51 protein-coding genes and 2 tRNA genes (1 of these 53 cut by a window edge) are annotated in these 57,671 nt (G+C 50.8%); 39 read left to right on the top strand and 14 right to left on the bottom strand.

Going from position 1 to position 57,671, the window contains the following annotated elements:
* The 10 genes from C0081_RS02200 to amt form a co-directional block, all read left to right on the top strand.
* Positions 1-2,245: the 3' portion of a host specificity factor TipJ family phage tail protein gene (locus C0081_RS02200; protein WP_101532146.1), read on the top strand. Its footprint begins 92 nt before the window's first position; 2,245 of the gene's 2,337 nt are visible here — the last part of the coding sequence; the start codon falls outside the window, past its left edge; its stop codon occupies positions 2,243-2,245.
* Between the two features lie 16 nt (positions 2,246-2,261).
* Entirely contained in the window at positions 2,262-2,540 is a 279-nt protein-coding gene (locus tag C0081_RS02195; protein ID WP_101532145.1) for a hypothetical protein, read from the top strand.
* Positions 2,540-3,838 carry a hypothetical protein gene (locus C0081_RS02190; protein ID WP_101532144.1) on the top strand — a complete coding sequence of 433 codons (1,299 nt, stop codon included), beginning with the start codon at positions 2,540-2,542 and terminating at the stop codon, positions 3,836-3,838. The genes C0081_RS02195 and C0081_RS02190 overlap by 1 nt, the downstream gene beginning before the upstream one ends.
* 478 nt (positions 3,839-4,316) lie before the next feature.
* Positions 4,317-4,757 (top strand): D-Ala-D-Ala carboxypeptidase family metallohydrolase, encoded by a 441-nt coding sequence (locus tag C0081_RS02180; RefSeq protein WP_101532142.1) that lies wholly within the window; start codon positions 4,317-4,319, stop codon positions 4,755-4,757.
* A gap of 204 nt (positions 4,758-4,961) precedes the next feature.
* Positions 4,962-5,519, top strand: a complete 558-nt coding sequence (locus C0081_RS02175; RefSeq protein ID WP_101532141.1) for a hypothetical protein — start codon at positions 4,962-4,964, stop codon at positions 5,517-5,519.
* Positions 5,467-5,658 carry a hypothetical protein gene (locus C0081_RS23035; RefSeq protein ID WP_146006386.1) on the top strand — a complete coding sequence of 64 codons (192 nt, stop codon included), beginning with the start codon at positions 5,467-5,469 and terminating at the stop codon, positions 5,656-5,658. The genes C0081_RS02175 and C0081_RS23035 overlap by 53 nt, the downstream gene beginning before the upstream one ends.
* A complete protein-coding gene (locus C0081_RS02170; protein WP_146006385.1) occupies positions 5,645-5,866 on the top strand; it encodes a hypothetical protein in 222 nt (73 codons plus the stop codon). The genes C0081_RS23035 and C0081_RS02170 overlap by 14 nt, the downstream gene beginning before the upstream one ends.
* Position 5,867: 1 nt before the next feature.
* Complete coding sequence (locus C0081_RS02165) at positions 5,868-6,491, top strand: thermonuclease family protein (protein WP_101532139.1); 624 nt, start codon at positions 5,868-5,870, stop codon at positions 6,489-6,491.
* Positions 6,492-6,812 (top strand): hypothetical protein, encoded by a 321-nt coding sequence (locus C0081_RS02160; protein WP_101532138.1) that lies wholly within the window; start codon positions 6,492-6,494, stop codon positions 6,810-6,812.
* Between the two features lie 395 nt (positions 6,813-7,207).
* Positions 7,208-10,432, top strand: coding sequence for an ammonium transporter (amt, locus tag C0081_RS02155; RefSeq protein WP_210200359.1), 3,225 nt, complete (start codon positions 7,208-7,210; stop codon positions 10,430-10,432).
* A gap of 219 nt (positions 10,433-10,651) precedes the next feature.
* Here the strand turns inward: amt and C0081_RS02150 are convergent.
* Positions 10,652-10,726, bottom strand: a tRNA-Thr gene (locus tag C0081_RS02150).
* 324 nt (positions 10,727-11,050) lie between these two features.
* Between C0081_RS02150 and C0081_RS02145 the strand changes: the two genes are divergently transcribed.
* From C0081_RS02145 to C0081_RS02135, 3 genes are all read left to right on the top strand, one after another.
* Positions 11,051-11,278 (top strand): hypothetical protein, encoded by a 228-nt coding sequence (locus C0081_RS02145; RefSeq protein ID WP_101532137.1) that lies wholly within the window; start codon positions 11,051-11,053, stop codon positions 11,276-11,278.
* A gap of 141 nt (positions 11,279-11,419) precedes the next feature.
* Positions 11,420-12,709 (top strand): UDP-N-acetylglucosamine 1-carboxyvinyltransferase, encoded by a 1,290-nt coding sequence (gene murA, locus C0081_RS02140; protein ID WP_101532136.1) that lies wholly within the window; start codon positions 11,420-11,422, stop codon positions 12,707-12,709.
* Positions 12,710-12,883: 174 nt separating this feature from the next.
* The gene (locus tag C0081_RS02135) at positions 12,884-13,369 is read left to right on the top strand and encodes a DUF2948 family protein (RefSeq protein WP_101532135.1); all 486 of its coding nucleotides are present in this window, start codon (positions 12,884-12,886) and stop codon (positions 13,367-13,369) included.
* 74 nt (positions 13,370-13,443) lie between these two features.
* Here the strand turns inward: C0081_RS02135 and C0081_RS02130 are convergent, their stop codons facing one another.
* Complete coding sequence (locus C0081_RS02130) at positions 13,444-15,537, bottom strand: EAL domain-containing protein (RefSeq protein WP_101532134.1); 2,094 nt, start codon at positions 15,535-15,537, stop codon at positions 13,444-13,446.
* Positions 15,538-15,868: 331 nt separating this feature from the next.
* Between C0081_RS02130 and hisD the strand changes: the two genes are divergently transcribed.
* The 15 genes from hisD (at position 15,869) to C0081_RS02050 (ending at position 33,552) form a co-directional block, all read left to right on the top strand.
* Positions 15,869-17,164 (top strand): histidinol dehydrogenase, encoded by a 1,296-nt coding sequence (gene hisD / locus C0081_RS02125; RefSeq protein WP_101532133.1) that lies wholly within the window; start codon positions 15,869-15,871, stop codon positions 17,162-17,164.
* A 149-nt stretch (positions 17,165-17,313) separates the two neighbouring features.
* Positions 17,314-17,847: a UPF0262 family protein gene (locus tag C0081_RS02120; RefSeq protein WP_280952855.1), complete on the top strand. Its 534-nt coding sequence runs from the start codon at positions 17,314-17,316 to the stop codon at positions 17,845-17,847.
* Positions 17,848-17,851: 4 nt separating this feature from the next.
* Positions 17,852-18,313: an arsenate-mycothiol transferase ArsC gene (locus C0081_RS02115; protein WP_101532131.1), complete on the top strand. Its 462-nt coding sequence runs from the start codon at positions 17,852-17,854 to the stop codon at positions 18,311-18,313.
* A 284-nt stretch (positions 18,314-18,597) separates the two neighbouring features.
* Positions 18,598-18,816, top strand: coding sequence for a translation initiation factor IF-1 (gene infA, locus C0081_RS02110; protein ID WP_101532130.1), 219 nt, complete (start codon positions 18,598-18,600; stop codon positions 18,814-18,816).
* Positions 18,817-18,987: 171 nt separating this feature from the next.
* Complete coding sequence (locus C0081_RS02105; protein WP_180966718.1) at positions 18,988-19,611, top strand: Maf-like protein; 624 nt, start codon at positions 18,988-18,990, stop codon at positions 19,609-19,611.
* A gap of 77 nt (positions 19,612-19,688) precedes the next feature.
* On the top strand, positions 19,689-19,952 hold the full coding sequence (gene yacG, locus C0081_RS02100; protein ID WP_101532129.1) for a DNA gyrase inhibitor YacG: 264 nt from the start codon (positions 19,689-19,691) through the stop codon (positions 19,950-19,952).
* 271 nt (positions 19,953-20,223) lie between these two features.
* Positions 20,224-20,299, top strand: a tRNA-Phe gene (locus C0081_RS02095).
* A 533-nt stretch (positions 20,300-20,832) separates the two neighbouring features.
* The gene (locus C0081_RS02085) at positions 20,833-22,179 is read left to right on the top strand and encodes an efflux RND transporter periplasmic adaptor subunit (RefSeq protein ID WP_101532127.1); all 1,347 of its coding nucleotides are present in this window, start codon (positions 20,833-20,835) and stop codon (positions 22,177-22,179) included.
* Positions 22,180-22,193: 14 nt separating this feature from the next.
* Positions 22,194-25,271: an efflux RND transporter permease subunit gene (locus tag C0081_RS02080; RefSeq protein WP_101532126.1), complete on the top strand. Its 3,078-nt coding sequence runs from the start codon at positions 22,194-22,196 to the stop codon at positions 25,269-25,271.
* A gap of 572 nt (positions 25,272-25,843) precedes the next feature.
* Entirely contained in the window at positions 25,844-28,126 is a 2,283-nt protein-coding gene (locus C0081_RS02075; RefSeq protein WP_180966717.1) for an ATP-binding protein, read from the top strand.
* A complete protein-coding gene (locus C0081_RS02070) occupies positions 28,123-28,590 on the top strand; it encodes a response regulator (RefSeq protein WP_101532124.1) in 468 nt (155 codons plus the stop codon). Before C0081_RS02075 ends, C0081_RS02070 begins: the two co-directional genes overlap by 4 nt.
* Entirely contained in the window at positions 28,580-29,686 is a 1,107-nt protein-coding gene (locus C0081_RS02065; protein WP_180966716.1) for a sensor histidine kinase, read from the top strand. Before C0081_RS02070 ends, C0081_RS02065 begins: the two co-directional genes overlap by 11 nt.
* A 365-nt stretch (positions 29,687-30,051) precedes the next feature.
* A complete protein-coding gene (locus C0081_RS02060; RefSeq protein WP_101532122.1) occupies positions 30,052-30,495 on the top strand; it encodes a response regulator in 444 nt (147 codons plus the stop codon).
* Positions 30,496-30,526: 31 nt separating this feature from the next.
* The gene (locus C0081_RS02055) at positions 30,527-32,401 is read left to right on the top strand and encodes a CHASE domain-containing protein (protein ID WP_101532121.1); all 1,875 of its coding nucleotides are present in this window, start codon (positions 30,527-30,529) and stop codon (positions 32,399-32,401) included.
* Positions 32,402-32,589: 188 nt separating this feature from the next.
* Positions 32,590-33,552, top strand: coding sequence for a D-2-hydroxyacid dehydrogenase family protein (locus tag C0081_RS02050; protein ID WP_101532120.1), 963 nt, complete (start codon positions 32,590-32,592; stop codon positions 33,550-33,552).
* A 46-nt stretch (positions 33,553-33,598) separates the two neighbouring features.
* Here the strand turns inward: C0081_RS02050 and C0081_RS02045 are convergent, their stop codons facing one another.
* From C0081_RS02045 to C0081_RS02015, 7 genes are all read right to left on the bottom strand, one after another.
* Positions 33,599-34,822: an efflux RND transporter periplasmic adaptor subunit gene (locus C0081_RS02045; RefSeq protein WP_101532119.1), complete on the bottom strand. Its 1,224-nt coding sequence runs from the start codon at positions 34,820-34,822 to the stop codon at positions 33,599-33,601.
* Between the two features lie 44 nt (positions 34,823-34,866).
* Positions 34,867-37,230, bottom strand: a complete 2,364-nt coding sequence (locus tag C0081_RS02040; protein WP_101532118.1) for an ABC transporter permease — start codon at positions 37,228-37,230, stop codon at positions 34,867-34,869.
* A 17-nt stretch (positions 37,231-37,247) separates the two neighbouring features.
* A complete protein-coding gene (locus C0081_RS02035) occupies positions 37,248-37,970 on the bottom strand; it encodes an ABC transporter ATP-binding protein (protein WP_101532117.1) in 723 nt (240 codons plus the stop codon).
* Positions 37,971-38,061: 91 nt separating this feature from the next.
* Positions 38,062-39,186: an ABC transporter permease gene (locus tag C0081_RS02030; RefSeq protein WP_101532116.1), complete on the bottom strand. Its 1,125-nt coding sequence runs from the start codon at positions 39,184-39,186 to the stop codon at positions 38,062-38,064.
* A complete protein-coding gene (locus tag C0081_RS02025) occupies positions 39,183-40,130 on the bottom strand; it encodes an ABC transporter ATP-binding protein (RefSeq protein ID WP_101532115.1) in 948 nt (315 codons plus the stop codon). Before C0081_RS02025 ends, C0081_RS02030 begins: the two co-directional genes overlap by 4 nt.
* Entirely contained in the window at positions 40,130-41,089 is a 960-nt protein-coding gene (locus C0081_RS02020; RefSeq protein ID WP_101532114.1) for an HlyD family secretion protein, read from the bottom strand. Before C0081_RS02020 ends, C0081_RS02025 begins: the two co-directional genes overlap by 1 nt.
* Positions 41,086-41,739, bottom strand: coding sequence for a CerR family C-terminal domain-containing protein (locus C0081_RS02015; RefSeq protein WP_101532113.1), 654 nt, complete (start codon positions 41,737-41,739; stop codon positions 41,086-41,088). Before C0081_RS02015 ends, C0081_RS02020 begins: the two co-directional genes overlap by 4 nt.
* Positions 41,740-42,049: 310 nt before the next feature.
* On the opposite strand from C0081_RS02015, the gene C0081_RS02010 reads away from it, so the two are divergent.
* From C0081_RS02010 to ettA, 5 genes are all read left to right on the top strand, one after another.
* Complete coding sequence (locus C0081_RS02010) at positions 42,050-42,577, top strand: GNAT family N-acetyltransferase (RefSeq protein ID WP_245417828.1); 528 nt, start codon at positions 42,050-42,052, stop codon at positions 42,575-42,577.
* Positions 42,578-42,594: 17 nt separating this feature from the next.
* Positions 42,595-43,308, top strand: a complete 714-nt coding sequence (gene ung / locus C0081_RS02005) for a uracil-DNA glycosylase (protein ID WP_101532112.1) — start codon at positions 42,595-42,597, stop codon at positions 43,306-43,308.
* Positions 43,309-43,614: 306 nt separating this feature from the next.
* Positions 43,615-44,652 carry a fatty acid desaturase gene (locus C0081_RS02000; protein WP_101532111.1) on the top strand — a complete coding sequence of 346 codons (1,038 nt, stop codon included), beginning with the start codon at positions 43,615-43,617 and terminating at the stop codon, positions 44,650-44,652.
* Positions 44,653-44,685: 33 nt separating this feature from the next.
* Positions 44,686-45,084: a hypothetical protein gene (locus C0081_RS01995; protein ID WP_146006384.1), complete on the top strand. Its 399-nt coding sequence runs from the start codon at positions 44,686-44,688 to the stop codon at positions 45,082-45,084.
* An 87-nt stretch (positions 45,085-45,171) separates the two neighbouring features.
* Positions 45,172-46,824: an energy-dependent translational throttle protein EttA gene (ettA, locus tag C0081_RS01990; protein WP_101532109.1), complete on the top strand. Its 1,653-nt coding sequence runs from the start codon at positions 45,172-45,174 to the stop codon at positions 46,822-46,824.
* A gap of 69 nt (positions 46,825-46,893) precedes the next feature.
* On the opposite strand, the gene tsaA is transcribed toward ettA, so the two are convergent.
* Positions 46,894-47,394: a tRNA (N6-threonylcarbamoyladenosine(37)-N6)-methyltransferase TrmO gene (tsaA, locus tag C0081_RS01985; RefSeq protein ID WP_101532108.1), complete on the bottom strand. Its 501-nt coding sequence runs from the start codon at positions 47,392-47,394 to the stop codon at positions 46,894-46,896.
* Between the two features lie 194 nt (positions 47,395-47,588).
* Between tsaA and C0081_RS01980 the strand changes: the two genes are divergently transcribed.
* Positions 47,589-48,668 (top strand): DUF2336 domain-containing protein, encoded by a 1,080-nt coding sequence (locus C0081_RS01980; RefSeq protein WP_101532107.1) that lies wholly within the window; start codon positions 47,589-47,591, stop codon positions 48,666-48,668.
* 230 nt (positions 48,669-48,898) lie between these two features.
* Positions 48,899-49,249, top strand: coding sequence for a VOC family protein (locus C0081_RS01975; protein ID WP_101532106.1), 351 nt, complete (start codon positions 48,899-48,901; stop codon positions 49,247-49,249).
* Positions 49,250-49,355: 106 nt separating this feature from the next.
* On the opposite strand, the gene galU is transcribed toward C0081_RS01975, so the two are convergent.
* Entirely contained in the window at positions 49,356-50,258 is a 903-nt protein-coding gene (gene galU / locus C0081_RS01970; protein ID WP_101532105.1) for a UTP--glucose-1-phosphate uridylyltransferase GalU, read from the bottom strand.
* A gap of 199 nt (positions 50,259-50,457) precedes the next feature.
* On the opposite strand from galU, the gene C0081_RS01965 reads away from it, so the two are divergent.
* The 3 genes from C0081_RS01965 (at position 50,458) to hisN (ending at position 53,926) form a co-directional block, all read left to right on the top strand.
* Positions 50,458-51,711: a lytic murein transglycosylase gene (locus C0081_RS01965; protein WP_101532104.1), complete on the top strand. Its 1,254-nt coding sequence runs from the start codon at positions 50,458-50,460 to the stop codon at positions 51,709-51,711.
* 52 nt (positions 51,712-51,763) lie between these two features.
* Complete coding sequence (locus tag C0081_RS01960) at positions 51,764-52,990, top strand: SGNH/GDSL hydrolase family protein (protein WP_101532103.1); 1,227 nt, start codon at positions 51,764-51,766, stop codon at positions 52,988-52,990.
* Positions 52,991-53,131: 141 nt separating this feature from the next.
* Entirely contained in the window at positions 53,132-53,926 is a 795-nt protein-coding gene (gene hisN / locus C0081_RS01955) for a histidinol-phosphatase (protein WP_101532102.1), read from the top strand.
* A 29-nt stretch (positions 53,927-53,955) separates the two neighbouring features.
* On the opposite strand, the gene C0081_RS01950 is transcribed toward hisN, so the two are convergent.
* Together C0081_RS01950 and C0081_RS01945 are read right to left on the bottom strand one after the other, a co-directional pair.
* Positions 53,956-54,945 (bottom strand): alpha/beta fold hydrolase, encoded by a 990-nt coding sequence (locus C0081_RS01950; RefSeq protein WP_101532101.1) that lies wholly within the window; start codon positions 54,943-54,945, stop codon positions 53,956-53,958.
* 175 nt (positions 54,946-55,120) lie between these two features.
* A complete protein-coding gene (locus C0081_RS01945) occupies positions 55,121-55,603 on the bottom strand; it encodes a hypothetical protein (RefSeq protein ID WP_101532100.1) in 483 nt (160 codons plus the stop codon).
* A 328-nt stretch (positions 55,604-55,931) separates the two neighbouring features.
* Between C0081_RS01945 and C0081_RS01940 the strand changes: the two genes are divergently transcribed.
* Complete coding sequence (locus C0081_RS01940; protein ID WP_101532099.1) at positions 55,932-56,408, top strand: Hsp20 family protein; 477 nt, start codon at positions 55,932-55,934, stop codon at positions 56,406-56,408.
* Between the two features lie 203 nt (positions 56,409-56,611).
* On the opposite strand, the gene C0081_RS01935 is transcribed toward C0081_RS01940, so the two are convergent.
* A complete protein-coding gene (locus tag C0081_RS01935) occupies positions 56,612-57,667 on the bottom strand; it encodes a threonine aldolase family protein (protein ID WP_101532098.1) in 1,056 nt (351 codons plus the stop codon).
* Between the last annotated feature and the right edge of the window lie 4 nt (positions 57,668-57,671).

Here is a 57,671-nt window from a genome sequence, read left to right as displayed (position 1 = left end):
CCCGCATGACGGCTGTGAGCCAATCGTGTTGTCTGCGCCAATGACCGTTTTGACCTATTTAGAGTCAAACGGCATTGATGATTTTGCAGTCCCTACGATCTGCCTGATTAACAATGAGCCGGTTTTGCGAGGCGACTGGAGCGACCGTATGGTCGCTGATAATGATATATGTCTGTTTGTCGCGTTGCCCGCAGGTGGCGGCGGATCGGGCGGCGGGTCCAACCCGCTTCGCACTGTTTTGACTGTCGCTGTGATGGTGGCTGCAACCATCGTGACTGGCGGCGTTGCTGCTTTTGTTGGTGGCGGAATCCTTGGTGGTTTGGCTGGGGCTGCTGCAAGTGCTGCGGTTACAATCGGCGGCATGGCGCTGGTCAACGCGTTGGTGCCGGTCGCCAATAATTCGGCGTCAAGGAATACCAGCTCGATATCTACAAGCCCCACCTATTCACTGGCCGCACAGGGTAACACTGCGAGATTTGGCGATGTGGTGCCGGTGCAGTATGGGCGCCATATATTGTTTCCGGATTATATTGCTCCGCCTTGGGCTGAATATTCAAGCAACGAGCAATATCTCTATCAGACGCTGTGTCTTGGTGTGGGTGAATGTGAAATCCATCGCACAAGGATTGATAAAACAGACATCGCAAATTTTGACGAAATAACCACCGAGCTTGTGTTGCCAGGTGCAACAGCCACGCTGTTTGATACCAATGTAATCACCGCAGAAGAGGTGAGTGGGCAAGAAGCCAAAGGGACAAATGAGACCGGTGCTGATTGGGTTGGCCCTTTTGTCGCCACGGCGGTGGAGACCGTGGTTACTTCTATTCACATCGATATTGTTCTGGCCCGTGGGCTTTATTATGCCGATGATAATGGTGATCTTGAAAACAGGACCGTCACTTGGGATGTGGAAGCGCGTTTGATCGATGATGATGATCAGCCGCTTGGTAGCTGGATTTCCCTCGGTAGTGAAAGTATCACAGACGCGACGGCAACAGCCATTCGGAGAAGTTATTCTTATGCGGTCAGCAATGGTCGTTATGAAGTGCGCCTTGAGCGCACCAATGACAAAGACCTTAGTTCTCGCGCTGGCAATGATTTGCAGTGGGTTGGTTTGCGTAGTTCAATTAATGGGGTTTCGTCGTGGCCCGGATTGACTGTTTTGTTGGTCAAGGCGAGGGCCACCAACAACCTGTCCAGCCGCACGTCACGGCGGATCAATGTTATTCAAACCCGCAAGCTGCCGATATGGGACGATGTTCTGAAGGTCTGGTCAGCGCCTGTGGCGACCCGCTCTATCGTTTGGGCATTTTGTGACATTCTGCGCGCCGAGTATGGTGGGCAGCTCAGTGATGACAATTTATTGTTGTCCGAATTAGCCGCCCTCGATGTCAAGCTCACTGCCCGTGGCGACTATTGCGATGGCATTTTCGATAGTCTGTCATCGATTTGGGACGCGCTGGCCTCTGTTGCGCGGTGCGGTCGGGCGGTTCCTGTGCAGCAAGGTGCATTGTTCCGCTTGATACGTGATGAGCCCCTGACCCTGCCTGTGGCGATGTTTAGCACGCGCAACATCGTGCAGGGCAGTTTTTCCATAGACTTTGTTGTGCCTTCGGAAGAAACAGCAGACGCGGTCAAGGTCGGCTTTTTTAATGCAAAGACATGGAAAGGTTCGACAGAGCTGGCTGTTTTGCCAGGCGGTGACCAAGACAAGCCTGCCACTGTCCAGCTTTTCGGGATTACGGATCGGGATCACGCGCAGCGCGAGGGTCAGTATATTGCTGCGTCTAATGTTTACAGGCGCGTGTTTGTTACCTTCCAGACGGAGCTGGAGGGGCTTTTGCCCACTTACGGGAGTTTGATCGCGGTGTCGCACGATGTGCCGCGCTGGGGCGTGTCTGGCGATGTTGTGACATGGGATGCATCTAGCAAAACAATGACATTGTCCGAGCCGATCGAACATGAAGACGGCAAAAGCTACATGATTGGATTGCGCACCAAGCGGGGCGGTGTCGGATCTGTTGTTGACGTTGCCAGCATCGTCTCTCCGACCGAGATCATTTTGGATACTCTGCCTGACTTCGAACCATACACCGGAGCAGCATCCGAGCGCACAATCTTTGCGTTTGGCGAGGGCGAAAACTGGTCTCAATTGGCGCGGGTCATCAAAGTTGTGCCGCGTAACAATACCGCTTTGGTCGAGATCACGGCGGTGCTTGAAGATTCCCGCGTTCATGTGAACTGATTGAGAAGGATAGAAAATGGCAAATGTCAATCTTACGTTTGGGTCGCGGTCGGTTGAAGCCGACCTGCTGATGATGAGCGGTGCGACCGCTCAAGATGAGGTTGTCGCGGATACGGTTGTGGATGTCGCTGTGCCAGAAGGCGTGAGCAAAATGCGCATTCTGTCAGACGCGCCGGTGCGGCTTGCATACGCGGCTGGATTAACCAGTTCGGGTGGTGTGAAGGTGATGGGAAATTCGCCTGAATATTTTGATGTGACTGGTCTTGATGCAGTCTATTTGGTGGAGTCTGTGTGATGCGGTTTGGATTGTTTGGGCTGGGAGCGCCGCTTGCTGGTGGCGGCTTTATTTATGATCCGCGTCTTCATGGGCCGGTTGATGAGTCTGCCGTTTTGTGGGCTGACTTTAAGCATAATGCAGTGCTTGCAAATGGTTCTCCTCTTCAGGTTTCTAAGGCTTTTGATTTGGATCGGGCGACCATCGGATGGGGGATTGACGCGTCTGGAGTGGTCCATCAGTACGGAGCTGATGAGCCTCGTGTTGGTAGCGCTGGGCTATATACAGGCCCATCCATTGAACAGTATTTCCCCAGCCCTGATTGTACCGGAGCTGTTGTTGGTGTTGTTGGTTCTGGTGGGGCTCTGCCAGATGATTGGTCTGTCGTTAGCACGGACTCGATCGAAGTCTTGTCTATTGGCTCAACCAATGGAATGCCGTGGATTGAGGTCCTGTGGACATTGGATAACAGCGTTGGCGGTGCACCTGCATACCCTCGGCTAAAGCCCGATGTCGCGACCCTGCCGAGTGCCACGACTGGTGATGTCTTTACTGCGTCTGTTTGGGCTGAGATCAGCTCAACTACCCACGATATTTCTGTGATTGCCGAAGAGAAGGACGGTTCCTACGGCTACTTGGCCAGCTCTGCTGCTGTTTTAACAAATGGTCGCAATGAAATCACCAGAGCGACCACTGATTTAAGTCTCAGTTATGTGATAGGCCAGATCGGTCCGACCGTGCCTGATGGCGAGGTGTTTTCGGCAACGCTAAAAATCGGGATCCCGAATCTGACAGAGACGCGGTATCTGGCTCCGCCAATACTAGATGCGAGCGTGACGGCTGCTGACAAAACCAATTTTGATTTGTCTGGAGCTGATTTGACCGATGGATTTTATGGCGTTTGGCGTGGTGAGATAGCTGGCTGGAATGATAATTGGGACCGCATATTGGAGGTTGGTTCGATCGGTGGTCAAGACTATGTTATGTTAAGGGCCAACGGATCAGCCAGTCAGCTGCGTCTTTCATTCTATGATGGCTCTGAAGTCGAGAAAGAACCTGCGCCAGCATCCGGTGGCATTTTATGGTCTGGTTATCATGAGATCATATTTGGTGTCGGGCCGAATTTCACGCAGTTAATTATCGACGGCGTTGCCACATCGGTTGCTGATCTGGCTTCTTATAGTCCGGTTGATTTGACGACGTTGTTTCTGGGTACGTCGCAATCAGAGGGAAGTTTTGGTACGATCTGTACGCATGACCTGATCTTTGTTCCAGATCAGCCGACAACCGAGATATTGACGGGTTTGGTGACCGCCTGACATCCAACTCAATTGTCTTTGTCTGTATTTTGCCCGTATGCTTGCCACATGATCCAGCAAAACGGAACCACATTTAAAAGTATCCAGATCGAAGCAAGGAGCGCGAACGCGTTTGAATAGATTGTGTCGGCTTGCTCAACCGCAATTATTCCATAACTCAGTGCAAGAGGGATTATGAGCCAGCCGCTCAGTGCTGCAAATCCAGTAATAACAGCCGACAGAATTAACGTAACAAGCATTTGAATATTCCTTACCTAGAATATTCTGTAATTAGAATAGTTAAAAATTACAATCTCTTGGGGTGAATATCCCCCTTAAGTATAGGTATTGTTCGGATGCAATCCGGTTTTGCACTGAGCCGTAAGACGAAATACCCCCCCCCAAAAAAAAACTGCCTGCTCTCGTTCATCGCTTACGCGAGGAACTGGCGCGTGCTAACGGCGGCGGCGCATCGCGCCTTGCCTTAAAGGAGAGAGCCATGCAGGGCATGAGCTTTGAGCAATTCTATGCGGGCTTTGGCTTCAAATATTTCACGGCGGCTGAAATCCTGACGAAGGGCACAAGCCACGTTGACCCCGACGATCCGGGCTTCGGGCTGAACACCGATCCGCCACCAGAATTGTGGTGGAATATCATTGCCACGGTGCGGGCACTGGAATGGCTTCGGGCTGATATTGATGAGCCGATCAGCCTGCTCAGTGGCTATCGATCGCCAGCTTACAACAAGGCCATTGGTGGCGCGGCTGTCAGCCAGCATATGAATTTCACCGCGTTGGATTTTTACGCCAAAAGCAAGTCGCCGGGGTTCTGTTTCAACCGGCTCAAATACTTCCGATCTCAAGGCGGCTTCACAGGCGGTCTTGGCCTCTATTCATGGGGCGTCCACGTCGATACACGCGGCGTGAATAAAGACTGGTAACGGTCACTCTACACCCTCTCTCATCTTTAAAAATCACCCACGCTCTCGTCATTTGCTTCGCAATTGACTGGCGCTTTGGGTTCTCACCATTTGCTGCGCAATTGGCTGTCACCCTTTCGGCGGCGGCTGTTCTACAGCCTTGCCTTAAACGGCGTCGGCGCGTTTTGCCTCGCCTCTCATCCCCCAAATTTTGGAGATACGATTATGCGAAAATCAAGTTTCGTTACTGCCATCTATAGCCTATTGGCAGGTGCGTTTGTCAGCTCATCGGCTTTTGCGCAGGAGGTGCAAGGCTACCAAATAGACACTGCCCCATTGGTGCAAATGATGCTGCCCTATGTTGAGACCCTGCTAATGGCTGGCGTGGCTGTTGTCACCACTTGGCTGTCTGCCAAGGCCAACAAGTATCTGGGTGTCCAACTTGACGCCAAGCATCGAGCGACGATTGAAAGTGTGATCCAGTCGCGCCTCAGGCAGGCCCTTGCTTATGCCGCTGACCAGCACGCACCCATCATCCAAACCAAACGCCAGCTACTCAAATCAGTTTCAGACTATGTGATTTCCAAGGCTCCCGATGCGGTCAAGCACTTCGGGCTATCGCCTGCTGATCTGGAAAGCATGATCCTTGGACGGGTGGGAACCAACATCAAAGCTTTAACGGAGGCGAGAAATGTGGACGCGGGTTCTAACGGGTCTGGGCAAGGTCCTCTTGACCTTACTGACGGGTTGGGCGCAGGACCAAACGCTCAAGCGCAAGGCTGACAGGGCCGACGATCTGGACACCGCGCTTGATCTGGAAAAGCGGGCGCGGCAAGCGGAGGGGCAGGCCAATGAAGAGGCTCTGGATAATCCCGGCGGCGACGGCATTGTTGACCGGTTGCGCAACGATGGACAGCTCTGATCAGCCAAGTGCTGCGGCGCAGGTGGAGCATCCTGTGCCGCGCATCAAGACATATAGCAAAGTGTTTGTCGATCAATTGATCTTTGAACTGGACCAATCACCGGCTGGCAGCGCAGTTCGCGTCGTGACGGCTGACCTTTACACGCTACGGCGGCAAGTCTGTGCTATCAATGACAGCCAGACAGCCTGCCAATTGATGAGGCAATAGGATGATGCGGAAGTTATTTATTTTGGGGTGTGGCTTTGCCTTGGCCATTCTCTGCTCGATAGGGTTGGGGCAATCGGCAGAGCGGGATCCGTTTGACGGGCCCATTCTTGTGCCGGCGCAAGTGGAGCGTGTTTACGATGCGGACACGATTTATGTGCGGGCCAAATATTGGACCAAAAGCTACAAGGATATTGGGGCTCGTGTGAATGGGGTCGATACGCCAGAAAAACGCGGATCGGGCTGTAAGTCGCATCCGCTCTGGAAAAGTGGCAAGCTGACCGCTGCCGACAAGGCGCGGTTCAAGGCCTATGAAAATGATCTGGGCAAACACGCCACAAAAGTGGTGTCGGATCTCATCAAGGCGGGGGATTGGGTTTTGCTGCGCAATGTTGCTCCTGGCAAATATGCGGGCAGGGCGGTGGTGGATGTTCATTATGCCAACTCGCTTGATCAGCTGCAGGCCTGTGCAGCCAGCCTTGATCTAAGCAAGTGCCCGAGCATTGGTGCGATGCTGATCGAGCAGCAATTGGCTGTGCCTTATGATGGCGGCACCAAATCTGCTTGGTGGTGCGAAGGCCCTCCGATGGCGCTGCCCTCTGCCCCAAAGACTGAGGAGGGTGATTAGGTGGAGCCTTTCCAGACCATTCTCGGCATAAAGCTCGCTCACTTGGTGGCGGGCTTTTTTGGTGGCCTTGTGCGGGCGATTATTCATCCGGATCGCAGCGTCACCTATACCATCGGCGCCACAATTGTCGGGGCTTTATTTTCGGGTTACATGACACCAGTCGCGATGCCTTTGGTCGATCGCTATCTCGGATATAGCGATCCCAGTGTTGGCGGCTCTGTAGGGTTTATGCTCGGCCTGTGCGGGCTGGCAATTTCTGACGGGGTGGTCAAACTGGCCAAACGATGGCGAGACAACCCGACGATTCCGCGCGTAAAATAATCACAATGCAATGGCCCGCTGGAGAAATCTGGCGGGCTTTTTTTATGTTTGTTGGTCTGGTCCACATTTCAAACAAGTAATTGTATTCATTGGGCGGCTTTTGTCGACAATCTGGTCCAGCCAGCCGTTGAAACTATTAATTGTTTTCGGATTGTTGCCGCCCCTCCGGGCCTACCACTCTTCTCAATTTCTTAGCTCTATTTTACAGACAGGACGCAGGTTCGCTTGAACCTGCCTCATTTGGGCAAAACGCCTCTGTATTTAGGCGCTTGGTGGATAGGTCATTAAAAAGACGATCTATTTTCATCTTCTGTTTGCGGTGCAACACCAAAATTTAACCCAAACTCCATACGGTTAAGATATTACATATCTGACGTGTCGTGGTTTTGGTGATTATGCGTAAAAATCCTTCAGTATTTTCAATTGCTTTTATTATGGCTTTTACGCCTGCTATTGGGTGGGCAAGTGCTTCAGAAAGTGTAGAGACCAAAATCGACATAACATGGATGATGATGGCTGCCGCCCTTGTCATGTTCATGCAGGCGGGTTTCTTGCTGCTTGAGGCGGGAATGGTGCGGTCCAAGAACTCGGTCAATGTTGCCCAGAAAAATCTTCTAGACTTTGTATTTTCCGTTGCGGCATTTGCCGTCGTTGGTTTCATGGTGGCATTCGGTGCGTCTGAATTTTTGATGCCTGGTTTTGATTGGAACTATCTTGGGCTTCAACATATTACGGCCTATGAAGCTGCCTTTTTTGTCTTTCAGGTTATGTTTTGTGGCACAGCGGCAACCATTGTTTCGGGCGCTGTTGCCGAGCGCATGCGCCTTTCCGCCTATATCGTCGGTTCCATATTCCTTTCGGCATTGATTTATCCTCTTTTTGTGCACTGGGCATGGGGCAATGCGCTTCAACCCAATGAAGGTGCGTTTCTCGCCAATCTCGGATTTATCGATTTTGCGGGCTCAACCGTGGTGCATTCGACCGGTGGCTGGGTTGCTCTTGCGGCGTGTCTTGTGTTGGGGCCTCGCACCGGCCGCTTTGATGCGCGCGGAAATGCTGTTCGTTTTTCCGGTCATAGTCCTGTGTTGGCAACGACCGGTGGGTTGCTGCTTTTTATTGGATGGATCGGCTTTAATGGTGGGTCGACCCTGAAAGCAGGAGAAGATGTCGCTTTTATCATCTTGAATACGGTGCTGGCCGGTGGCTTCGGTGCGGCCGCAGGCCACCTGTTGGGTTATTATCAAGATGGTTATTATTTGCCAGAAAAATCAGTTAATGGCCTGATTGGTGGGCTTGTTGCTGTGACGGCTGGATGTGCCATTCTTACGCCCATTGGCGCTATTGCTATCGGGATTGTTGGTGGTTTGGTTGCCCTCGTTGCCAATCATATTATTGAGCAAAAATGGAAAGTTGACGACGCCGTTGGGGCCATCGGTGCCCATGCTTTTGCCGGTGTCGCAGGAACCATCGGACTGGCGTTGCTTGCTCCGGCCGAGCAATTTTCGAATGGCTGGCTTTACCAATTGTATGTGCAGACTTTTGGTTCTGTGCTGAATTTTTGCTTCAGTTTTGGGCTGGGATACGGCTTCTTCTGGCTGCTCAATCGGTACTCAAAAATCGGTGTGAGCAACGAACAAGAGCGCATTGGTCTGAATATTTCTGAACATGCCACGCGCATTGGCGTTGGGCATGTGGAAGTTGCCATGGAGAAGTTGCTGTCGGGAAAGCGAAGCTTCGAGCATAGATTGCCTGAGGTGGCTGGAGACGAAGCCGAAAAGCTTACCTCTTTGTTTAATAAACTGGTCTCTAGTCTTGAAGATGAGCATCAAAAGCTGAGTGAGCTGGAGTTGCATAAAGTTAAATCAGAGGAAGCTGAACGTATTGCGACCCTGTCTGATGCGACATTCGAAGGCATTATAATGCATAATGGTGACATCATTATGGATAGTAACCTGCAAATGTCCGAGCTGCTTGGCTATGAAATTGACGAGATGGTCGGCAAGCCGCTTGTGGATTTGATTGCCGAAGAATCAGCCGAGGCGATTTATAGTGCTATTGCCGAGGATAAAATTGACCCTTATGAGGCGGTGGTCCTGTCTAAGAAGGGCGATCGGATCCCCGTCGCTATTCGGGCGCGCGTCACTAATTATAAGGGCGTACAGGTCCGTATCGCGTGTTTTGTCGATCTGCGCGAACGGAAGGCCGCCGAAAATGATATCCGTATTATGGCGCAGCAGGATGCCCTGACGGGCCTTGCAAATCGGTCTCTTTTCAATGAACAGCTCGATGTTGCGGTTCAAAATGCCAAGCGGAATCAGGGCGTGGCCCTGATTCTAGTGGATTTGGATCGCTTCAAGAATGTGAACGATGTGCATGGCCATCAGGCTGGTGATGCGGTTATCAAAAAGACAGCGCAGCGATTGCTCAAAATTGCAGGTGCCGGGGCTGTTGTCGCTCGACTGGGTGGCGATGAGTTCGCCATTATTCAGCGGGGCATCCATTTCACCAACCAAGCTGCGGACACTGGCCACAGAATCGTTGCTGAATTATCAAAACCGATGTTGTTGGACGAGAGTGTAAGTGTGATGATTGGGGCAAGTGTTGGCATTGCGCTATCTCCTGACCATGCCACAGATGCCGAGACGCTGTTTTCTCGAGCAGATATCGCTCTTTACCATTCCAAAAACACCGGAAGAAATGCCTCAAATTTGTTTCGTGATGGTCTTAATGCTCTTATTGAAAAACGCCGTGCCTTGCAGGCGGATCTTGAGAAGGCCCTGGAGCAAGATGAACTTGAGCTCTATTACCAACCGCGCACCAATGCCCAAACGCTTGATATTCGCTCCTATGAAGCCCTGTTGAGATGGAACCACCCGGAAAGGGGGATTGTCAGCCCTGTCGAATTTATCCCCGTGGCAGAAGCCTGTGGGTTGATTATCGACATTGACACTTGGGTCTTCAGGGAAGCCTGTAAGGCAGCTACCAACCAGCTTAAAGGCGCTCATATCAGTGTGAATCTGAGCCCTTTGCAATTTCAGCAAAAAGACTTTGTAGAGAAGTTCGAGACGATATTGCGGGAGACGGGGGCCGACCCTTCTCAGCTCGAGCTTGAATTGACAGAAGGCATGCTGGTTGAAGATGATATCCGCGGCTTGTCAATCATGAAAATGCTCAAGACACTCGGGCTATCACTTGCGCTTGATGATTTCGGAACCGGATACTCTTCGCTCTCCTATCTTTCAAAATATCCTTTCGACACAATCAAGATTGATCGTAGTTTCGTTGCTGCTTTGGGACATGAAGACAACGCTGTTGCCATATTGAAAGCAATCATTGGCTTGGGTGCGGGGTTGGGTATGAAAATCGTAGCCGAGGGTGTGGAAACGGTGGAAGAAGCGGTTTTCTTGCGTCTGAATGGGTGTGACCAATTGCAAGGTTACCTGATCGGTAAGCCACTGCCGATTGATCTGGTCATTTGTGATGCTCCACAAGACAAAGTTGCCGCCATTCTCGCGCTAGAGGCACAGAAATTCACCGATGTGCATGTCTCAGCGCTGCGTTCGATCGTGAGCAAAGGGGAAGAGTCTGACCCTGATCAAAAAGCATCCTTATCCCAATAAGATGGTGTTGCTGAGAGCTTGTTGCAGGGAATAAGAGCGAGCGGCTGTTCTACTGTGTCGTAAACGTGCCAAATGATATGGCACGCCGTGCCTTTGTTCTGTCAATGTTCTGCAAAACCGCGCAAGATTTAACAGGGGCTGGATGATATATCGCCCTTGCATTAGGTGCCATAAATGGCTGGTTTCTGCTATTTTGTGGGGGTAGATACAAAAAAACCGTGGTGCTGCCAGAGAGAATTGAACTCTCGACCTCTCCCTTACCAAGGGAGTGCTCTACCACTGAGCTACGGCAGCTTGCCACGGTGTTTTTTGGGTCAAGTGATAACCACTTGATGCGGGCGGTTTTTTGCACACCGGATTTGATTATGCAAGCTTGTTTTTGAAAAAAGGCACGAATGTTGTGAATTGGGTCGGACTTGTTAAATCCCATCGCTCCGATATTTGAACTGGATTTCATGGCTGTGGCCAGTCCGGAACGCAACGTCCAGCTGTTAGCCATGCCACTAAAAAGCGGATTATCGCCATGAAAAGACCCTATTGCGGTCTTTCTTGTCACTTGCTTTTGGTATAGAAACTTTCTCACCCTTCATCCTTCAATATGTATCTGTTGGAAATTCAATGCCGAACGCTGATGGTCAAGACAATTCAAACCAATCTGCTAGTCAGGACAAAACTGCCGAGCGGGACAGCAAGGCTTTGGAGCGGCAAAACCGTTTGTCTCAGGCTTTGAGGGACAATCTGCGACGACGCAAGACCCAGCAACGGGCGCGCAAAGCAGAGAGTTCAGCTTCAGTTCAGGCTCTTTCGGACACAAAGACACCAGATGGTGCGGGTGAAGACGCGTAATACTACCAATCAATATTGCTGTATGGCACGGCAATCGAAACAAGGCAGGCCTGTTTGAATTGAGGCTTGATCGATTGCCAGATGTCTGGCGCATGAATTTAACGGACCGGGACATCCCGTCCAGAACAGAAAGAGTTTGAAATGGACGCAATTCGCATTGTTGGTGGCGCCGAGCTGAACGGGGTTATTCCTATCTCAGGGGCGAAAAATGCTGCCCTGCCATTGATGATCGCTGCGCTTTTGACCGATGAGGAATTGATTCTCGAAAATCTGCCGCGTCTGCGTGACGTGCAACAGCTGCAACAGATTCTTTCCAACCACGGGGTTAGCTATATGATTCAGGGTAAGCGCCCTGGTCAAGACTCCATGGCTGGTCAGGTTGTCCATCTGCAAGCCAAGGAAATCATCGATACCCGCGCGCCTTATGATCTTGTTTCAAAGATGCGCGCCAGTTTCTGGGTTATCGGACCGCTATTGGCGCGCATGGGCCAATGTGAAGTGTCTCTGCCCGGTGGCTGTGCCATCGGTACGCGCCCTGTCGATTTTTTCATTGACGGTCTGAAGGCTATGGGCGCTGAAATTGAAATCGAAAATGGATATGCGATGGCCAAGGCACCCAATGGCCTAAAGGGTGGTGAATTCACTTTCCCGCGCGTCTCTGTCGGTGCGACCCATGTTTTGATGATGGCAGCAAGTCTGGCCAAGGGTACAATGGTGATCAAAAATGCTGCACGGGAACCCGAAGTGGTTGATCTGGCCGATTGCCTGATCGCTATGGGTGCCAAGATTTCCGGCGCGGGTACGGAGACCATCACCATCGAAGGCGTTGAAAAACTCCATGGCGCACGTCACTCGGTTTTGCCTGATCGTATTGAGACCGGCACCTATGCCATGGCGGTTGCTATGACGGGTGGTGATGTTTTGCTCAAGGGCGCACGGGCAGACCTGCTTCAATCTGCGCTGGACACTTTGGCCAAGACCGGCACAAAAATCGAAACCACAGAGGAAGGCATTCGTGTTTCCCGCAACGGGACCGCACTGAAGGCTGTTGATGTGTCGACCCAGCCCTATCCGGGGTTTCCGACTGATCTGCAAGCCCAATTCATGGCGCTTATGACCATGGCTGGCGGCACGTCTACCATCACGGAAACGATTTTTGAAAACCGCTTCATGCATGTGCAGGAATTGGCACGCTTGGGTGCAAAGATTGCTCTGGATGGTCAGAAGGCGCATGTCACGGGCGTTGAGACACTTAAGGGCGCGCAGGTGATGGCAACTGATTTGCGTGCCTCTGTGTCGCTTGTTATCGCTGGGCTGGTCGCTGAAGGCGAAACCAAAGTCCACCGCGTGTATCATCTGGATCGCGGTTTTGAGCGCCTGGAAGACAAACTGGCGGCTTGTGGGGCGACTGTCGAGCGTATCTCTGCATAAAATTGAATGGGGGAGGGCACTTGCCCTTTCCTGTTGCCCCTTCCTGCTGCCTTGTCCCGCTGGCTTGGGCTTTGCTCTGTGTGGCTCTTGTATCTGGCTGTATCGCCCTTATCTGTTTGAATAACACTCAACGTCGATCGCTTATGCGATTGGGAGCTTTCTAAGGAGAGACACATGCCGATGCTGAAACTTGCCGCACTGGATGCAGAAGATCTCGCGGTCCTGTCTAGTCAAATTCAAGATGCTGTGGTCAAAGTCGGAGCGGTCAACTGGATCCAGTCCGAAGGACGTATTGTCATGTCCATGCACCGGTTCGCATGGGAAGAAGCGCTCCAGAAACGCGGCTTTTTTGGCCCGAAACCGACCTACGAACGCCATCAGGCGGTCTTGCATTTTGACCGCGTGACATCTGTTAAGGCCCGCAACATCCGTATGGATGCCAAAGAAGCCGTTCTGAATATGCTGGCCATTACCTTTGAGCAAAATGAAGAAGGCCCTGACGGCTATGTTTCTATCATTTTTGCAGGCGATGCCGAATTGCGGATTGGTGTAGAATGCATCGAAGCCCAATTGACGGATACCGGTGGCGCTTGGGAAACCGAGAATCTCCCAGAACATGAGGCTGCCGAAACATTTGATCCGAATATGCAGACGGGCTGAATGGGGTGCCACGGGGGTGAAAGCCCGCGTCTATACCGTTTGGAAAGATTGTTTCGCGGTTGAGATGCCGCGCTTTATGCGGCTTTCTCTGTGCGTATTTTTCCAAGAAGCTGTTCTGCTGGCGAGGGGCGATGCCACAAATATCCCTGGCCGATATCGCACTTCAGTTCAGTAAGTGTGTCGGCAACATCTTCATATTCAACTCCTTCGGCAACGGTTTTCAAACCTAACCCGTGTGCCATTGCTAACATCGCTGTCACCAATATTTGTTTTTGAGGGTCTGCGCGCATATCTCGGACAAAAGATTGGTCGATTTTAAGGCACTTGATGGGAAAGCGGTGAAGGTAGCTCATTGCAGAATAACCGGTTCCAAAGTCATCTATCGTGATCATAACACCCAGAGCGGCGATCGTTTCAAGGAGTGTAATGATCTCGTCGCTATCGTTGATTAATACGCTTTCGGTTATTTCTAATTCGATCCAAGACGCTTTGCAGCCGGTCTCTTCCAAGCATTGTCCCAACGAAGAGAGAAAACGACCATAGAATAATTGCTTGGGCGATACATTCACCGCCACAACAAAGGGCTCTTGTGTCCAGCTGTTACATTCAACTGCGAATTGGCAGGCCTGTTTCAGCATCAAATCACCAATTTTAATGATATGGCCGGTTTCTTCCGCAGTCGGAATAAAATCAATTGGGTTGATCGTTCCTTTTTCCGGATGATGCCAGCGACACAATGCTTCTGCCCCGATGATTTGACGAGAAACCAAATCAATCTTTGCCTGAAAATGTGCTTTGAATTGATTGCAGAGCAACGCATCGTTGATCATGGTCTCCAATTCAAAACGTTTCTCCATTTTTTGATTCATTTCTGGTTGGTAATGACAGATGCAGGCTCCTCCTGCCTGCTTGGCCTCGTAAAGTGCCAAACTTGCAAATCGGTAAAGATCAGCATCGCTTGTGCTGTCGTCAGGCCCGACCGCCAACCCGATACTGGAGGACATTTGCACAGGAATCCCTTCCAGAGTGAAGGGTTGCTTTGTCACGTCCGAAACAGACGTCGCAATGTTGTCCGCCTCCGTGCGGTTTTGCAGATTGAACAGAATAATAAAAAATTCATCTCCGCTCAGACGCCCGAATTTTCCTTGCGGGCCAATCAGGGTGGTGATGCGGTTGGAAAATTCGACGAGCAAAGTATCGCCAGCTGAATGGCCAAGGCTGTCATTGACGGATTTGAATCGATCCAGATCGAGAATCATGAGCGCGCATATACTGTCGTTTTGGCGGGCGGCGTTGATTTCGGTAGGCAGGCTTTCATAAAACACAGTCCGATTGGGAAGACCTGTAAGGCTGTCGGTATAGGCCAGGTCGGTCAATTGTTTTTGTAAAGCCAATCGCTGAGTTTCATGGGAGACAAAGGTTTGCATAGCCGAGGCCATCTCACCGATTTCATCACCGCGTGCCGTTCCGGAAATGGTCACGGTTGTATCCCCCGCAGCCAGTTTCTTCATGCTGTCTGTTAGCTGAGAAAGTGGCACGGTTATCGTGCGGGCCATGGTATTGGCAATCATCAGGACCACAACAGCTCCGCCGCCAAGAAACACAATCAGCGTGATAAGTTTGTTCCAGACTGCAGCCGTCACGTCGTCTAAATAGACGGCTGAAGCGACGACCCATCCCCAAGGGGCAAAATGCTCTGACCATGCAACCTTTGGTACTCTTCTGGTTACGACGTTATTAAGAGTGCGTGCACCGTTGTAATATGTAAGGCCACCACCTTCCAAAGCCAGTTTGATCATGGACTTGGTTTGCTTGGCCTTCCACGCACTTGTGCCTTCTTTATATAATTGATTGCTTACAACCCGAATGCCCTTGGTATCAAAAGCAAAGACCCGAGCACCGCCATCAAACTGCATCGCCCTTATGGCATCGCGTGCGCGATTTTGTGCGTCTGCTTCGGTTAACAGGCCTTGTTTGTAAAGATTGTAATTGTCTTGGGCGATTGACAGGCTCGTTTCGACCAAGGCTTTGACTTTGGCGATATGCCCGCTTTCAAGCGTCGTTTTGAATGTATGAAGGCTGTAGACTGCGGTAACAAAAATGAATGCCGCAAGGATCCAGATAGGCAGCCGGATTTTATACCTGACCTTCAGTTGATCAAAAAGCATTGTCACCTCTCATCTGCCGCCCAATGGGCAGCTCAACACAAGTTTATAGCCGAAGTGTCTTAATTTTGTTTTATTGTAAATATTAGTTTGTTATTAATTATTGTTATGCGGGGGGGGCTTTGTGCCTTCTGAATTGATCGCATCAATTCGAGGCTGAATGTACATGGGCGTTCAGCCGGAAACTGTGCCTTTCCTCCAAATCAGGCTCGGGAATGCTTTCCTTGGCGTTTTCCATATATTTTGCTCCGCCGCCCTTGCTTCACTTTAAAGAAGCTCGCATAAAGACTGCCGAATTAGTTCCGCCCTTTCAGAGCCTCGTGAGGATACCGCTATGGCCATTCGCCTTGACGCCAGTGATAGCAATTTTGAAACTGCATTCCGTGATTTGCTGTCTATGAAACGTGAGGTTTCTGACGATGTGGATGCCGTTGTCCGCGACATTATCGAGGATGTGAAAACCCGCGGAGATGACGCGCTTTATGATTATACCGCCAAGTTTGATCGCTTTGATGCGCGCCCCAAGGGTTTGCGCATTTCTCAAGAGGAGATCGACGCTGCTGTTGCCAAAGTTGATCCCGATGTGATGGCCGCTTTGGTGTTGGCGCGCGATCGTATCCAGTCTCATCATGCGCGCCAAATGCCCAAAAATGACACGTATGAAGATGCGCTTGGTGTCAAGTTGGGGTCTCGCTGGACGGCGGTGCAAGCAGTTGGAATCTATGTCCCCGGGGGACTGGCCGCTTATCCTTCGTCGGTGTTGATGAATGCTGTTCCGGCCAAAGTGGCTGGCGTTGAGCGGCTTGTGATGGTGGTGCCCACGCCGGATGGGACATTGAACCCGCTGGTGCTTGCTGCGGCAAAGCTGGCCGGTGTTGACGAAATTTATCGTGTCGGTGGTGCACAGGCTGTGGCCGCGTTGGCCTATGGTACTGACAGCATCGCCCCTGTTTATAAAATTGTTGGGCCCGGCAATGCCTTTGTCGCCGCAGCCAAACGCCGGGTTTTTGGGCTTGTTGGCATCGACATGATCGCTGGACCATCCGAAGTCCTTATCATGGCCGACAAGAACAATGATCCTGATTGGCTGGCTGTGGATCTGATGGCTCAGGCCGAGCATGACATGGCCGCCCAGTCGATCCTGATTACAAATGATGTCGATCTTGCCGATGCCACTGAAGCGGCTGTAGAGCGCGTTCTAACCACGCTGCCAAAGGCCGAGATCGCAGGTGCAAGCTGGCGTGACTATGGAGCTGTGATTATCGTGCCTGACTGGAAGGTTGGTATGATGCTGGCCAACCGCATTGCACCTGAACATCTGGAACTTGCGATGGATGGTGCTTCGGATATGGTGGACAAAGTGCACAATGCCGGGGCGATCTTTGTTGGTCACTTCACGCCAGAGGCTGTGGGGGACTATGTTGGCGGCTCTAATCACGTTTTGCCAACAGCCAGATCGGCCCGATTCTCTTCCGGTCTTTCGACGCTTGATTTTGTAAAGCGCACGTCTGTGCTGGAATGCAACGCAATGAATTTACGCGAGATTGGCCCCGCTGCGGTAACGTTAGCCCGTCAGGAGGGGCTGGAAGCCCACGCTCTTTCGGTTGCCAAGCGTTTGAATATGGGATGATTTTGCTGGATACTAGCATTTTTTGCGTTGGACGTGGCAGTGGTTTGACAGTATGCCTAAAAATGGGCGACTATCATCTCGGATGCAGCAGGGTAGATTAGGTTTGGGGCAATATGGTTGAAACGAACGGAACCGACGAGCCGGGCGCGATCTTTGACGAAGGAAAAAGCAATTGCTCCGCTGCTCCGGTCGGGGACGCGGTTGACCAAACAGCCGGTTTTCGACTTTGTGCGGTCAATCTGGACCCCAATTCCATTCAGCCTGCCTCGGCTGATATCGAACATGAGCGCTCTGTCGCGATTCATGATTTGGTCGAAGACAACAGCTTCCATCCGGTTGGCCATGAAGATGGAGGGCCCTATACGCTTAATCTGACCCTCATTGAGCGTAAGCTGGTTATGGAAATCAAGCTGGAGAACGATAGTCCGATTGCTACGCACATTCTTTCTTTGACGCCTTTTCGGCGTATCATCAAAGATTATTTCCTGATTTGTGACAGTTATTACGAGGCGATTAAAACGGCCACGCCTAGTCGGATCGAGGCAATCGATATGGGGCGTCGGGGGCTCCACAACGAAGGGTCTCAAATTCTGCAATCCCGACTTGAAGGCAAGATCACCACAGATTTCCCCACTGCGCGACGGCTGTTTACGCTCATTTGCTCTTTACATTGGAGAGGCTAGCGGGATGGCCGGTGTGATTGGTGTCGATTTCCGCCCCGACTCCATCTTGTTTGCCTGCGGTATGAATGCCATTCGCTCTCCGATGGCGGCTGCTTTGGCGAACCATCTTTTTCCGGGTGCTTTTTACGTCAAATCTGTTGGTGTGAGGTGCGGTAAGCCGGACCCCTTTGCCGCCGCTGTAATGGAAGAGATCGGATTGGACATATCCGAGCATGAACCCACTACATTTGATGATTTGGAAGATAGCTATTTTGATCTGATCATTTCGCTTGCTCCTGAAGCTCATCATCGGTCGTTGGAGTGGAGCCGCGGGCACGCCGTGGAAACAGAATATTGGCCCACTATTGATCCTGCGCTGGCGATGGGGTCGCGAGAACAGATTATGGATGCCTATCGCTCTGTACGTGACGGCTTGATAATCAAACTCAAAGACCGTTTTGAATGGATGGCGCACACGGGAGAGTGACGTTTGGGGCTGTTGTGGTATAATCCTTTGCGCGAAATCTGCGCTAAGCGATTGCACTCATACACGCTTTGGACTAGATTGCCCGCAATCTCAGAATAAGAACTGTATCATTCGCTTCGGAAACTTGTAATAAAGCAAGGGGATGCGCGCTACAATCTGTCTCATGACAATGTTCAGATTGCAGCGAAGAAGAAATATTTCTGCCTTTTGATTGAGGTGGAGAATCGTTTTCTCGCCAATCCCGCACGAAACGCATGCAAATCTAAAGGACGTTTAGAACGCTTATGGCGAAAGAAGAAGTACTGGAATTTCCAGGTGTTGTCACCGAGTTGCTGCCAAATGCCACCTTTCGGGTGAAACTTGAAAATGAGCACGAGATCGTAGCCCATACCGCTGGTCGTATGCGTAAAAACCGCATCCGTGTTCTTGCTGGTGATAAGGTGCAGGTAGAAATGACACCTTACGATCTGACCAAAGGTCGCATCACTTATCGCTTCAAATAACCGCTCACCTTGCAGACCACTGAGTAGGTGGGGTGACCCCACCTAGGGTGGTTGTGGAGCGCTATTGGGGTGAACCGGTTGAAAAATTGATTGGCTGCTGCGCTCTGGGTTCTGCTGGAGCGTTGGCCGTGTGTCAATTTGCCCCTGTTTTCATCAAAAAAGCATTGCATTATGTCCGATCCTTATCGTCTCATTTTGGCCTCGGCATCGCCTCGGCGTTTGCAGTTGCTCCAGCAAATCGGCATCGAGCCAACGGCGCTAAAACCCGCAGATCTTGATGAAACCCCGTTGAAGAATGAACAGCCGCGGGCGCTGGCCCGTCGTTTGTGTGAGGCCAAAGCCAAGGCTGTCTATCAGGCCTACAAAGACGATGACTATTTGTCGGGCTGTTACATTCTGGCCGCCGATACCGTGGTGGCTGTGGGGCGCCGCATTTTGCCCAAGACCGAATTGGCGGAAGAAGCCAACCAGTGTCTGAATTTGCTTTCTGGCCGCTCTCACAAGGTGCACACAGGCATCTGTCTGGTTACGCCCAAGGGTAAAACGCGCACCAAGGTTGTGGAGACACGCGTCCGTTTCAAGCGCTTATCCGATGATATCGATCCCTATATCGCATCGGGTGAATGGCGCGGCAAGGCGGGTGGGTATGCCATCCAAGGCATTGCCGGATCTTTTGTGGTCAATCTGGTCGGTTCTTACAGTTCCGTTGTCGGACTGCCGCTTAATGAAACTGCCAACTTGTTGATTGGTGAAAAATACCCCTTGCGTTTGAAATGGCTGGGCGGTGTGCGCTAGTGGTTCGAAGCTTATGTTTCTAGCCATGAGCGATCAAGTGTTTGGCTCGACCCATTAGAGCGCTTACAGGACGTTTTATGACCGACAAAGACAAATCAATCCGAACCGCACCCGAGGCTCAGACGGGTGCTGATGCTGAAACGGGTGTAGGCAAAGTAGCCGGCCTGCGCCGCGCTAGGCCTTGTCCCATTTGTTCCAAGCCTTCTGTGAAGGCCAATTACCCTTTTTGCTCCCCGCGCTGTAAGGATGTGGACCTGAGCCGTTGGTTTAAGGGGTCTTATGCGATCGCTGCGGTCGAGCAGGATGATCCCGATGACGACGATTTTGGCCAATTCTCTTGAGCGCTCGAATGGCCTGCTTGAAATAATCGTCAAAACAATAAGATAGAGCAGGGGTACTGGCTCTGATAAACGATAAAGGTCCGAAAAAACGCGTAAATCGCAGGCAATCGGGGAAAACATCATCCCCCCTGTAGATAAAGCCAAAAGCGGACTGGACAGGGCAATTTGAACCTTTTATAACGCCCAAACAATTTGCACGGGGAGACACCCCGCTGGGTCAAACCAGAACTTGTGTCCTGACTGGTTGGTCAAGATAAAAGCATCGCAAAGCGCCCGGATAGCTCAGTTGGTAGAGCAGCGGATTGAAAATCCGCGTGTCGGTGGTTCGAATCCGCCTCCGGGCACCATTTTCTCAGTTAAATCATTCTTTTTTCTCCAGCTTTTAGCAGCTGCTAGGAGCCGTAGACCATGCCGGAGACCATTTCACGCCCGTTCACCTTCGTGAAAAATGGTATTCTCACTGTGGCGCCACATCTCCAAAGAGCTCAGACTTCACTAGGCATCGCCGGTTTTTGAAAATTGTGTCGCGAGAGCGCTGCGTTTCATTTCTATCCTGCACTGTTCGCTATGATGAGCGTCGGATCTGAAAGCCGATGTTGGCGATGGGTTTTTTGGCGTCGGTCTTGGACGTTGTTGGCCCAAAGGGGGCTATTTGCTCGCCAAATTCGGCACCGACAAGCGGCATTTGCTCCACACATTACATTTGGATACATTTTTCTGGTGTACCATTTTGGCAATAGCTTGTATCTGCGATGCAAATGACTTTGGTAGCGCGCCGAGCTTTTTGCTTTTGTTTGAGCATTTTTAAAAACCAAATAGTCAGTTTAGCGGCAGACGCATCCAACGACCCAACAACGTGAACCGGCCGGAGAAATAGCAAATGAAGTTCCCCATGAATGCACGCCAACTGCTTTTCATTCCACCGTTGGCCATTGGTATTGGTGTGTTTCTATGGATGAACAATGCCAACAAGGATCAGACCGCAACAAGCATACCCGAACAAGCGCAGGCGGTGCGTGTTGTGGAAATTGCCAAGCGCTCCTTTATCCCGGAAATCTCTGGGTTTGGTCGCCTTGAGGCTGTGCAGAGCTGGTCTGCGATTGCACAGGTAGAAGGTCGCGCATCCTATTTGGATCCGGCCACGGCTGTTGGTAAGCTGGTTCCGGAAGACTCAAAGTTGATCGGCATCGATTCACGCAATTATGAAATCGCATTAGACCGAGCCAAGGCCAATAGAGACAGCGCTCAAGCCGCACTCGACGAACTGGACACCACGCAAAGCAACAATCGCGCTACACTGAAGCTTGAACAAGAAGTCAAAAGCCTGCTGCAATCTGATCTCGATCGTCAGATTGAGTTGAAGTCGCGTGGTAGTGCCTCCCAGACAACTGTCGATACGGCGCGCCGATCCCTGCTTGCTCAGCAGAAGGTGATCCTTGGCATTGAGAATACATTGCGTCTTGTGCCTGCCCAAAAGGCCTCGCTTGAAGCGAGCATAGCTGCACGCGATGTCGAGATTGAAGAAGCCCAGCGCTCCTTGGATAACACCGTTATCACGGCGCCTTTTACCGGTCTGGTGACGGAAAAAGACATAGCTAAAGACCAATATATGCGCGTGGGCGACAAGATGCTGACGCTGGAGGATATCAGTGCCTCTGAAGTGGTGGCAGAGTTTCAGCCTTATGTGCTGGGTCAATTGTTTCGCTCGATTGCACGCCTGGACCTTCAGGAACTGTTGGTTATGGGAGAAGAAATCGATGTGTTTGATCGCATAAGTGAACTGGATCTCAAAGCCAGCATCCGATTGCCAGACGATGAGGGCCTTGTAATCTGGCCTGCCAAACTGGTTCGCTTCAATGGCACCGCGGACGGAACAACCGGGGCGCTTGGCATGGCTGTGCGCATCGAGACACCCTATAAGCCAGATCCGATCAATCGCCGCCCACCGCTGTCGAACGGTACCTTTGTCAAGGTGACACTGTCCGCCAGAAATCCGTTGGAAGCCATCCGTATTCCTCGCTCTGCGGTTCACACCTCCAGTGATGGTAAAACCTTTGTCTATGTGATGGATAGCGATAGTCGCCTCGCAACTAAAGAGATTGTTGTTGGGCCTGCGCTTGATAGCATGATTGTCATTCGCGAGGGTTTGAACGTTGGCGACAGTGTTGTTATCAGCGAGCCGATCCCTGCCGTCATTGGCAGCCTGCTTGACCCAGTAAAATCCTAAGCGGAGACGGATCGATGATTAACTATTTCACGCGTCATCCGGTCGCCGCCAATCTGGTGTTGCTGGCTGTTGTTTATCTCGGCCTTACTGTCATCGGCGGTATGGAGCGGGAATCTTTCCCTGCGTTTTCCTCAGACAGGGTGACTGTCGGCATCTCATATTCCGGAGCGTCTGCTGCGGATGTGGACGACCAGATCTGCGTCAAGCTTGATGACGAGCTTGGGTCTGTTTCTGAATTGAAAGAAATGTCGTGTTTGTCGATAGATGGCAAAGCAACCGCAACATTGACGATGAATGATGGCGGCGATATTGGGCAGTTTTATAATGACGTGTCCTCTGCTACCTCAGCCATTAGCGATTTTCCAGCAGATGCCGAAGCGGCACAAATCTCTGTGGCCAGCCGTAACGATATGCTTGCCTTTCTGGCTGTATCGGGCATCGAAGACCCAAGCGCTCTGGTGCATTATGCCGATCAACTGGCAGATGAGATTTCCAATCTCTCAAAGGTGGCAACCGCCACTGTGAGCGGAATTTCGGATGATGAGCTGCTGGTCGAGTTTAACACGCAAGCCCTGCGTCGCTATAACGTGAGCGCCAAGGATGTTTCTGACGCACTTTCCGCCCGTTCTATGCAGGTTCCTGTGGGCCAGATCAAAACCAGTGATCGCTCTATCACAGTGCGTTACACCGATGCGCGCCGGTCGGTGGAAGACTTGGAAGACCTGATCATCTTCCAGAATGAGGGAGGCGGATATGTGCGCGTCTCTGATCTGGGTACGGTGACTTTGGTTGAAAGTGAAGAGAACTCTCGTTCCTTCATCAATGGCAAACGCGCCGCGATTATCCAGATTTCCAAAACGCGGGATGATGACGCTATCGAAGCCATGGATCAGGTTCGAAGCTTAATGGCACGCGAAGAGCTGCGCTATCCAGATCCCTTTGAAATCAGCGTGGTTGCGGATACAACGGAGCCGGTTTCAGAGCAGCTTAGGATCGTCCTGCAAAATGCGGCCCAGTCGATGCTTCTGGTCGTGTTGGTGATGTATTTGTTTTTCTCGGTCAAGGAAGCCATCTGGATTTCCCTGGCGCTTCCCTTCTCGTTCTTGGCAGGCATCTTTGTAATGAGCCTATTGGGTGTCACCATCAATATGGTCACCCTATTGGGGCTGTTGATGTCTATCGGATTGATCATGGATGATTCCATCGTCATTGCCGATAATATCTCCAAATGGCGCGATAAGGTCGATCATAAAGAGGCTGCGGTTAATGGCGCCCAAGAAGTCATGTCAGGCGTGGTTTCTTCCTTTCTGACGACGGCGGCAGTGTTTGGGCCGCTGATGTTTCTTGACGGCCAAATCGGCAAAGTGCTCCAGTTTATTCCAATTGTGTTGCTTATCACCCTGGCCGCCAGCCTGTTTGAGGCATTCTTTATTTTGCCCAATCACCTGAGCCATGTGCATAGCTCGATGAGGGACACAAGCAATCGGTTTTTCCCGCGTTATCTGGATAAGGGCAAAGAAGCCTTTGTTCTGCCAATCGTTGCGTTATTTGTGCGCTGGCGCTATGCCACGGTCGGGAGCATTGTTGCCGTTTTCATTGTCTCGATTGGTTTGATAACGTCCGGTTCGGTCAATGTGATCGGCTTTCCCTCTAGCGAGGAAAACACGATTGAGGTCCGTATTGCGCTAACCCCGGGCTTGCCGCTCGAGCAGACAGAAAAAGTTGCTGCGCAATTGCTGGCGGCCTTGGATACCGTGAATGCCGACTGGACGCCCAAGACCAAAGACGGGCAAGACTTGGTCAAACAAGTTCTGGTGATGTATGCGACGAATGCGGACTTGAAGAATAATGGTTCGCACAGCTTCACCATCACAGTTGATCTATTGGATAGTGACCAACGCAACATACTGGCCGATGACGTTTTAGAGCTGTGGCAACAAGCTGCTGGCCCGATCCCTGATTTGATGCAAAAAAACTTTACCCAGAGTGTAAAGGGGCCTGGGGGCAATGATATTGAAATCCAGCTCTCCTCGCGCGATCTAATCCAGCTGGAATCGGCCATTTCCGACTTGTTCCTGCTGGTCCAGTCCAGACCGGATGTGACCAGTGTGTATCAGGATTTTCGTAAGGATCGCCCGACCATCGAACTCAAACTGAATGAATATGCTTATACAATCGGCCTGACGCCGCAAAGCGTTACCAACCAATTGCGGTCGGCCTTCTCCGGTGTTGAAACTGACAGCTTCAAGGTTGGGCTGTCGGATAATTCGGTGCGCGTGGAAATATCCGATGCGGTGCCTTCTATTACCGCGCTCGAGGATTACCCGATTACGCTGACTGGTGGCAAAAGTGTTCCTTTGAGCCGTATCGCGGCTCTTGAGGCCAGAGATAGCTACAGCCAAATCACCCGCGAGAATGGGCGCGTCATCGCCAAGATTGTCGGTAATATCGATAAGGAGGCAACAACAGCGGGCCAAATCGCGCAATTTGCTTCCCGAGAGGCTTGGCCCAGCATTTCAGAAGCCTATCCGGACGTTTCTATTGATATTGGTGGGGCAACAGAAGAGCAGGCGGAAACGCAAGGCTCTATTGTAACCGCGCTCCTTACCGGACTGGTGGCTGTCTATCTTATTTTGGCGTTCCAGTTCCGGTCCTATAGCCTTCCTTTGATCATTATGCTGTCGATCCCCTTTGCTTTGATTGGCACGATCTATGGTCACTTGCTCATGGGGCTTGATATCTCGATGCCCAGTTTTATCGGGTTTGCCTCGCTGTCGGGGGTGGTGGTCAACAATGCCATCCTGTTCATGACATTCTTTGAAAGCGAGATCAAAGACGGTGATTATACAACCGCAGCCATTGAAGCGGTGCGGCATCGTTTCCGTCCCGTGTTGCTATCGTTTTTGACCACCTTTATCGGTCTCATTCCCATTACCTTTGAGACCAGTCCCTATGTCAAAACTCTGGTGCCGCTGGTCACATCGGTCGCCTTTGGTCTGTTAGCCTCGACGTTGCTGGTGATCTTTGTCTTCCCAAGTCTGTTATCGATCTATTTCGATTTCAAATCCGTCGAAAAATGGTTGAAAAAATAGCCGTCAATCTGTCAATTGGAGACGTCAAGTACCGGAAGATAGGTGCATGACGTCTCGTTGTTTGAACCTGACGGTTCAGACAGCTACTCACTCTTTGACGGATAAAGGCTTTCGGCAAAACACGCCTGAGCCGCCAGTGCTGTACGCCCTGCCAACAGGATTGCATGGGGTGTCAATTTGGCATCTATTTTGGCGGACGAACAAGGGCGCGCGCTTTATGCATCGCCTGATGCAAGGTAACTGGTTCGAAATCAGCCTTGGGGCTGATGGAATAGTGCTCCATTCTGCAATGGCAGATCTCAATCTTGCAAAACCATACAGTAATCGTCGTAATTTGAAGCATTCGAAACCATATATTAACCACGGGTCTTGTTATAACTAAATAACTTTTTAGTTGAGATGTACCACAATGGTGATCATCCTAGCGCAATGCATCCGGCGCAACAGAGGTTGGTTGAGGAGACCCTTATGCCTGCAATAGGCTTTAGAAATATTGGGATGCAATTGTATTCAGAAATTATATGCTGTCTATTTGGTCTTTCGCGGTTGGTCAAACCCAATTGGGGTTGGTCATGAAGGCCGTATCCTTTCCGATTCGTACTCTGTCGACAAAAATAACCATTGTTGTTTGCAGCGTTGCTTTGGTTATTGCGATCCTGATCAGTGCTTTTAATTATGTCCATCTACGCAAAGTCATTCTGGACACAACGATTGAAGGGCTTGCTGGGGAAACGCGCCTCTTGGCACAAAAATTCGCAAGCAATTACCACGAGTTGAAGAATGACGCATTCGTCATAGCGCAAGCTCCACCGATTCTGGAACTGGTCCGGGCGATGGACAACAATGATGTGAAAGCTTTTGATGGGTTGTCATCTGACCAATGGCGCAAGCGACTGGAAGCTGTTTTCGCTTCAATCATGTCCTCAAGGCCACATTATACGCAGATCCGGTATATCGGTGTTGCAGACGGCGGGCGTGAACTCGTCCGTACCAATCGGGTGGGAGATCATTTCGAACATGTAGGCATCGACCAGATGCAGCAAAAAATGGATGAACCCTATTTTTCTGGTGCCCAGTCGGTGGGCCGCAACGGGGTCTATTTCTCGGAAATTACCTACAACCGTGAATATGGACAGGTGCAACAAAGCAAAATTCCAACATTGAGAGCTGCGGTGCCAGTGCTTGACGGTGACGGGCGCTTTTTTGGTATTATTGTGATCAACGCCAACTATGAAAAGCTTTTGGCTTTGGCGTTTCAGGACAGTCTCCCTGAAAAAGGAGCGTTCAGTGTCAACAATGCTGGTGACTATCTGGAATACCAAAAAGATGGACAGTTGGGTCGGCTTGAATTTCACGAGGACTATACCAGGACACCTCCCGTAATTATAAATAAATTCAAAAATTTGACCGTTGATGAAGCCTCTCATCAAGACGACGATGGTGTCTCCTATTTTGTTAAGCTGAATGTTAACCCCGCCAACCCAAGCGCTTTTCTCGGTATTGTCTTGTGTGTGCCAAGTGCTGAATTGATGACACCAGCCTATGTTGTTTTGCGTAATTCGCTCATATTTTCTTTAGGATTGATTGTCCTGTCAGCTATTATGGCAGCGTTGTTTGCGCATCGTCTCACAAAGCCTCTTAGAGCTATGACAAAAACGGTACGGAGCGCGAATGTTACGACGGCGCTGGTCGGGCTTCCCGTTGCATTAAAAGACGAGATTGGCGATCTGGCTCGGGCGTTTAGCCAGCTCGCCAATGACTTGACCGAAAGTCGCGCCAAGGCCAATGCGGTGCTTGAGACTATCGTCGATGGCATTATTACGATTACCGAAGACGGAATGATCGAAACATGCAATCCGGCCTGCTATTTCGTTTTTGGATACAGAGCCGACGAGATAATCGGTAAAAATATTGAATTATTGGCACCCGAGCTGGAGAAGGCAAAGCTGGACGAGTGCCTTTCTGCTCTTTGTGCTTCTGGCGGCCGCTATGCCACGGGCGTCGGGCACCATATCATGGGCCGGCGCAAGGACGGTAGCGTGTTTCCGATGAGCCTTGCCATTGGTGAAGTAAATTTCTTAGGCAAGCGTCTTTTTACCAGTGTTGTTCGTGACATTACCGAGCAAAAAAACAATGAGATCGAACGCGAAACCTTGATTGAAAAGCTTGTTCGCTCGAATGAGGAACTGGATGAGTTTGCCCATATCGCAGCGCATGATCTTAAAGAACCCTTGAGGGCCATCCACAATCACTCGAGCTTCCTGATTGAGGACTATGAGGACAAGCTGGATGAAGCCGGCAAGAAGCGTTTGCATCGGGTTCAGTATCTGACGAAACGGATGGGACAGCTTATTTCAGACTTGTTTTATTTCTCACGCCTCGGACGAGAAGAAGCGTCGATCGAATATACAGATGTTGGGGCCATCATTTCTGATATCGAACTCACTATGAAAGATACTCTGGAAGAAAACAGGGTAACTTTACTAAGGCCTTTACCTCTACCATCTATCTATTGTGATCGCGTTCGAGCAACGGAAATGTTTCGTAATCTAATTGTGAACGCCATCAAATATAACGATAAGGTTTCCAAGACTGTGGAAGTCGGATACCATGCAGAAACCAATGTGTTTCATGTCAAAGACAACGGTATTGGAATCGATCATCAGTATCATGATCTTATTTTCAAACTATTCAAACGCTTGAACACTTCAAAACAATTCAGCGAAGGAACCGGGGCGGGCCTTACCTTTGTCCATAAGATAGTGAGCCAGCAGGGGGGGACGATCTGGCTTGAATCGGAGGCGGATGTTGGTACGACATTCTTCTTCACGCTCGCCGAAAGGAAAGCTGCATGATAAAAACGAGTGCTGATTACCCAATATTGATCATTGAAGACAGCGATGATGATTTTGAAGCAACAGAACGGGCCTTGAAGAGGGATGGTGCCTTGATCAACCCTATTTATCGTTGCGACTCTGGCGAAGATGCGCTCGATTTTTTGTTGCAGCAGGGGCCTTACAGCGATCCTCTCACGGCCCCGCGGCCAAGTATCATTTTGATGGATTTGAACATGCCGGGGCTGGATGGCCGAGAGGTTTTGGCGCGGATTAAATCTGATGAACGGCTTTTGGATATTCCGGTTGTTGTTTTGACCACCTCCAACGACAGTTTTGATATTAAGGCTTGCTACCAGGCTGGAGCCAATTCCTATGTGGCCAAGCCGGTGGAGATGGATGAGTTCATTCTCGCAATCAAAAGGCTCAAGGAATATTGGTTTGGCATCTCTATCTTGCCTAAGGGGAAAACCGATGGTCGATAGCATTAATCTCTTGATAGTGGATGATTGTGAAGATGACCGCGAAATGTATATTCGGCATCTGCGATCTGATGATGAATTTTCTTATCGTTTCATCGAAGCGGAAACGGCCGATGAAGCACTCCTTCTTTATCAAGCCAACACTATTCATGGTATTTTGCTGGATTTTTCTTTGCCAGGGCGCGACGGCACGCAGGTTTTGGCTGATTTGAAAAAGCTTGATAACCATATTCCGGCGGTGATGTTAACGGGTCAGGGAAATGAGAAGGTTGCGGCAGATGCCATTAAACTGGGTGCTCAAGACTATTTGACCAAGAGCGATGTGACCGCTGCAGCCCTGAAGAGGGTCGTTCATAATGCAATCGAGCGGGTTGAAATGCTGCGCAAGATTGATCTCCAGCAAGATGATCTATCCGCATTTGCTGGTGTTTTGGCTCATGATTTGAAAGCACCCATCAATGTTATTCGTGGGATGAACGAGCTTATCGTCGAAGCTCTGAATGAACAGGACTATGATAGTGTGTCGGAATTAACCGTCCGCATTGAACGCTCGACCCGACGAATGAGCGAACTGATCGACACATTACGCGTTTACAATAAAAGCTCCAATAATAACCGACCTTTGCTTGATACATCGCTGGAGATTTTGCTAGAGGACGCCTTGATCAATCTTGAGCTTGATATCCAGAAGCGGGGCGCGCGGATTACGCATGATCCACTTCCAAACGTTATGGGTGATCCCCCCCAGATTATTCAATTGATGCAAAACCTGATCGCCAATGGCATTAAATACAGTAACGCGCCTACACCTGAAGTTCATATTTCGGCTGAGCTCGTGGAAAATGCGTGGAGAATTGGTGTCAAAGACAATGGAATAGGCATCCAAGAGGAAGATCTACAAGTGATTTTCCAGCCCTTCAAGCGACTGCATGGCTATGATGAATATCGTGGTTCCGGACTTGGTCTGGCAACCTGTCGAAAGATCCTTGATCGCCATCGCTGCAAAATTTGGTGTGATTCTGAAGCCGGAAAAGGGACAACTTTTTACTTTACTTTGCCAGTGGCGGCTGTGGCGGAGAAATCACTTTTGGTCGGATAGCAAGCCCGGTTCAATCCCGCGGATTGGTCGGTCATGCAATTGGCTGGCTGCTGGCGATTTTTACGGGGCGAAGTAATCTGACTGGCTAGAGAATATTTTTGTGTAGAGCTTTCCTTTTAAATCGTGCGGAAAAAGGCTTTATAATTTTCAACACGGGCCGTGTTTCCCCTAAAAATCAATCCAGTTTTAAGTCACACAATTCTTCTCTATAAATTATATAGTCTATTAAATATTTTTAGAACTGTTGGTTATTTTTTTGTAAATATAAATTCTAATTTTTGTTATTAAATTATAAGTTATTTCCGATTACTTGTATTATATAAATATATCTGGACAAGTGTAACAAGTAATTCAGGAATATACATATGATTGGGCAGTCAGAGGCAAGAAGTGTGTCAGAAACTACATTGATTATGGTTGATGATAACGTCGATGAAATATTTCTCACGAGGAGAAAAATTCGTAAAGAAGGGATCGTGAATCGTTTTGTTTCCGAGCGGAAACCTGAGCGTATTTTCGAAACGCTTGATGAATTGGTCTCAATGGGTATGAGAAAGAAAACATTTCTCATTCTTCTCGATGTGAATATGCCAAAGATCAATGGTTTTGAGACGCTTGAGAAGATTAGAGCGCATCCAATTTACAATGACGTGCCTGTCCTGATGTTCTCGGCTTCTGATGATGCTGAAGATATTTTTGAGTCTTTTGAGGTTGGTAGCAATGGCTACATCGTAAAGCCGTTTACTTCTGAAGAGTTTTTCGCGGCAGTGAAAAATATTACATCGGTTAAAACACAACTGATGAGCTGATGACCATCAATTGAAGAGTTGGCAAAATACGATGCAGACGCTCGATGCACTATATGACAAGGGAATGCGCGGGGCCAACACCGCTGTGATGGCTTTGGTGCTTTCCGTTGCTGTCACTTTAGCGACAACGGCGATTTTTAGCCAATGGCTCTGGGATGTTGCTGAGCGCCGTTTTGAAATCAAGGTTGAAGACATTCAATCTGTTATCAAAGCTCGGATGCAAGCCCAAGAAACGGCCCTTCGGGCTGGTGTCGGATTTTTCAGAAGCAATGAGACTGTATCCAGGAGCCAATGGGCGAAATTTTCTGACGTCATTTTACACGATGCCCACTTGTCCGGGTTAGAAGGATATGGATACTCCGAAGTCATCCCTGCATCAAAGCTTGCTTCGCATGAATCCGATATGCAATCGGAGGGGTTTCCTAAGTATCATGTCAAGCCGTCCGGGAAGCGCGACCTCTATACATCGATCATATATCTTGAGCCATTTAGCGGAAGAAACCTGCAGGCATTTGGATATGACATGTGGTCAGAACCCACCCGCAGGGAAGCTATGATGCGGGCTCGTGACACGGGCAAACCTGCGGTAAGCGGGATGGTAACGCTTGTACAAGAGCACGTTGTTGTTGATAAACAGAACGGCTTTCTTATGTATCTTCCGCACTATCGTAGCGGTATGCTTACAAATACTGTTGAACAGCGGCGAAATGCAATTCTTGGCTTTGTCTATAGCCCTTTCCGCATGAATGACCTCATGGCCGGAACGCTTGGGAACGGCGATTCAGAAATTGATTTTCGCATATTCGATGCCAATCAAGAGGATGATAGTCGCTTGCTCTACAGCAGCGCAACCGAAGCTCAACTTATTACAGAATCTTCTTATTTGGATCCTATCCAGAAGACACTGAGCATTGGCGGGCATGAATGGTTGTTGGTATTTTCTGCAAGGTCGGACTTTGTGACTGTTGGCGAAAAACGCCTGCCTTATGGTTTCATTACGTGCGGGCTGATTATCTCAATTCTGCTTTTCTTTACGATCCGGTCTTTGGGCAGTGAGAAACAGCGTGCCTTTGCTTTGGCGACCCGTATGACCGAGCAATTGCGCGAAGCAAAAGAGCAGGCTGAGTTGGCTACATTTGTTGAAATCGATTTGCGCAGAGCTGCTCAGCAGGCAAATGGTCGCTTAAGGGGGGCAAATGAAGAATTGAGCCATTTTTCATCGATCGTTGCCCATGATTTAAGAGCGCCGCTAAAGAGAATTGAGAGCTTTGTTGACGTTCTTCGTGAGGATTACAGTGCCGAGCTTGAAAGTGATGCTCAAGACGTGATGACCCGCCTCGAAAGATCCTCGCGACGGATGAGGGACATGCTTGATGCATTTCAAGATTACACCAAGTTTGGCCAGTCTCGTCAGACAAACCTATCGATACGACTAAATGCTCTTGTTCACGCTGTTCTGAAGTCTATGGAAGATGAGCTGGAAGCCGTCACCGTCGTTGTAGAAGTGAGTGAACTCCTGGAGGTCGAAGGGGATCATTTGATGCTTGAGCATGTTTTGTCGAACCTCATAGACAACGCAACCAAGTTTCATTCCAAGAACAAGACAGAAATCCTGATCTCGGCAAAAGAAATTGATGGGCGGCAAATCGAGGTCTCTGTGACCGACAATGGTATTGGGGTGGAAAAACAGTATCATTCCAAGATCTTCGAGATGTTCTCCCGGCTTCACGATGAGGATGAATATCAAGGCACCGGTATCGGTTTGGCGGTTTGCAAGAGAATTATCAGCGACCATGAAGGCGAGATTTTTATCGATCCATCCGTCAAGAAAGGGACGCGTGTCTGCTTCACGGTGCGGTCATCCAGTTTTGACAGCAATGCAGAAGATGTTGCATGGGTTGCCTGATATGGCGATTTTCGCTCGCTTCATGGTGGGTTTGTTGTCATTACGATCATGTCACTTTGACGTCGCTGGTCGACAAATAGTTCATCAAATGGCAGTGTGTTGTTGACCGTGCTGGCGTTAATCTGAAGCCGACACAGCCCGAGCGCCATGATACAGCTGTTTGGGTTTTCTCACTCGGGGCAATCCACATGTCACATAAACCCAATTGCGCTATTTTAGATGATTATCAGGCCGCTGCGTTGGCAAGCGCAGATTGGGCTATTTTGCAAGACCGCCTTGAGATCAGGCGCTATGGCGAGCATCTTGGTGATGAAGATGCTGTTGCCGCTGAGCTTGCTGATTGCACTATCATCGTCGCAATGCGCGAACGCACGGCTTTTTCCAAATCGCTTTTGGAGCGGCTTCCAAACCTCAAATTATTGATCACGACAGGGATGCGCAATCGCAGCATCGATATGGAGGCTGCGCGCAGTCTGACTATTCAAGTCTGTGGTACGAGGAGCGAACGCGGCCCTGCTTCTGAATTGGCTTGGGCGGGGTTGCTTGCCTTTATGCGCAACATCCCGCAGGAAACGGCGAATTTTCGCGAAGGTGGCCCTTGGCAACTGGGGCTTGGGCGATCGCTGGAGGGCCGTCGGTTGGGGATCGTCGGGTTAGGCAAACAAGGCAAGCGTATGGCCGGCTATGGCAAGGCGTTTGGTATGGAGGTTTGCAGCTGGACCCGAAGCAATCCCGAACAGCGTGCGTCTGAGCTGGACATCAAGGCTTTGTCTCTGGATGATTTGTTTGCAACAAGTGATGTGATTACAATTCAGCTGGCGCTGACTGATGAAACGCGCGGATTTGTTACGTCTGAAATGTTGCAGCGGATGCGCCCTGATGCGGTTCTGGTCAACAGCGCGCGCGGCCCGCTGGTGGACGAAAAGGCTTTGATTGAGTGCCTTCAGGAAAAACGGATCGGCGGGGCGGTGCTGGATGTTTTTGATACCGAACCCTTGCCGCTTGATCACCCTTTCCGCAGTCTTGCCAATGTGTTGGCGACACCGCATGTGGGGTATGTCACGCAAGAGAATTACGCCGTCTATTTCAATGATGCTATCGAAAATATTGACAGTTGGCTGAAGGGCGTTCCATTGCGGGTTTTGGCATAAAGGATCAAACGCCCCCCCTGAAGCCGTCATGCACTTCCATTTTTGTCTATTCAATCACGCGCTGGGCGACTTTTGCGCCGTTGCTGATGCCCGAGGACGGATAAAGAATGATGGCATCTCCGACCTCCAAGCCGTCAAGGATTTGAGCGGACAAGCCATTGTCTTTACCGACCTTCACGCGCGTCTGGATGGCTTTGCCGTCGATAACTCTAAATACCGCCCAATAGTCACCGTCGCGGAAGAGAGCATTGGACGGGATGAGGAGGGTGCTTTGATCCTCCCAAATAATAATGCGGACCTCCACGCGATAGCCGTGCCCCAGTTTGTCACGGCTTTGTCTGGCCCCTGTAAAGCGAATAATGGCATTGACGCGCTGTTCTTCTACACCGAGGGACGAAAATTTCTTGAAACCCCATGGGTCTACCCGCTCGACCTTGCCTTCGAGTTGGGTGTCGCCGCCCCAATCATCGACGATCACCCGATCACCGGGTGAGACTTGCACCGCATCTGTGGAGAGCAGTTCAACGACGATCTCGAGATCATGCGCGATATTGCCGATTTCCATAATGGGGGTGCCTGCTGTCAGGGTGGTTTCGCTTTGCTGGATGACCCGCAAAATGCGACCGGTGGCAGGGGCTCGCAATGGTATGTCGGCATCGCCCATTTGGGCCGAGGCTTGTTCGGGACCGTCAAAGCTGATCAGGCGGGCACGGGCATTGGCCAGTTCGGCCTCTCGCACACTGATTGCCGCTTGGGCTGTGTCTCTCATGGCGCTTGCCGCGCGCAGATTGCTTCGGAAGCGATCAAGCGCTGCCTGACTTTCGGTGCCTTTTTCGGCTAGCTTTTTAGCGCGGCCCCATTCGCTTTGTGCAAAATCCAAGTCTGCCATTGCTTTGTTGAGATCGGCACGAGAAACGCGCAAGGCGGCCTCGGCTGCTGCCACCGCTGCGCGCGCCTGTTCGCGGGTGCGGATGTCGAGGGCTGCAGGATTGAGAGGGCGCATCTGGGCGACAATGGTTTCGTTTTTAATGACGGCATCGCCAGGCTGGGCCTCGACGCGCATCAGGCGTCCGGCCACCGGTGTTGAGACCACATAAGCGTCGCGAACTCGTGTGCGTCCCTCTTCATCGATGGTCAGCGTCATTGGGCCTCGCTTGACCGTGCCGATGTCAACCGAAAGGGCGCGGGGCCAGAAGGCATAGGCAAGCGCTGCAGCCGTTACCAGAACGGCGACGATGGTGAAATAGGAACGGGATTTCTTTTTAGCCATGGCTTATTCTCCCAGCCTCTTTGACCCTGTGTCAATGACTGCGCTTATTCCCTGATTTTTAGGGCGGAAACGAGATCTGCCCGGTCTATGTCGCGTTTCACCAGCCAACCGGATGCAATGGCGGCCGTTAAAACGGCAAGAGCTGCGATACCATAACTGGATGGTGTGAAAATTGTTGGAATCTGGTAGAGATCGGTGCTGAAGCCTTCTGCTATGGCGTAGCTGAGATAATATCCCAAGGCGCCGCCAATGGGCAGGGCTGCCAGAGTGATAACTCCCAGCTCTCCCAATAAGACAAAGGCGGCTTCGGCTTTGGTAAAGCCCATCACGCGCAGGCTAGCCAGATCGCGCAGGCGCTCGGCATAGGCAATGCGCGCAGCATTATAGACAATGCCAAAGGTGATGATGGCGGCAATCGCCACCATAATAAAACGCATGGAGCCTGCACCGTTGTCCATCATCTTCTGAAAAGCAACGCGGGCGTCGGATTTGAGGCTGACCCCTGCCACAGAGGGGCGGTTTTTGAGTTGTTTGAAGATTTGATCCGCGCGGTTGGCGTCGATGCGCATATAGGCGGTGGAGACACGCAACGGCTCTTTAAGGGTGCGGTTCAAGGCGTCGAGCTGCATATAGGCAGGGGACCCAAACAGGCTTTCGGCGATGTTGGCGACAGGAATGCGCAAAACAGGTCTGCGGCCTTCGAGAATCTGCACCGTCAAGATCTCTCCGGGGGTGATGTCGAGGGTGCTGGCCAGTCCTTTTGACAGGATGATGCCCTGTTTTCCAAGCACAATAGGGGACAGGTCTTTGGCAACGGCACGCTTGAGCGTTGCATCGGCGTGAATGCCGTTGATGGCCCCGCGATAGCTGCGCGTTCCATTGCGCATGATCGCAGAGACCACGCGCTCCGGTTCGATCCGGATCACACCGGGGATAGCATTTATTTCATGGATGGCGTGGATTGCCAACGGATGGGTGAAGGTGACGGTTACCTGACTGCGGTCCAGAACATTGAAGGTCAGATCCATGGTTCTGTCAAAGCCGGCAAGTAATGAGATCATCGAGACGGATAGAGCCATGCCACACGCAATGCCCGTCAATGAGCCGATCATGCGGCGCGGCTGGCGAGTGATGCGCCGCAGGATCATCCGGCTTGGCTGATCAAGGAGCCGATTGAGAGACGCGCCGATCTTGCCCGCTCTGGAATAATCGGCAGGAGCGGGAGGGCGCATGGCAACGGCTGGACTGAGAGCAAAAACCTGCCGCAAAACAAACAGACCACCAGCCGACGCAGCAAGGATGGACGTGAGGAATGCGGTGACAAAGGCTGCGGGGTCCAATTGGAATACAAGGATCGGGAATTTGTAATAGAGCAGATACATGTTCATCATGCCGCGCCCGAGCGCAATGCCACCAATACAGCCCAATACAGCCCCGCCAATGGCGATGGCGAGCACAAATTTGAAGTAATGTAAGCCGACTTCCCAGTTGCTGTAACCAAAGGCCTTGATTAAGCCGATCTGCTCGCGATCAGATTGCACCATGCGTGAAATGACGATATTGAGCAGGAAGGCCGCAACCGCAAGGAAAATGGGCGGAACGACCTTGGAGGATCCTTCCATACCCGTGATTTCTTCGCTGACAAACCGGTTTGAGGTTTGGTCTTTGACGCCATAAGCGCCCAAGCCGCCATAGGGGTTGAGAATATGATCAATGCGTTCAAGGGTTTCTTGCAGATTGTTGCCGCGTCCCACGGACAGCAGAGCTTCATTGAACGCACCTTGCATGTCATAGGCCGCCGCGAGGGCTGTTTGGCTCATCCAGATCACGCCGAAACGGCTGTCATCGGAAATCATTTCACCGGGGGCCACGCTGTAAAGATATTCGGGGGATTGGGCCAGCCCGACGATGCGAAAGGTGCGTCGGGCTCCATTCATGGTCGCCGAGAGCTTGTCGCCGGGTTCCAGCTTGTGTGCTCGTGCAAAGCTGTTGAGCAGGATGATTTCGTCCGCATTGTCGCTGTTGATACGGCGACCGTCGGTCAAGTGAATGGCGTTGAGGCGCGGTTCTGAACGATTTGGTAGCGATAGTGCTGTGGCGCGCAGGGGCAATTCAAGACTTGGCAAACTGATGAGGGCCGAACCGGTGACGCGGCCTTCGGCTACGGACACACCGGATAAATCGGCGAGGTCGCGGATGATATGGAGCGGCGCGCGTTTTACGGGGGCAAAAACATCGGCAAAGCGGTTGCGCTCATAATAGGCGCGTCGGGTTTCATTCAGAGAGGTCACCACACCGGACATCATCACCAAAAGCATCACGCCGGTGGCAATCACCATGGCAATGGCGATAACTTGCCCCTTCATGCGCCAAAGATCGCGGCCTAGTTTTCGGTTGAGGGGTGACATGATGGCTGTCTATCTCCCTACCATTCGATCTGATCTGGGGTGAGTTTCTTGTCGTTCTTGACGACTTCCCTGATCCGGCCATCGGCAAAATGTATTACGCGGTCGGCCATTGCTGCTGTACTGGCGGCATGGGTGACAATCAACACGGTGGCACCGAGCTTTTCGTTCACGTCTTTTAGAACCTGCAAAACAACGCGACCGGTTTTGCTGTCCAGCGCGCCGGTGGGTTCGTCGCAGAATAGCACGTCGGGTTGTTTGGCAATGGCGCGGGCAATGGCGACGCGCTGCTGTTCGCCGCCGGACATTTGAGCGGGGAAATGGTTGGCTCGCTCTGACAACCCCACCATATCCAAAGCCTCTTTGGGGTCCATGGGGCTGTCTGCGATTTCGGTTACCAACTCGACATTTTCATAAGCGGTGAGGCTGGGCATCAGGTTGTAAAACTGGAAAACAAAGCCTACGTGGTCGCGTCGATAGAGGGTCAGTTTGTTGTCCGACATTTCGGATAGACAAAGGGATTGGAAATACACGTCCCCTTCGGTGGCGCGATCCAGACCGCCTATGATATTCAGCAAGGTGGATTTGCCGCTGCCCGATGCGCCTAAAAGCACAACGATCTCTCCGCTGGGGATTTCCAGATCGACCCCGCGCAAAGCGTGAACGGCCGCGTTGCCCTCCCCATAGACCTTGGTGAGCCCTTTGGTTCGAAATGCCATTGGTTGTGTGGGTTCTATCGTCATGACAACCGCCCTGTTGTGAGCATGGAGGCCATGCCAGCGTGCTAATTTTGACTATAGGCGCAAACGGGCATGACTTCCAGCGAAGGGGCCATTAATCGAGGGTTTTTCGGAAACGCAACAAAGCCAAGACGGCAAGACCAACAGTGAAGAGCATCAGGGCGGTGAGCGGCGAGCGCATGGCTTCCATATCCGCGCCCTTGAGCATGATGCCGCGCACGAGGCGAAGAAAATGCGTGAGGGGGAATATTTCACCCAATATCTGCGCCCACCCCGGCATGCCCTTGAAGGGAAACATGAAGCCCGACAGCAAAAGGGAGGGGAGGAAAAAGAAGAAGCTCATTTGCATGGCCTGCATTTGGCTGCGGGAAATTGTGGAGATCGCATAACCGATAAGCACCAGAGAACTGATAAAAATGAAAACACCAAAAAGCAACAACCCTAGTGAGCCGACAAAAGGCACACTGAAGATGGCTTTGGCGGCGACAAGAACCACAACTACCTGCACCGCGCCGACACCCAGATACGGCAGGATCTTACCCAGCATAATCTCAAAGGGAGTGGCGGGCATGGCCAATAGATTTTCCATGGTGCCGCGTTCCACTTCGCGAGTCAGCGCCATGGAGGTCATCATCACCATGATAAGCTGGAGGATGACGCCGAGCAGGCCGGGCACGATGTTATATTGTGTGATGCCTTCAGGATTGTATCGTCGATGCACCACGATATCGACGCCGCTGTCCTGAGTTTGGACTTTGCCTAATTCGCGCAGAAACGCTTGATTTGCGACCGTTGTTAATGTCGAGATAGCCCCGGAGGACGCCGCCGGATCGGTGGAGTCTGCTTCGATGAGGATTTGCGGATTATCCCCTTTGAGAACCCGTTTTGAAAAGTCAGACGGGATGGTGACTATGAAAGACACCCGTCCTTCTTCCATCAGGCGATCGGCCTCTTGGGTGGAGGAGGCCAAAAAGTCAAAACGGTAATAATTGGTGACTTCCAGTGCGCTGATCATGGCGCGGGTGAATTGGTCCTGACTGGAGGTAACCAAGGCTGCGGGCAGGCGTTTGGGGTCTGTGTTGATTGCAAAACCAAACAGGGCAAGCTGGACCAGAGGAATGCCGATCATCATGGCAAAGGTGATGCGATCGCGCATCATTTGTGTGATTTCTTTGGCGAGCAAGGCGTAGAGGCGGGTGAAGGAAAAAAAATAATTCATTGTAGGGCGTCTCCTTCACCGTTTTCTCCAGACATATTGTCCTGTGATTGGCTCATATATTGGATGAAAACATCCTCCAATGTGGTCTCGCCCGGTTGAGCGGTGACATCATATTGTTCAGCAGCTTTGGAGACAGCCTGTTCCAGCTGATCTTTGTCTTTGCCCACCACATGCAGGTTGTTGCCGAAGGGGGCAACCTGATCGACGCCTTTGGTTGTTTGTAATATTTTTGCCACCCGTGCTGCATCGCGTCCAGAGACCAGATAGGTGAACAGGCCTGCTTCTGCGACCACTTCATCCACGGTTCCTGACGTCAGCAAACTGCCATAGGCAATATAGTTGATACGGTGGCAACGTTCCGCTTCATCCATATAGTGGGTGGAGACCATGACAGTCATGCCGTCGGCGGCCAGCATGTGGATTTCGTCCCAGAACTCGCGTCTTGCTTTTGGATCAACGCCCGCTGTGGGTTCGTCCAGAAGCAACAATTTGGGTTTGTGCATGATGCAGGCAGCGAGGGCCAATCGTTGCTTCCAACCACCGGATAGCAAGCCTGCCAATTGATGACGGCGCGATGTGAGGCCCAGATTCTCCAACGTATCGCGCACATATTGGCGGGCGGGAGACAGGCCATACAGGCGGGCAACAAAATAGAGATTTTCTTCGATGGTCAGGTCGGTATAGAAGGAAAATTTCTGCGTCATATAACCGACCTGACGCTTGATCTTGAGTTGATCCTTATGCAGATCATAGCCCAACACCGTGCCGTGGCCTTCATTGGGAGTCAGCAATCCGCACATCACGCGAATGGTTGTGGTTTTGCCCGATCCATTGGGGCCGAGAAAGCCGGAAATTTCACCCTGTTCGACCGAGAGAGAGACATTGTTGACGACTGTTTTGTCGCCATAGCGTTTCACAAGATTATGAACGTCAATGGCTTTCATCACTGGCTCCGATCTTGTGCGCCGGATAGTTGGACAGAGACAATCTGTCCAGGCTTTAGCGAACTCTCGGTGGCCAACTTGGCTTCGATGAGATAGACCAGCTTCTGGCGGTTCTGAAGGGAATAGATAACAGGGGGGGTAAATTCTGGCCCGTCAGAAATGTAGCTGATGCGGGCGAGGATGTTGTCCGCGCAAGCATCGCATTCCACGCTCAATTGGGTGCCTATCTTGATGGAGGCGAGCCTTTTTTCCGGAATATAAAGCCGCAGCTTGGTGCCGCCATCGGGCAATATCTGAAGGATTGGCGCTTGTGGTCCTGCAACTTCTCCCAGATTGCGAATGACATCCACGACAATGCCGCTTTGGCTTGCTTTGAGTGTTCGTTTTTTAAGGCGCCATTGTGCGGATTCCAATGTGGCGTTTGCTTGTTTGACGGTTGCTTGCGCGGCCGCGATTTCATCTTTGCGCGCGGGAAGCTTGGCATAGGCCAGATTGGCTTTCAGTTCTTCCACCTTGGCTTTCGCCACATCAAAGCTGGTGCGGACCTGATCAAATTTGCTTTTAGAGACTGTGCCCTTTTGCATCAGTTTTTTCTGGCGTTCCATGTCGCGCTCGGCTTCCTCGGCGCTGAACTGCGCGGCGGCCAATGTGGCCACCAAGGTGGCGATTTGTTCTGGCCTTGCGCCTCGGGTCAGGTTGGCGAGATTGCTTTCGGACTGCGCGACGGTTGCTTCGGCTTGAGCGACTGCAATTTCGGCGTCACGGCGTTCCAGAATGGCCAGTGTCTGATCAAATTTGACATGATCCCCGCGTGCAACCGGAATGGCGGCGATCTGCGCGACCTCGATGGGTGCGACAAGCACATAGTCGCCTTCGACATAGCCTGTGGCTATGGGCTCTGGTGGCAGGCAAGCATTCAGCAGCATGCCAATGACGGGCAGGGAGCAAAGAAAACTCATGAGGCGTTCCTATGGGCGTTGATGATGGTGCGGATGTTGGATTGCAAGATTGTGAGGACCGCCAATGCTTCGGTTTCGCTGTATCCTTGCCACTTCATATGTTTGGCAACGACGGGTTGGCCAACGCGAAAATAGGCGACTTGTCCAATCATTGAAAAGACCAACAATCTGTTTGCCTCTGACTGGGCTTCTTGCGCGCTGATGCCGATACTGTCAGCCCAATGGGAGAGGAGGAATTCGAACATCGTGCGAAAGAAATTTTCATAGATATGGTCAAAAACCTCTCCCTTTTCATGGGCCTCACGAAAGAGGAAACTGATCATCGCTTCCGCTTCCTCCAGTTGCAGAAACACATAGGCCTGTCGCAAAATCATCGCCTCAAAAGACGTCTCGGCACTTTTAATAATGTCCGGTACGTCCAAGGCTTCAGGATTGGTTCTTATTTTGGAAAATCGGTCAACGATTGTTTGGGCGCAGGCCATTCGCAACCCCGCTTTGCTGCCAAAATGATAGGTGATCGAGGCAATGTTTGTCTTGGCGGTTGTCGCGATTTCACGGGTTGATGTGGCGGCAAAGCCCTTAACTGCAAAAAGCTGGAAGGCCGTGTCTATGAGCGCTTTTTTGGTGATGTCAGATCTTGATTGAGCCATGGATGTTACTTGCTGTTGGCCTTTGGATGGCGAATGAGATGACAACTATATTAAAGCACCAAACTAAAATTAAATCAATCGATTGATTTAATTTTAGTTTGGGCATGGCTTATACCCGTGAAGCCAGGTTCCCGTGTTCCTGTCTTCCCTTTCGGCATAAATGCCCGTAAAAACGGGTTGTGTGGCGAAGAAAAAAAGACGAATCTTGCCCGATTCTTACCCTACGTTATGCGTCTCACGACTTTGTATGAAGCGTGCTTGCTCGGTTCATTACGCCTTGGGTGTCGTTTGAAACCAATAGGATACAGATATGGCGACTAACAAAGACACAGGTTGCGTCGATTCATCAGGGGCCCTTAGCTTCCGGTTTGCCGTGCGTGAAGATGCTCCCCTTATTCATCGGATGGTTGCGGACTTATCCGCATTTTTGGGCGAGAGCGAAAAACATCAGGCGAGCATCGCTGACTATGAGCGGTATGGATTTGGTGATAAGCCCAAATTTGAGTGTGTGATTGCGGAGCATGGAAGCGAGGCAGTGGGCATGTGTTTGTTCTTTGACAGCTTTTCAACTTGGATTGGCCGGCCGGGAGTGTATGTTCAGGATCTTTATGTTTCCGATAAGGTGCGCGGATTGGGGCTGGGTAAGAAGCTGTTGGCGCATGTGGCTTCGATTGGGCAGGCGCGTGGATGCGCTTATCTGCGACTGTCTGTCGATGCTGATAATGTCAGCGCTCAGAAGTTTTATGAGTCTTGTTCGCTGCAATGGTCAAGTTCCGAGAAAGTTTATGCCGTGCGCAACGAGGCGTTTTTTGCGCTGGCGGCCCTTGATGCAAAATAATAGATAAGAGTAGTGGCATGATTGGTTTGCTTGAAGAGCTGCAACAATGTGGTGATTGGTATGATCGTTTGGCCGATCAACACGAGCGTTTGCAGCGATTGGATGCATGGTTGATGCAGGAGGAACGGGCATTCTCGATTTTGCCTCATCGTGGGATGCGGCTCAATGCGCTGAAGCAGACTGCCTTTAGCCGTGTCAAAGTCGTGATCACGGGGCAAGATCCATATCCCGGTCTTGAAGGGGATGTGCCGCACGCGATGGGGCTGTCTTTTTCTGTGCCGCGTGGGGTAAAGCCGCCTCGCTCGCTCAATAATATCTATAAGGAATTGGCTGAGGACTGCGGATTGATACCTCCTGACAATGGAGATCTGAGCCGATGGGCTGAACAAGGCGTTTTAATGCTCAATAGCACGCTCACCTTGCGGCAAGGGGAGGCGGCCTCCCATGCGAAAAAGGGTTGGGAGGTTTTTACAGCGGCTGTTTTGGCCGCGGTCAATAGCAAGGCGGAGCCTGTGGTTTTTTTGGCTTGGGGACGGCATAGCCACAAGCAGGCAGACGCAATTGATGCGGCACATCATGACGTTATCAGAACGTCACATCCCAGTCCCTTGGGCGCACGCAAATCGGGCGTCGGCTTCGATGCCTTTTTGGGATCGCGTTGTTTTTCGCGGGCCAATGCTTTTTTGCAAGACCATAATTGCGGCGGCATCGATTGGTGCGCACTGAAATAGCCTCAAATTTACCTCTGTTTTGCCCTAGTATTGCCATAGTAAAATGTGATGAATTGTGCGTGGTTGGTTGCGGCCTGTGATTTCTTGGCCCCCAGAAGGCCATGCTTTCCTCTCCTCAACTTATCGTCAAGCAGTCTGAATCAGTTCAGCGGCGTCTTATTTTTCATTGATGCCGTGTGCAACCCCTGTCAGTCAGAGGTAGCAGTTGAGCTTGGGCTTTATTTAATTTACAGATTACTGACAACAACGGGTACGTACGGCTTTTGGTAAGTTGCATGTTCCAATCAGCATCGACAAAGGGCGGACATGAACAAAGACGGATCGAGCGTAACCAACACCACAGTGCCTACTAGCCGGCAATGGGTCAAAATTCTGGCTCAATATAAGACCCCTCATCATGGTCGGAGCTTCTTTGAGATCGCGGTGACCATCGGTTCGTTTTTGGCTTGCTGGGTGGCGATGTGGTTTGCGCTCGATGTGAGTGTCTGGCTTTATCTGTTGCTCGTTCTGCCAGCTGCCGGTCTGCTTGTGCGCATTTTCCTCATTCAACATGATTGCGGTCATGGAGCGTTTTTCCGTTCCCGAGTTGTCAATGATTGGGTTGGCCGTGTGTTTGGTATTCTCACATTGGTGCCTTATGATTATTGGAAACGCACACACGCTATCCATCATGCCAGCTCTGGCAATCTCGACCGACGCGGAATGGGTGATATTGATACGCTCACTTTGAATGAATATCAGGCGCTGACACCCCTGCGGAAGTTGGGCTATCGTCTGTATCGCAATCCTTTTGTTATGTTCCTTATCGGTCCTACCCATCATTTTTTTCTACAGCACCGTTTGCCCATCGGCCTGATGCGGCGCGGCTGGGGCCCTTGGGCCTCAACCATGTCAACCAATATCGGCATTGTTGCATTTGCTGCCCTTGGTATGTGGCTTGTAGGGGTTGGGGATTTTCTGCTCATTCAGATCCCGACCACTGTCCTGGCCACGACAATTGGCGTCTGGTTGTTCTTTGTGCAGCACCAGTTCGATGAGACATACTGGAATCGCGAAGAAGACTGGAACCGCCATGATGCTGCTTTTCATGGGTCTTCCCATTATGATTTGCCGCCCGTTCTTCGTTGGTTTACCGCCAATATTGGCGTGCATCACGTGCATCATCTCTCAAGCGCCATTCCCTTTTATCGCTTGACCAAGATTTTGCGCGACTATCCAGAACTGAAGGAGGCGGGTCGCCTCACGCTCTGGCAGAGCTTCCGCTGCGTGCCCCTTGCCCTCTGGGATGAAGAGGCGAGAAAGCTGATCTCTTTCCGCGAACTGCGTAAACGCTCCATTGCCTAAATGAATTTTGGTGGGTCAAACGGATCGGTTCACTTGGGTGCAATCATTAAAGTCTTGCATGGTCCTACGCCCACTCAGAAAGGCATTGCCAATGCTGTTCTGGCTGGTGGAGCCAGTTTTCTGTCTGCCTTGAGTAGAGCGGCTGACATCGTCCCGCTTGATGAAGGTGACCTTTTCAGAATGTTGCACTTCAAGCTTGATACAGCGAGAAAGGCTAGACAACGCAGCCGGTGGTTTGGGGGGCGCCTCTATAATAAATATAGCGGTGAAGACCCTGATTATTTGCCTCTGTCAGGAACCCATTTGCGCCAAACCCTGAAAATGGCTGATATCGAGGTGCCTAATTTCATTGTGCCTTCTGGGATTTATCTGCTCAGATTGGATGTGGGACAGAGGGCCTACGAACGGTATGCGTTGCAGCGTCCATCTTGAATCTCATGAGAATAGGGATTGAAACCCTGCGCTCGGCCCAGTAAAACGGGGCAAACTCCTATTGACTAATTGAACGGCGGCGACTTAATGGCTCGACAATTCATCTATCACATGCATGGTCTGTCCAAGACCTATACCGGCGGCAAGAAAGTGCTGGACAATGTCCATCTGTCTTTCTACCCCGATGCAAAAATCGGTATTCTTGGTCCAAATGGTGCGGGTAAATCCACCATCCTTCGGATCATGGCCGGATTGGACAAAGAATTTACCGGTGAAGCCTGGGCTGCGGATGGTGCCAAAATCGGGTATCTGCCACAGGAGCCTGTTCTTGATGAGAGCAAGGACGTTATGGGCAACGTGATGGAAGGTGTGGCCGAAAAGCAGGCCATTCTGGACCGTTACAATGAGCTGATGATGAACTATTCCGACGAAACCGCGGAAGAGGGCGCCAAGCTTCAGGATATTATTGACAGCCAGAATCTCTGGGATCTTGAGTCTGTGGTTGAGATGGCAATGGACGCCCTGCGCTGTCCTCCGTCTGATGCCGATGTGTCTGTGTTGTCCGGTGGTGAAAAGCGTCGCGTGGCTTTGTGCAAACTGTTGTTGGCCGAGCCGGATCTGCTATTGCTCGATGAGCCGACCAACCATTTGGACGCGGAAACGGTCAACTGGCTCGAAAACCATTTGCGTGAGTTCAAGGGCGCTGTGTTGATCATTACCCATGATCGCTACTTCCTTGACAATGTAACCGGTTGGATTCTGGAGCTCGATCGCGGCACCGGTATTCCTTATGAAGGCAATTATACTGCCTATCTGGAGAAGAAAGCCAAGCGTTTGGCGCAGGAAAACCGCGAAGATGCATCTCGTCAGCGTTCACTGTCTCGCGAGCAAGAATGGATCGCAGCCAGCCCGAAAGCTCGTCAGGCAAAATCCAAAGCTCGTATTAAAGCCTATGACGAGCTGCTCAAACGTAACGAAGATCGTGCGCCGGGCACTGCGCAAATCATTATTCCGCCGGGAGAACGTCTCGGTGATATCGTTATTGATGTTGAAGGTTTGAAAAAGGGCTTTGAGGACCGTCTGTTGATTGATGGGCTTGATTTCAAACTGCCACCGGGTGGTATCGTTGGCGTGATTGGTCCGAACGGTGTGGGCAAAACCACTCTGTTTAAAATGATGACCGGTGATGAACAGCCAGATGAAGGAACGCTGAAGCTTGGCGATACCGTGCATCTTGGCTATGTGGATCAGTCTCGCGATGCGCTTGATGCCAACAAAACCGTCTGGGAAGAAGTCTCCGGCGGTGATGAAATCATCAAATTGGGCAAGCGTGAAATGAACAGCCGCGCCTATTGCTCTTCTTTCAATTTCAAGGGCGGCGACCAACAGCAAAAAGTCGGATCTCTTTCCGGTGGTCAGCGCAACCGCGTGCATTTGGCCAAGGTGTTGAAATCCGGTGCCAACCTGCTTCTGCTCGATGAGCCGACCAACGATCTGGATACCGAAACCCTCGCTGCACTTGAAGATGCTCTTGAGGATTTTGCAGGGTGCGCCGTGGTCATCAGCCATGATCGCATGTTCCTTGACCGCTTGGCGACGCATATTCTCGCCTTTGAAGGCGATAGCCATGTGGAATGGTTTGAAGGCAACTTCGAGGATTATGAAAAAGACAAAATCCGTCGCTTGGGGCCAGATGCTGTGAATCCAAAACGTGTCAAATATAAACCATTCACACGCTAAGCTTGCGATATGAATGCTTGAAGCCCCGCTCCATTGAGTGGGGCTTTTTTATTTATGCTTTTTGCAGTGTTAAATCGGGTCCGGCGTTGTGGCCTTGTCAAACCAGCCCACTTGCGCATCGGGGATCGCATCTGTGTGAGGGAAGTAAGGTTTGATATCCAACAGCGGCGTTCCGTCGAGGCAGTCTATGTAGCGAATTTTCAATCCGTCGGGCTGAATTTCTAGCAACTCAACAACGGATATAGCGATCGGGTTGGGGCGGTTTGGTGAGCGCAAGGCGAAGGTGCCATGGATGTCGGTATCAAATTTTGGCCGTTGCTGGATGAGCGTGCGCATGGCGTGGTGCATCCAGTAAAAAACAATCACATGTGAGCAGGTTTCCAGTGATTTTACCCCAGGTAAAAACTCCGGCTTGAGCTTGATATAGGCGACTTCATCGGTTCCTCGCCCGTTACGCGGACACATCTCTCGCGATTTAAATGGGGTTTGGATGTGACCGATAAAGCTGAGCCAGGCATCCTGGGATAAACAGTTTTCGGCAAGTTCCATTTCACCGGGACGCTTTGGCATTTTATTTCTCCAAATTTGGGAATGTCATTTAAGATTTGTATCAAACTTTATTTAAATTATCATCATGTTTTCAACGCTTTATCATAAAAATAGAGCGTAGGATTTATTCGTTTTTATAGATGTGGTCTGTAGAGTGGCTCCCAGATGTTACTCCTTCATGCCTACAGATGTGAGTGGATTACGGGATAAATGATATGCACGCTGCAAAACTGAGAACCGAATTAGTAGACCCGAAAGTCCTCAATGGCCAAGGTGACAAGGGAAAAAGCGATGAGCTCATGCGGCATGTCGCCACTTTGTTTGCGCTGACTGCGACCCATTGCACTGAAGAGCAAATCGAGACATACAGCACTGTCATGCATCGGCTTGCAGATCTTGTCGGTGTCGAAACCAGATCTTTTGCTGCTCAAAAGCTCAGTCATTTGGAAAATGCCCCGCAAGAAATTATCCGTAGATTTGCCTTCGATGTGATAAGCGTCGCTGATCCGGTCTTGCGACATTCACCCGTGTTGACAGATGAGGATCTGGTCAAAATCAGCGACGTCAAAGGCGAAACACATATGGTTTCCATATGCATGCGAAAGAGCCTTAGCTGTGTTGTTACCGATGTTCTTATCCGCTCGCAACATGGTTCCGTATTGATTAAGCTTGCGGCAAACAAGGGTGCGGATATATCCCAAGTGGGCTTGAACATGCTTCGAAATTCAGCGGCCAATGACCAATCTTTATTTCAAGAGCTCTCACTGCGCGAACGGGAGCAGGTTGCCTCTGGCCCGGAAACCGCCAAACAGCCAGAAGTGAAGTCGATCATTGATTTGCCTGTGTTGTGGCAACAAATTGCTCCCCTTATTCAAGAGTCCATGTATGACTTGTCTCGTCATTCCTATTTGGCGCGCTATCAATTCGACTCCTCGTTGGCCAAAGCGGATCGCTTTTCCAAACAAGGTCTGTTGGAAAACGGCATTTTGCGGCAATTTGCAAATAATGATCAGTTTGCCGATCTGGTTTGCGGCATTGCGCTTTTAAGTGGTTTCCCTCATCAAATCGTGGCGCGGATGATGTCCTCATTGAACTGGGATCAAGTGCTGTGTCTATTCAAATTGCTGGGGCTACCTGAGCGTGTTGTTCAAGAAATATTGGAATGCGGACCGTGGATGTTGTGTCTGTCACGCAATCAATGCACCGCTGTCATCGCCCGATATAGGCAGTTAACTGTTGACGCTGCGCAATCAGAGGCGGTTTTGTGGTCTCAGAATGGATTACTTCTTGACTGATAAGGCAAGGCATTGCCAAACTGTTGATGCTGGACGGGAAATTCAGTGTCTGAGTTAAAAAGACAGGTTCCGTACGGGATCTGTCTTTGGCCGTTTTGGCTAAGCTGGTTGGTGTGACCGTTTCTTGCTGCGGTGGGCCGAAGGCATAAAGAGGACCGATTTTGCGCAGAACAGGTTTTATTGATCTGGCGTGTGAATGATACGGTTCAGGGCATGATGGGGGACGGCCGATGCATGTAACCGCCTTTCGAATATTTGTTAGGGATCTTGCTGTTGCGAGAGATTTTTACGCCAATTCCCTTGGCTGGCCGATGGTTTGGGATCGGTCTGAGCAGGGCGCAGTTGGCTTTGAACCCGGCATGTTGGTGATTGTCGAAGAAGAGGATGCCAGAGGTGCGCAAGCCTCGCTGATTGGACGTTTTACTGGTCTCTCTCTTGCTGTGGATGATCTGCCAAGCGTTTATCAGACCTTAAAGGCGCGGGGGGTGCCGTTTGTCGCGTCGCCGGAGCGTCAATTCTGGGGGGGCTCTCTCGCTCACCTGATCGATCCCTCTGGTAATATTATCAGTTTGGTGGAGTGATCGTCGCTGCCTTCTTGTCGTTGGGTCGGTCACTGGCAGTACAATTTTGGTAAAGAAAAACGGGCCATCGAGCCCGTTTTTTATGCTAGATTGTTGTGTTGTGCGGCTATTTATTTTTACCCATACGATCGTCATAGCTATCAAGCAGGGCACGAATGGTGTCAGCAACATTGGGCGCGATATCGTCGCGTAGCATCCCAAAGGCCACATTGGCCATCAGGAAACCCGATTTTGAGCCACAATCGTAAGTCTCTCCTTTGAATTGGAGGCCGGAGAAATTTTGATCATTGTTCAATTGGATCATCGCGTCTGTTAGCTGAATTTCATTGCCGCTGCCTGGTGGTTGAAGTGCCAGATAATCAAAAATTTCTGGCTGTAGAATATAGCGACCCGACAAGATCAGGTCCGAGGGGGCCTGACCAGGGGTGGGTTTTTCAATCATACCAAGAATTTCGTGACTGCCTTCCCATTCTTTACCTGTTTCAACGACACCATATTTGTGGGTCTCATTCATGGGAACCTGCTCGAGCGCAACCACATTGCCATCTCGTTGCTGGTAGACATCCATCATTTCCGCAAGGCATCCGCGTTCTGATTTCATAATCATGTCTGGCAACAAAAGAGCAAATGGTTCATCGCCAACCAGCTCCTTGGCGCAAAGCACAGCGTGGCCAAGCCCTAGAGGTTGTTGCTGACGCGTAAAGCTCGCATGGCCGGGGGCCGGTAGATCCTTGCGCAAGGCCTCCAGAATGTCGATCTTACCGCGTTGTTCAAGGGTTTGCTCGAGTTCGACCTGTATATCGAAATGATCCTCAATAACCCCTTTGTTGCGACCGGTAACAAATATGAAATGTTCCACTCCGGCGGCGCGGGCTTCATCAACGACATATTGGATCACAGGGCGATCAACAATTGTCAGCATTTCTTTAGGCATGGCTTTCGTTGCAGGTAAAAAGCGTGTTCCTAGACCTGCAACAGGGAATACAGCTTTACGAATTGGTCGGGCCATGGCAATGAAGCTCCATTTCTAAAAATTGATATATTAAAAAGTTTACCAAACGGAAATTTACGAAAGTTTGACGGCTATAAATATATTTAACATTCAAATAAGGACAAGTAATTATTTTGGTAAACAATTTACTATCTTGGCCGTAATCTTGTCGCAAGTTTGTTTGAAAATGCTTCTGTCTGTTAACATGGGATAATTCATGCGCACCAAGATCTGTTCCAGTCGGTTGGCTGTCAAACCTATCAGATTTCTTCTTTCCACTGTGCTCTTGCTGGTGGCTTTTACCGCTTCCGATGTGCATGCGCAGAGCGAGGCGGGGTTTCACAAGTGGATCAAAGGCTATTGGCCTACGGCCAGAGCCGCCGGGGTTTCTGCTTCGACGTATAATGCCGCCTTTGCAGGTGTTCAGCTCGATATGTCGATCCTTAAGCGTGCCAATAATCAGGCTGAATTTGTTAAGCCGATCTGGTCCTATCTGGATGGGGCCGTCAGTGCTGCGCGTGTCAAAAACGGCCGCAAAATGAAACGAAAACATGGTGCTTTGCTCCAGAAACTGGAGCAAGCATTCGGGGTGGATCAGCATGTTCTGCTGGCGATTTGGGGCATGGAAAGCGCCTACGGCTCAATTTTTAGCAATAAAAAGCTGATTAAGCCAACCATCCAATCACTTGCGACGCTTGCCTATGCCGGCAAGAGACGGTCCAAATTTGGGCAGCAGCAATTGCTTGCCGCATTGAAAATCTTGCAAAATGGTGATGTGGCACCGTCTGGTATGGTTGGGTCTTGGGCTGGAGCGATGGGGCATACGCAATTTATCCCAACGACTTATCTGACCAAGGCTTATGATTTTGACGGCGACGGCCGGAGAAACATTTGGACATCCATTCCGGACGCTTTGGCGTCCAGCGCCAATCTGCTGAAAACAGCGGGTTGGGAAACCGGTAAAACTTGGGGATATGAGATAAAACTCCCACGCAATTTTGCCTTTGAGTTGGCGGACGGGAAGACGAGTAAAACACTCGCAGAATGGCAAAAACTAGGCGCAAAGCGGGTTTCAGGGCGCGCGTTTCCGCGCCCTGATGATCAGGCAAAACTCATTCTACCGGCCGGATATCAGGGTGTGGCGTTTTTGATTCTCAAGAATTTCTCGGTGATCAAGCGCTATAACAATGCCGATGCCTATGCGCTCGGAGTGGGGCATTTGGCCGATCAAATACGCGGTGGTGGGTCATTCGCTGGCCAATGGCCAAGGTCTGATCGTGTCCTAAAACGATCAGAGCGGAAAGAAGTGCAGACCCTTCTGAATAAACTGGGGTATGATACTGGTGGCGTCGACGGGCGGTTAGGGTCTAAATCTCGTGGAGCCATTCGCCATTGGCAGAAACGAATGGGGCACGTGCCTGACGGGTTTGCCAGCGGTAATCTGCTTGAGGCTTTGCGCAAAGGAGGCTAAGTCTTTTTCGTAAACTCAGGTTTGGATTTTTTGATCAGGGAGTCATTTTGGCATGTCAGCGATAGGCAGATACTGGAAACGCCATGTTTGCAAGTCATTGGTGGCTGTTTGTCTTAGCGCTGTTTGTGTGCTGCATCCAACAATGACCTTGTCGGCTATGGCCGCTTCCGTGAGTACCTCCCAAGGTTTGGTACCTGTTCGGGCTGCTCCCAGAGTCACCCCAGATGACGGACGCTATGAGGTGGCTTTGGGTTTCTTTGAACGCTTGTTCAAGCGCCGGACCAAAAAAGTGCCTGAAGCTTCCAAAGAGAAGAAAAGCAGCTCAGGACAAAAAGCTGTTGTGAAAGCACCTACCAAACCGGTGATCAAAACGGTTACCAAGGATGACGATGCAGCCGTGATCGCGATCTTTGGAGATGAATTTTCTCAAGATATTGGCTGGGGATTGAAAGATGCATTCTCGCAAACCCCAGACGTTAAAATTGATATTCACTCTGTGCCCAAAACCGGCCTTGTCTATCGCGCAAGCAGAAATCCTTTAAAAAACCCCTCTGAGGTTTATGAGAAGAGTCCGTTTAGTTTTGCTGTTGTCTTGGTTGGACTCAATGACCGCGTGAGAATGTCTGCCCAAAAAAATGCCGATGGTGTAGAAATTTTCCCCGCCTATGATTTTAAATCGGAAGGCTGGGGACGGTCGTATGTGCGTGAAATCGATCGCTTAAGGTCGGCTTTTTCGGAAATAGACAGGCCTATTTATTGGGTGGGGCTGCCACCGGTGGCCAATAAAAAACTATCGGCAGACATGCGCCATTTAAATGATTTTGTCTCCAGCCGTTTGACCGGGAGAGGGGAACGCTTCATCAATATTTGGGATGCTTTTTCCAATGAGGAGGGGGAGTTTACCTATCGTGGTCCGAATCTTGCCGGACAAGAAAAACGGTTGCGCCAAAAAAACGGTATTCGTTTCAACAAAGAAGGGCGACGAAAACTGGCCTTTTTTGTCGAAAAGCTCGTGATAAGGGTGTTGTCTCAATCGGTGGATGAAGATGTTCTGCCTGAGAATCTTGCGTCAGCCGATGAAACCGCATTGCGCGAGGGACGCGGGGCTAGTCGCGATATTTTTGTGCTTCGAAAACCTCCGCTTGATGCTGACCAACTTGTTGATCCGGCTTCTTTTTCAGCTTCACTTTCAGATGAGAAAAATGGTTCCGGTCGAGCGCGCACGGTGGGTCGGGCCCCAGAGCTTCGTGTTGATAATTTCTCTTGGGTAAACCCATAATGGCGTGCATGCATGGCACGTTTTTGTGGCCGTTGGTTGTGGTTTGTCATTGATGATGATCCGCTGAACAGCTATCAATCAAACTAGTTGTCATCTCCGGTTAAACATCCCTTTTGGTCAGCCAGTTACGGAAAATCTTTCATGTCTCATTTTGTCGATGAACCGAATTTTGCATTTCTGCATGAATTGGCCGATCTGGCCGGCGATATTGTGATGCCTATGTTTCGTATGCCGATTGCAATCGAAAACAAAGAAAGCGTCGGGTTCGATCCAGTAACCGATGCGGATAAAGATGCTGAACGGCACATGCGTAAGGCGATTCTCGCACGCTATCCAGATGATGGTATCTTGGGTGAAGAATTCGACGCTGAAAACCTAGAAGCCGAGGGCCTCTGGGTGTTGGACCCGATTGACGGAACTCGCGCGTTTATTTCCGGCCTGCCAACATGGGGGACATTGATCGGATATAGGCATTTGTCAGGAACTCAGCTGGGGATGATGAGTCAGCCGTTTACCGGCGAGCGCTATTTTGGTAACGGAACCAACAGTTTTTACAAGGGGCCGGATGGTGAGCGTTCTATTTCGACCCGTAAATGCCCAGAGTTATCGGGAGCCACTTTGTTCACGACTGCTCCGGATATATTCAATGCAGAAGAATTGTTGGCATTTCAACGGGTTGAGCAGTCCGTTCGCTTGTCCCGCTATGGCGTAGATTGTTATGCCTATTGCATGGTCGCATTGGGCATGGCCGATCTCGTGATCGAAGCATCTCTCAAACCGGTCGATATTGCGCCGCTTATTCCCATTATCGAAGGGGCTGGCGGGATTGTCACCAATTGGCAAGGCCAGTCGGCTTTTGATGGCGGGCAGGTGGTTGCGAGTGGTGATGCAGACCTGCATGAGAAGGCTCTTGCGTTGCTTGGGGCTAAGGCTTAAAAGCCAATTTTGATGAAGTGCACCGTTGATTAATCAGGGGTGTTGCGAATGGGGCGGTTTTCACCGGGAATAAAACTGTCGAATGCTGCCCAGAATTGTTCTCTGAGTATATGGCGCTCCATCATGATTTCGTGGCGACTTCCCGGGATGGTTACGGAGTGCACTGCGCGTGTGGTTGCTGCAAAATACTCTGCGCTATTGGGGTTGGTAATGCTGTCGTTGCCTGCGGTTACAATCAGACTTGGTGTGTGGATGGTTGACTGGAATTCACTTGATTGCAAATGTTCCATTGCCGTGCAAGCTTCATGAAGCCACTGGGCTGTTGGGCCCGCGATGGCCAACTCTGGAAAGTCTTTCATATATTGTCGGTTGCGATCATAGCGGGGCCCGTCAGAGGTCAGTGAATTGGTTTCAAAGCCAAGACGATCAAACGGGGATCTGGACACGCTGAGCATAAACTTGCGACCGCGTCCGATCATGCGCAAAAAAGCAGCTGAATTTTTAATGGTCGATTGACTGAGGTCTTTGCCTGCCAAAACACGTTGTTGCTGGGCTATTTCTATCAATGGTGTGCTTAATAAGGTTCTTTCAAGAACCGCTCGTAAACGTGGTAATCTGGTCAACAGAATTAGCGCGCCCATCGAATGTGCCAAACCAAAATGTGGTGGCGGGCAGTCTGGCAGGGCTATTTCTTTTAGAAACTGGTCGAGATCTTTGCCATAGTCAGAAAAGTGCCTGACGTGGCCTTTTAGCGGATCGGGGAGCAGGCGGTCTGAAGCGCCCTGTCCACGCCAGTCAAAGGTCGCAACCGAAAACCCCCTCTTGCGCAGGTCCTGAATCACCTCATAATATTTTTCGATGAATTCAGCACGGCCTTGCAACAAGCAAATGGTGCCTTTTGGGGTTCCAACAAGCGCGGGCCAAGTCGCGGTACGAATTTTGTATCCGTCCCAACTGGTGATGGCGCTGCAACGTCCATCTGCGAGGTCTGGATATTTTTCGATGTTTCTCAGATACATGGGCTCCCCCGGCCGACCGGATTTGTGTGCAGTTTACCGGAATGTGCGCAGGATGGGAGGGAAAATATAGATCTACGAGTGGGTTTTCCTAGATGCTGTGCAAGCAAGCTTGGGAGGCCAGCCTGTCTGGCCACGTGCGGAGCCAAACAGGCAGATGTTGAGCGTCTTTATCGGGTCAATGCATCCAGAATGGTTGGCGGTTTATGCCTTGCCCCATATTCCGGCTTTGAGTCCATCCTCGATGGTTGTGGTAATTGTTTGAACGATTGATCCGTTTTTCCGGGCGAACGTTGGTGCTATCTATGATTTTACCTGTGCGTGCGTTGACAGTCAGCCGGACCACATTGCCACGGCGGCCGTTTGCTTTGAGCGTATAGACGTGACCGTCAGTGCGCATATTACGTACATTGTAAAAGCCGCGATTATGCACAATGTTGGCGATCTGGTTGGGGGGCAGGCGATTGAACCGATGCCCGCGGGCTTTGTTTTTGCGCTGTTCTTTGGTCGGGCCAAAATGGTATCGGTCAACGTGCTTGCCGGATGAAATGGTCAATTCGAAATTGCTCAGCAGTCTTGGTGCGTGGGCGTCTCTGGCTTGGGCTGGCATGCTGAAAGTGGCTGCGATGAGAAGGGGAAGTGCAATTGCTGTCATTTTCATGGTTGTGCCTTTGCGTTGTTTGAGGGGTGGAGAAACCTCTGCCCGTTTTGTTCTGATTTAAACCTATCAGGGGCTGGCTGAACCCAATCAGAAGGCTCCGTTCATGTGCGATTTATCAACGTGGCGAAGATATGGCAGGCCTAGAAAAAGCCTCATTTTCAAGGCTTTGCGGGAATTTCATTTTGGGGCCTTGAAATGTTTTGAAGACATTTCCATATCTCAATCATCGGAGGCCAATACGGCTCCGGTATGGTTCTGATCTCGCCTCTGATAGGGGGATCAGGTGTTGTTAAACGTTGTAAAAATGCCGCTCAAGGAGGGCACACTTATGCGTCACATGGATTTCACTCCGCTCTATCGTTCCACCATCGGTTTTGACAAATTGTTCTCAATGCTGGACACCGTTTCTGCTCCAGATGGTGGTGCTCCGTCCTATCCGCCTTATAATATTGAACGTCTGGCGGAAAATTCCTATCGCATCTCCATGGCCGTCGCGGGCTTCACTGAAAATGAACTCTCCATCGAAGTGAAGGAAAATACGCTGACTGTTGTTGGTGAAAAAGTCGAACAGGAAACGGACGAAAAAGACTATCTGCACCGCGGTATCGCCTCTCGTGCTTTTGAACGCCAGTTTCAGTTGGCCGACTATATGCATGTAGATGGTGCGAGCATGGAACACGGCTTGCTGCATATCAATCTGATCCGCGAGTTGCCAGAAGCCAAAAAACCACGCCAGATTGCGATTAAGGGGCCGGATAAAGAAACGGAAACCGACGCAACGGTGATTGAAGGATCAACGCACTAACCGGCGATAATCGCACAGATCACGCTGCCCATCGCGGTGTGATCTGTGTTCCAAGACACCTCGGAGGGTGCCGCATTTCCTCCTCAATAACGGATTGCCGGATTGATGGCCTGCTTGTTCGGCAATCGATCTCTCACACAAAAGGCGCCCCGCTGTTAGGTGAAGCGCCTTTTTTCGTATCCAAAAATGAGGCCGGTCCGCGGTTAGCTTTTGATGAGGGCTAGGAACTGATCGACTTCCTCTTGACTGGTTGAAAAAGAGCATACGAGGCGGATGAGATACTCATCGTCATTCGGCTGATCGTCCGGATGCAAGCCGTTGGTTGGCCATTGATGAAAATTGGCCCCACTTGCGGAGGCCTTTTGGGCGCTTGATTTGGGTACGATAGCAAAGACTTCGTTTGCCTCGCTTGCCCACGCGGAGCGCGTCGTGTTGCTGTCTTGTAATCCAGCCACCAGCTTTGCGGCCATCGAATTGGCATGCCGTGCATTTTCCAACCAGTGGTCATTTTCAAAATATCCCTCAAACTGCGCAGCCGAAAAGCGCATTTTTGAGAAAAGATGTCCGGCCCGTTTGCGGCGGTAGATAAAGTCTTTGGCATAGTCTTTGTTGAAGATCACCACGGCTTCCGCACACCAGGCGCCGTTTTTTGTTGCGCCAAATGAAAGAATATCTACGCCAGCCTTCCATGTCATTTCTGCTGGTGTGGCATTGAGGGAAACCAGTGCATTGGCAAAGCGGGCGCCATCCATATGGACCGCGAGCTTGTTGTCATGGGCAACCGTGGTCAGTGCTTTGATTTCATCAAGGGAATAGATGGTGCCAGATTCAGTGCTTTGCGACAGGGAAATGGCGTTCGGTTGGCCATGATGCACCACGCCGTGTGGTACCTGTTCAAGGCCGCTCAGGATCGTTGCTGGGCTTAGCTTTCCGTGGCGGCCTTCCAACCCCCACATACGGGCACCAGAGGTAAGAAATTCTGGTGCACCACATTCATCAACCCTGATATGTGCATCTTGGTGGCAGAAAACCGTGCCGCCCGGACCGGTCACGGCCGACAGGGCCAAGGCGTTCGCGGCTGTACCCGTGGCGACGATATACACTGCGCAGTCGGTTTCAAAAAGGTCCTGAAAGCGGGCTTCGATTGCATCGCAAAGGTCACCTTCGCCGTAGGCGGGTGCGAATCCTGTGCTGTGGCGCGATAACGCTTGCATGATGGGCTCGGACGCGCCGGCCCAGTTGTCACTGGCAAAATGCATGAAT

Origin of the sequence: Cohaesibacter celericrescens (assembly GCF_002866925.1) — a bacterium.
GTDB lineage: Bacteria > Pseudomonadota > Alphaproteobacteria > Rhizobiales > Cohaesibacteraceae > Cohaesibacter > Cohaesibacter celericrescens.
Note: the sequence above shows the minus strand (reverse complement) of the source record. Positions and strands in the feature narration are given on the sequence as shown.

Excerpts from the sequence above, each read along its gene's own strand:
- C0081_RS02195 (WP_101532145.1), top strand. The coding sequence starts at position 2,262 with ATGGCAAATGTCAATCTTACGTTTGGGTCGCGGTCGGTTGAAGCCGAC.
- C0081_RS02190 (WP_101532144.1), top strand. The coding sequence starts at position 2,540 with ATGCGGTTTGGATTGTTTGGGCTGGGAGCGCCGCTTGCTGGTGGCGGC.
- C0081_RS02180 (WP_101532142.1), top strand. The coding sequence starts at position 4,317 with ATGCAGGGCATGAGCTTTGAGCAATTCTATGCGGGCTTTGGCTTCAAA.
- C0081_RS02175 (WP_101532141.1), top strand. The coding sequence starts at position 4,962 with ATGCGAAAATCAAGTTTCGTTACTGCCATCTATAGCCTATTGGCAGGT.
- C0081_RS02170 (WP_146006385.1), top strand. The coding sequence starts at position 5,645 with ATGGACAGCTCTGATCAGCCAAGTGCTGCGGCGCAGGTGGAGCATCCT.
- C0081_RS02165 (WP_101532139.1), top strand. The coding sequence starts at position 5,868 with ATGATGCGGAAGTTATTTATTTTGGGGTGTGGCTTTGCCTTGGCCATT.
- amt (WP_210200359.1), top strand. The coding sequence starts at position 7,208 with ATGCGTAAAAATCCTTCAGTATTTTCAATTGCTTTTATTATGGCTTTT.
- C0081_RS02145 (WP_101532137.1), top strand. The coding sequence starts at position 11,051 with ATGCCGAACGCTGATGGTCAAGACAATTCAAACCAATCTGCTAGTCAG.
- murA (WP_101532136.1), top strand. The coding sequence starts at position 11,420 with ATGGACGCAATTCGCATTGTTGGTGGCGCCGAGCTGAACGGGGTTATT.
- C0081_RS02135 (WP_101532135.1), top strand. The coding sequence starts at position 12,884 with ATGCCGATGCTGAAACTTGCCGCACTGGATGCAGAAGATCTCGCGGTC.
- C0081_RS02130 (WP_101532134.1), bottom strand. The coding sequence starts at position 15,537 with ATGCTTTTTGATCAACTGAAGGTCAGGTATAAAATCCGGCTGCCTATC.
- hisD (WP_101532133.1), top strand. The coding sequence starts at position 15,869 with ATGGCCATTCGCCTTGACGCCAGTGATAGCAATTTTGAAACTGCATTC.
- C0081_RS02115 (WP_101532131.1), top strand. The coding sequence starts at position 17,852 with ATGGCCGGTGTGATTGGTGTCGATTTCCGCCCCGACTCCATCTTGTTT.
- infA (WP_101532130.1), top strand. The coding sequence starts at position 18,598 with ATGGCGAAAGAAGAAGTACTGGAATTTCCAGGTGTTGTCACCGAGTTG.
- C0081_RS02105 (WP_180966718.1), top strand. The coding sequence starts at position 18,988 with ATGTCCGATCCTTATCGTCTCATTTTGGCCTCGGCATCGCCTCGGCGT.
- yacG (WP_101532129.1), top strand. The coding sequence starts at position 19,689 with ATGACCGACAAAGACAAATCAATCCGAACCGCACCCGAGGCTCAGACG.
- C0081_RS02085 (WP_101532127.1), top strand. The coding sequence starts at position 20,833 with ATGAAGTTCCCCATGAATGCACGCCAACTGCTTTTCATTCCACCGTTG.
- C0081_RS02080 (WP_101532126.1), top strand. The coding sequence starts at position 22,194 with ATGATTAACTATTTCACGCGTCATCCGGTCGCCGCCAATCTGGTGTTG.
- C0081_RS02075 (WP_180966717.1), top strand. The coding sequence starts at position 25,844 with ATGAAGGCCGTATCCTTTCCGATTCGTACTCTGTCGACAAAAATAACC.
- C0081_RS02070 (WP_101532124.1), top strand. The coding sequence starts at position 28,123 with ATGATAAAAACGAGTGCTGATTACCCAATATTGATCATTGAAGACAGC.
- C0081_RS02065 (WP_180966716.1), top strand. The coding sequence starts at position 28,580 with ATGGTCGATAGCATTAATCTCTTGATAGTGGATGATTGTGAAGATGAC.
- C0081_RS02060 (WP_101532122.1), top strand. The coding sequence starts at position 30,052 with ATGATTGGGCAGTCAGAGGCAAGAAGTGTGTCAGAAACTACATTGATT.
- C0081_RS02055 (WP_101532121.1), top strand. The coding sequence starts at position 30,527 with ATGCAGACGCTCGATGCACTATATGACAAGGGAATGCGCGGGGCCAAC.
- C0081_RS02050 (WP_101532120.1), top strand. The coding sequence starts at position 32,590 with ATGTCACATAAACCCAATTGCGCTATTTTAGATGATTATCAGGCCGCT.
- C0081_RS02045 (WP_101532119.1), bottom strand. The coding sequence starts at position 34,822 with ATGGCTAAAAAGAAATCCCGTTCCTATTTCACCATCGTCGCCGTTCTG.
- C0081_RS02040 (WP_101532118.1), bottom strand. The coding sequence starts at position 37,230 with ATGTCACCCCTCAACCGAAAACTAGGCCGCGATCTTTGGCGCATGAAG.
- C0081_RS02035 (WP_101532117.1), bottom strand. The coding sequence starts at position 37,970 with ATGACGATAGAACCCACACAACCAATGGCATTTCGAACCAAAGGGCTC.
- C0081_RS02030 (WP_101532116.1), bottom strand. The coding sequence starts at position 39,186 with ATGAATTATTTTTTTTCCTTCACCCGCCTCTACGCCTTGCTCGCCAAA.
- C0081_RS02025 (WP_101532115.1), bottom strand. The coding sequence starts at position 40,130 with ATGAAAGCCATTGACGTTCATAATCTTGTGAAACGCTATGGCGACAAA.
- C0081_RS02020 (WP_101532114.1), bottom strand. The coding sequence starts at position 41,089 with ATGAGTTTTCTTTGCTCCCTGCCCGTCATTGGCATGCTGCTGAATGCT.
- C0081_RS02015 (WP_101532113.1), bottom strand. The coding sequence starts at position 41,739 with ATGGCTCAATCAAGATCTGACATCACCAAAAAAGCGCTCATAGACACG.
- C0081_RS02010 (WP_245417828.1), top strand. The coding sequence starts at position 42,050 with ATGGCGACTAACAAAGACACAGGTTGCGTCGATTCATCAGGGGCCCTT.
- ung (WP_101532112.1), top strand. The coding sequence starts at position 42,595 with ATGATTGGTTTGCTTGAAGAGCTGCAACAATGTGGTGATTGGTATGAT.
- C0081_RS02000 (WP_101532111.1), top strand. The coding sequence starts at position 43,615 with ATGAACAAAGACGGATCGAGCGTAACCAACACCACAGTGCCTACTAGC.
- ettA (WP_101532109.1), top strand. The coding sequence starts at position 45,172 with ATGGCTCGACAATTCATCTATCACATGCATGGTCTGTCCAAGACCTAT.
- tsaA (WP_101532108.1), bottom strand. The coding sequence starts at position 47,394 with ATGCCAAAGCGTCCCGGTGAAATGGAACTTGCCGAAAACTGTTTATCC.
- C0081_RS01980 (WP_101532107.1), top strand. The coding sequence starts at position 47,589 with ATGCACGCTGCAAAACTGAGAACCGAATTAGTAGACCCGAAAGTCCTC.
- C0081_RS01975 (WP_101532106.1), top strand. The coding sequence starts at position 48,899 with ATGCATGTAACCGCCTTTCGAATATTTGTTAGGGATCTTGCTGTTGCG.
- galU (WP_101532105.1), bottom strand. The coding sequence starts at position 50,258 with ATGGCCCGACCAATTCGTAAAGCTGTATTCCCTGTTGCAGGTCTAGGA.
- C0081_RS01965 (WP_101532104.1), top strand. The coding sequence starts at position 50,458 with ATGCGCACCAAGATCTGTTCCAGTCGGTTGGCTGTCAAACCTATCAGA.
- C0081_RS01960 (WP_101532103.1), top strand. The coding sequence starts at position 51,764 with ATGTCAGCGATAGGCAGATACTGGAAACGCCATGTTTGCAAGTCATTG.
- hisN (WP_101532102.1), top strand. The coding sequence starts at position 53,132 with ATGTCTCATTTTGTCGATGAACCGAATTTTGCATTTCTGCATGAATTG.
- C0081_RS01950 (WP_101532101.1), bottom strand. The coding sequence starts at position 54,945 with ATGTATCTGAGAAACATCGAAAAATATCCAGACCTCGCAGATGGACGT.
- C0081_RS01945 (WP_101532100.1), bottom strand. The coding sequence starts at position 55,603 with ATGAAAATGACAGCAATTGCACTTCCCCTTCTCATCGCAGCCACTTTC.
- C0081_RS01940 (WP_101532099.1), top strand. The coding sequence starts at position 55,932 with ATGCGTCACATGGATTTCACTCCGCTCTATCGTTCCACCATCGGTTTT.
- C0081_RS01935 (WP_101532098.1), bottom strand. The coding sequence starts at position 57,667 with ATGCATTTTGCCAGTGACAACTGGGCCGGCGCGTCCGAGCCCATCATG.